The 55,870-nt window shown below is 62.9% G+C and carries 57 protein-coding genes (2 of these 57 running past the window's edge); 23 read left to right on the top strand and 34 right to left on the bottom strand.

Annotated elements, in window-relative coordinates:
• Positions 1-266, bottom strand: partial view of an ABC-F family ATP-binding cassette domain-containing protein gene (locus AC1DZU_RS07300; RefSeq protein ID WP_477283136.1) — the beginning only. Its footprint begins 1,357 nt before the window's first position; the window shows 266 of its 1,623 coding nt (coding positions 1-266); it begins with the start codon at positions 264-266; its stop codon lies beyond the left edge, outside the window.
• A gap of 257 nt (positions 267-523) precedes the next feature.
• Here AC1DZU_RS07300 and AC1DZU_RS07295 point away from each other — a divergent pair, with 257 nt between their 5' ends.
• Positions 524-823, top strand: coding sequence for a hypothetical protein (locus tag AC1DZU_RS07295; RefSeq protein ID WP_477283134.1), 300 nt, complete (start codon positions 524-526; stop codon positions 821-823).
• 313 nt (positions 824-1,136) lie between these two features.
• On the opposite strand, the gene AC1DZU_RS07290 is transcribed toward AC1DZU_RS07295, so the two are convergent.
• Complete coding sequence (locus AC1DZU_RS07290) at positions 1,137-1,835, bottom strand: SDR family NAD(P)-dependent oxidoreductase (RefSeq protein ID WP_477283132.1); 699 nt, start codon at positions 1,833-1,835, stop codon at positions 1,137-1,139.
• A 154-nt stretch (positions 1,836-1,989) separates the two neighbouring features.
• Between AC1DZU_RS07290 and AC1DZU_RS07285 the strand changes: the two genes are divergently transcribed.
• Together AC1DZU_RS07285 and AC1DZU_RS07280 are read left to right on the top strand one after the other, a co-directional pair.
• Complete coding sequence (locus tag AC1DZU_RS07285; RefSeq protein WP_477283130.1) at positions 1,990-2,619, top strand: glutathione S-transferase family protein; 630 nt, start codon at positions 1,990-1,992, stop codon at positions 2,617-2,619.
• A gap of 140 nt (positions 2,620-2,759) precedes the next feature.
• A complete protein-coding gene (locus AC1DZU_RS07280) occupies positions 2,760-3,248 on the top strand; it encodes an RrF2 family transcriptional regulator (RefSeq protein ID WP_477283128.1) in 489 nt (162 codons plus the stop codon).
• Between the two features lie 172 nt (positions 3,249-3,420).
• Here AC1DZU_RS07280 and AC1DZU_RS07275 read toward each other — a convergent pair whose 3' ends face one another.
• From AC1DZU_RS07275 to AC1DZU_RS07260, 4 genes are all read right to left on the bottom strand, one after another.
• Positions 3,421-3,840, bottom strand: a complete 420-nt coding sequence (locus AC1DZU_RS07275) for a cupin domain-containing protein (protein WP_477283126.1) — start codon at positions 3,838-3,840, stop codon at positions 3,421-3,423.
• 63 nt (positions 3,841-3,903) lie between these two features.
• Positions 3,904-4,656, bottom strand: coding sequence for an SDR family oxidoreductase (locus AC1DZU_RS07270; protein WP_477283124.1), 753 nt, complete (start codon positions 4,654-4,656; stop codon positions 3,904-3,906).
• 67 nt (positions 4,657-4,723) lie between these two features.
• On the bottom strand, positions 4,724-5,203 hold the full coding sequence (locus tag AC1DZU_RS07265; RefSeq protein ID WP_477283122.1) for a carboxymuconolactone decarboxylase family protein: 480 nt from the start codon (positions 5,201-5,203) through the stop codon (positions 4,724-4,726).
• Positions 5,204-5,553: 350 nt separating this feature from the next.
• A complete protein-coding gene (locus tag AC1DZU_RS07260; protein ID WP_477283290.1) occupies positions 5,554-6,153 on the bottom strand; it encodes a YdeI/OmpD-associated family protein in 600 nt (199 codons plus the stop codon).
• 223 nt (positions 6,154-6,376) lie between these two features.
• Here AC1DZU_RS07260 and AC1DZU_RS07255 point away from each other — a divergent pair, with 223 nt between their 5' ends.
• Positions 6,377-6,988 (top strand): hypothetical protein, encoded by a 612-nt coding sequence (locus AC1DZU_RS07255; RefSeq protein ID WP_477283120.1) that lies wholly within the window; start codon positions 6,377-6,379, stop codon positions 6,986-6,988.
• 21 nt (positions 6,989-7,009) lie between these two features.
• Here the strand turns inward: AC1DZU_RS07255 and AC1DZU_RS07250 are convergent, their stop codons facing one another.
• Entirely contained in the window at positions 7,010-7,483 is a 474-nt protein-coding gene (locus AC1DZU_RS07250; protein WP_477283118.1) for a cupin domain-containing protein, read from the bottom strand.
• 65 nt (positions 7,484-7,548) lie between these two features.
• Here AC1DZU_RS07250 and AC1DZU_RS07245 point away from each other — a divergent pair, with 65 nt between their 5' ends.
• Both AC1DZU_RS07245 and AC1DZU_RS07240 read left to right on the top strand, forming a co-directional pair.
• Positions 7,549-8,010 (top strand): MarR family winged helix-turn-helix transcriptional regulator, encoded by a 462-nt coding sequence (locus AC1DZU_RS07245; RefSeq protein WP_477283116.1) that lies wholly within the window; start codon positions 7,549-7,551, stop codon positions 8,008-8,010.
• A gap of 157 nt (positions 8,011-8,167) precedes the next feature.
• Entirely contained in the window at positions 8,168-8,896 is a 729-nt protein-coding gene (locus AC1DZU_RS07240) for an SDR family oxidoreductase (protein WP_477283114.1), read from the top strand.
• 25 nt (positions 8,897-8,921) lie between these two features.
• Here the strand turns inward: AC1DZU_RS07240 and AC1DZU_RS07235 are convergent, their stop codons facing one another.
• Both AC1DZU_RS07235 and AC1DZU_RS07230 read right to left on the bottom strand, forming a co-directional pair.
• A complete protein-coding gene (locus AC1DZU_RS07235) occupies positions 8,922-9,878 on the bottom strand; it encodes a LysR family transcriptional regulator (RefSeq protein WP_477283112.1) in 957 nt (318 codons plus the stop codon).
• A gap of 20 nt (positions 9,879-9,898) precedes the next feature.
• Complete coding sequence (locus AC1DZU_RS07230; protein ID WP_477283110.1) at positions 9,899-10,804, bottom strand: S1C family serine protease; 906 nt, start codon at positions 10,802-10,804, stop codon at positions 9,899-9,901.
• A gap of 242 nt (positions 10,805-11,046) precedes the next feature.
• Here AC1DZU_RS07230 and yghU point away from each other — a divergent pair, with 242 nt between their 5' ends.
• Complete coding sequence (yghU, locus tag AC1DZU_RS07225; RefSeq protein ID WP_477283108.1) at positions 11,047-11,913, top strand: glutathione-dependent disulfide-bond oxidoreductase; 867 nt, start codon at positions 11,047-11,049, stop codon at positions 11,911-11,913.
• A gap of 110 nt (positions 11,914-12,023) precedes the next feature.
• Here yghU and AC1DZU_RS07220 read toward each other — a convergent pair whose 3' ends face one another.
• Entirely contained in the window at positions 12,024-12,326 is a 303-nt protein-coding gene (locus AC1DZU_RS07220; RefSeq protein WP_477283106.1) for a DUF1236 domain-containing protein, read from the bottom strand.
• An 863-nt stretch (positions 12,327-13,189) separates the two neighbouring features.
• Between AC1DZU_RS07220 and AC1DZU_RS07215 the strand changes: the two genes are divergently transcribed.
• Complete coding sequence (locus AC1DZU_RS07215) at positions 13,190-14,032, top strand: hypothetical protein (RefSeq protein ID WP_477283104.1); 843 nt, start codon at positions 13,190-13,192, stop codon at positions 14,030-14,032.
• Here the strand turns inward: AC1DZU_RS07215 and AC1DZU_RS07210 are convergent.
• Positions 13,991-14,371 carry a very short patch repair endonuclease gene (locus tag AC1DZU_RS07210; RefSeq protein WP_477283289.1) on the bottom strand — a complete coding sequence of 127 codons (381 nt, stop codon included), beginning with the start codon at positions 14,369-14,371 and terminating at the stop codon, positions 13,991-13,993. The two genes, AC1DZU_RS07215 and AC1DZU_RS07210, sit on opposite strands and share 42 nt — an antisense overlap.
• Positions 14,372-14,406: 35 nt before the next feature.
• Positions 14,407-15,579, bottom strand: a complete 1,173-nt coding sequence (locus AC1DZU_RS07205; RefSeq protein WP_477283102.1) for a DNA cytosine methyltransferase — start codon at positions 15,577-15,579, stop codon at positions 14,407-14,409.
• A gap of 669 nt (positions 15,580-16,248) precedes the next feature.
• Between AC1DZU_RS07205 and AC1DZU_RS07200 the strand changes: the two genes are divergently transcribed.
• A complete protein-coding gene (locus AC1DZU_RS07200) occupies positions 16,249-16,455 on the top strand; it encodes a hypothetical protein (RefSeq protein ID WP_477283100.1) in 207 nt (68 codons plus the stop codon).
• Positions 16,456-16,831: 376 nt separating this feature from the next.
• Here AC1DZU_RS07200 and AC1DZU_RS07195 read toward each other — a convergent pair whose 3' ends face one another.
• From AC1DZU_RS07195 to AC1DZU_RS07130, 14 genes are all read right to left on the bottom strand, one after another.
• Positions 16,832-17,383 (bottom strand): isochorismatase family protein, encoded by a 552-nt coding sequence (locus AC1DZU_RS07195; RefSeq protein WP_477283098.1) that lies wholly within the window; start codon positions 17,381-17,383, stop codon positions 16,832-16,834.
• An 81-nt stretch (positions 17,384-17,464) separates the two neighbouring features.
• Positions 17,465-17,917, bottom strand: coding sequence for a hypothetical protein (locus AC1DZU_RS07190; RefSeq protein ID WP_477283096.1), 453 nt, complete (start codon positions 17,915-17,917; stop codon positions 17,465-17,467).
• 66 nt (positions 17,918-17,983) lie between these two features.
• Entirely contained in the window at positions 17,984-19,591 is a 1,608-nt protein-coding gene (locus tag AC1DZU_RS07185) for a WD40 repeat domain-containing protein (RefSeq protein ID WP_477283094.1), read from the bottom strand.
• A 144-nt stretch (positions 19,592-19,735) separates the two neighbouring features.
• Entirely contained in the window at positions 19,736-20,506 is a 771-nt protein-coding gene (locus AC1DZU_RS07180; protein ID WP_477283092.1) for an exodeoxyribonuclease III, read from the bottom strand.
• Between the two features lie 4 nt (positions 20,507-20,510).
• A complete protein-coding gene (locus AC1DZU_RS07175; protein WP_477283090.1) occupies positions 20,511-21,155 on the bottom strand; it encodes an alpha/beta hydrolase family protein in 645 nt (214 codons plus the stop codon).
• 214 nt (positions 21,156-21,369) lie between these two features.
• Positions 21,370-22,485: a tetratricopeptide repeat protein gene (locus AC1DZU_RS07170; protein ID WP_477283088.1), complete on the bottom strand. Its 1,116-nt coding sequence runs from the start codon at positions 22,483-22,485 to the stop codon at positions 21,370-21,372.
• Entirely contained in the window at positions 22,482-23,390 is a 909-nt protein-coding gene (ku, locus tag AC1DZU_RS07165) for a non-homologous end joining protein Ku (protein ID WP_477283086.1), read from the bottom strand. The genes AC1DZU_RS07170 and ku overlap by 4 nt, the downstream gene beginning before the upstream one ends.
• 202 nt (positions 23,391-23,592) lie before the next feature.
• A complete protein-coding gene (ligD, locus tag AC1DZU_RS07160; protein ID WP_477283084.1) occupies positions 23,593-26,085 on the bottom strand; it encodes a DNA ligase D in 2,493 nt (830 codons plus the stop codon).
• Between the two features lie 69 nt (positions 26,086-26,154).
• Positions 26,155-26,379 carry a hypothetical protein gene (locus tag AC1DZU_RS07155; RefSeq protein ID WP_477283082.1) on the bottom strand — a complete coding sequence of 75 codons (225 nt, stop codon included), beginning with the start codon at positions 26,377-26,379 and terminating at the stop codon, positions 26,155-26,157.
• A gap of 121 nt (positions 26,380-26,500) precedes the next feature.
• On the bottom strand, positions 26,501-26,677 hold the full coding sequence (locus tag AC1DZU_RS07150; protein ID WP_477283080.1) for a Flp family type IVb pilin: 177 nt from the start codon (positions 26,675-26,677) through the stop codon (positions 26,501-26,503).
• 178 nt (positions 26,678-26,855) lie between these two features.
• Positions 26,856-28,073, bottom strand: a complete 1,218-nt coding sequence (locus AC1DZU_RS07145) for a GNAT family N-acetyltransferase (RefSeq protein ID WP_477283078.1) — start codon at positions 28,071-28,073, stop codon at positions 26,856-26,858.
• Positions 28,074-28,228: 155 nt separating this feature from the next.
• Complete coding sequence (locus AC1DZU_RS07140) at positions 28,229-29,464, bottom strand: GNAT family N-acetyltransferase (protein ID WP_477283076.1); 1,236 nt, start codon at positions 29,462-29,464, stop codon at positions 28,229-28,231.
• Positions 29,465-29,473: 9 nt separating this feature from the next.
• The gene (locus AC1DZU_RS07135) at positions 29,474-30,742 is read right to left on the bottom strand and encodes an MATE family efflux transporter (protein ID WP_477283287.1); all 1,269 of its coding nucleotides are present in this window, start codon (positions 30,740-30,742) and stop codon (positions 29,474-29,476) included.
• A 41-nt stretch (positions 30,743-30,783) separates the two neighbouring features.
• Complete coding sequence (locus tag AC1DZU_RS07130; protein WP_477283074.1) at positions 30,784-31,953, bottom strand: glycosyltransferase family 4 protein; 1,170 nt, start codon at positions 31,951-31,953, stop codon at positions 30,784-30,786.
• Positions 31,954-32,268: 315 nt separating this feature from the next.
• On the opposite strand from AC1DZU_RS07130, the gene AC1DZU_RS07125 reads away from it, so the two are divergent.
• The 5 genes from AC1DZU_RS07125 (at position 32,269) to AC1DZU_RS07105 (ending at position 37,209) form a co-directional block, all read left to right on the top strand.
• A complete protein-coding gene (locus AC1DZU_RS07125; RefSeq protein ID WP_477283072.1) occupies positions 32,269-33,438 on the top strand; it encodes a DUF1972 domain-containing protein in 1,170 nt (389 codons plus the stop codon).
• A complete protein-coding gene (locus AC1DZU_RS07120; RefSeq protein WP_477283070.1) occupies positions 33,435-34,691 on the top strand; it encodes a glycoside hydrolase family 5 protein in 1,257 nt (418 codons plus the stop codon). Before AC1DZU_RS07125 ends, AC1DZU_RS07120 begins: the two co-directional genes overlap by 4 nt.
• Before the next feature lie 230 nt (positions 34,692-34,921).
• On the top strand, positions 34,922-35,155 hold the full coding sequence (locus AC1DZU_RS07115) for a hypothetical protein (protein ID WP_095091204.1): 234 nt from the start codon (positions 34,922-34,924) through the stop codon (positions 35,153-35,155).
• Positions 35,156-35,225: 70 nt separating this feature from the next.
• Positions 35,226-35,708: an SMU1112c/YaeR family gloxylase I-like metalloprotein gene (gene gloA2 / locus AC1DZU_RS07110; protein WP_477283067.1), complete on the top strand. Its 483-nt coding sequence runs from the start codon at positions 35,226-35,228 to the stop codon at positions 35,706-35,708.
• 403 nt (positions 35,709-36,111) lie between these two features.
• Positions 36,112-37,209, top strand: a complete 1,098-nt coding sequence (locus AC1DZU_RS07105) for a polyamine ABC transporter substrate-binding protein (protein ID WP_477283065.1) — start codon at positions 36,112-36,114, stop codon at positions 37,207-37,209.
• 52 nt (positions 37,210-37,261) lie between these two features.
• Here AC1DZU_RS07105 and AC1DZU_RS07100 read toward each other — a convergent pair whose 3' ends face one another.
• The gene (locus tag AC1DZU_RS07100; RefSeq protein ID WP_477283063.1) at positions 37,262-39,007 is read right to left on the bottom strand and encodes an adenylate/guanylate cyclase domain-containing protein; all 1,746 of its coding nucleotides are present in this window, start codon (positions 39,005-39,007) and stop codon (positions 37,262-37,264) included.
• 215 nt (positions 39,008-39,222) lie between these two features.
• Positions 39,223-40,746 (bottom strand): winged helix-turn-helix domain-containing tetratricopeptide repeat protein, encoded by a 1,524-nt coding sequence (locus AC1DZU_RS07095; RefSeq protein WP_477283061.1) that lies wholly within the window; start codon positions 40,744-40,746, stop codon positions 39,223-39,225.
• Positions 40,747-41,078: 332 nt separating this feature from the next.
• Here AC1DZU_RS07095 and AC1DZU_RS07090 point away from each other — a divergent pair, with 332 nt between their 5' ends.
• Together AC1DZU_RS07090 and AC1DZU_RS07085 are read left to right on the top strand one after the other, a co-directional pair.
• On the top strand, positions 41,079-41,681 hold the full coding sequence (locus AC1DZU_RS07090; protein WP_477283059.1) for a DUF924 family protein: 603 nt from the start codon (positions 41,079-41,081) through the stop codon (positions 41,679-41,681).
• Positions 41,682-41,708: 27 nt separating this feature from the next.
• Positions 41,709-42,056, top strand: a complete 348-nt coding sequence (locus AC1DZU_RS07085; protein ID WP_477283057.1) for a hypothetical protein — start codon at positions 41,709-41,711, stop codon at positions 42,054-42,056.
• 363 nt (positions 42,057-42,419) lie between these two features.
• Here AC1DZU_RS07085 and AC1DZU_RS07080 read toward each other — a convergent pair whose 3' ends face one another.
• Positions 42,420-43,766: a VpsF family polysaccharide biosynthesis protein gene (locus AC1DZU_RS07080; RefSeq protein ID WP_477283055.1), complete on the bottom strand. Its 1,347-nt coding sequence runs from the start codon at positions 43,764-43,766 to the stop codon at positions 42,420-42,422.
• 1 nt (position 43,767) lies between these two features.
• A complete protein-coding gene (locus AC1DZU_RS07075) occupies positions 43,768-45,822 on the bottom strand; it encodes a GumC family protein (protein WP_477283053.1) in 2,055 nt (684 codons plus the stop codon).
• 315 nt (positions 45,823-46,137) lie between these two features.
• Between AC1DZU_RS07075 and AC1DZU_RS07070 the strand changes: the two genes are divergently transcribed.
• Together AC1DZU_RS07070 and AC1DZU_RS07065 are read left to right on the top strand one after the other, a co-directional pair.
• A complete protein-coding gene (locus AC1DZU_RS07070) occupies positions 46,138-47,658 on the top strand; it encodes a glucosamine inositolphosphorylceramide transferase family protein (RefSeq protein ID WP_477283051.1) in 1,521 nt (506 codons plus the stop codon).
• Between the two features lie 94 nt (positions 47,659-47,752).
• The gene (locus AC1DZU_RS07065) at positions 47,753-48,973 is read left to right on the top strand and encodes an FAD-dependent oxidoreductase (RefSeq protein ID WP_477283049.1); all 1,221 of its coding nucleotides are present in this window, start codon (positions 47,753-47,755) and stop codon (positions 48,971-48,973) included.
• 18 nt (positions 48,974-48,991) lie between these two features.
• Here the strand turns inward: AC1DZU_RS07065 and AC1DZU_RS07060 are convergent, their stop codons facing one another.
• On the bottom strand, positions 48,992-49,123 hold the full coding sequence (locus AC1DZU_RS07060; RefSeq protein WP_477283047.1) for a hypothetical protein: 132 nt from the start codon (positions 49,121-49,123) through the stop codon (positions 48,992-48,994).
• Between the two features lie 70 nt (positions 49,124-49,193).
• Here AC1DZU_RS07060 and AC1DZU_RS07055 point away from each other — a divergent pair, with 70 nt between their 5' ends.
• Positions 49,194-49,421, top strand: a complete 228-nt coding sequence (locus AC1DZU_RS07055; RefSeq protein WP_477283045.1) for a hypothetical protein — start codon at positions 49,194-49,196, stop codon at positions 49,419-49,421.
• A 19-nt stretch (positions 49,422-49,440) separates the two neighbouring features.
• Here the strand turns inward: AC1DZU_RS07055 and AC1DZU_RS07050 are convergent, their stop codons facing one another.
• On the bottom strand, positions 49,441-50,520 hold the full coding sequence (locus AC1DZU_RS07050) for a LacI family DNA-binding transcriptional regulator (protein WP_477283043.1): 1,080 nt from the start codon (positions 50,518-50,520) through the stop codon (positions 49,441-49,443).
• A 193-nt stretch (positions 50,521-50,713) separates the two neighbouring features.
• On the opposite strand from AC1DZU_RS07050, the gene AC1DZU_RS07045 reads away from it, so the two are divergent.
• Positions 50,714-51,745, top strand: a complete 1,032-nt coding sequence (locus AC1DZU_RS07045; protein ID WP_477283041.1) for a hydroxyacid dehydrogenase — start codon at positions 50,714-50,716, stop codon at positions 51,743-51,745.
• Between the two features lie 141 nt (positions 51,746-51,886).
• Here AC1DZU_RS07045 and AC1DZU_RS07040 read toward each other — a convergent pair whose 3' ends face one another.
• On the bottom strand, positions 51,887-52,102 hold the full coding sequence (locus tag AC1DZU_RS07040) for a hypothetical protein (protein ID WP_477283039.1): 216 nt from the start codon (positions 52,100-52,102) through the stop codon (positions 51,887-51,889).
• Positions 52,103-52,531: 429 nt separating this feature from the next.
• On the opposite strand from AC1DZU_RS07040, the gene AC1DZU_RS07035 reads away from it, so the two are divergent.
• Entirely contained in the window at positions 52,532-53,257 is a 726-nt protein-coding gene (locus tag AC1DZU_RS07035) for a Crp/Fnr family transcriptional regulator (protein WP_477283037.1), read from the top strand.
• Here the strand turns inward: AC1DZU_RS07035 and AC1DZU_RS07030 are convergent, their stop codons facing one another.
• Positions 53,258-53,710 carry a hypothetical protein gene (locus AC1DZU_RS07030; protein WP_477283035.1) on the bottom strand — a complete coding sequence of 151 codons (453 nt, stop codon included), beginning with the start codon at positions 53,708-53,710 and terminating at the stop codon, positions 53,258-53,260.
• 94 nt (positions 53,711-53,804) lie between these two features.
• Between AC1DZU_RS07030 and AC1DZU_RS07025 the strand changes: the two genes are divergently transcribed.
• Both AC1DZU_RS07025 and AC1DZU_RS07020 read left to right on the top strand, forming a co-directional pair.
• Positions 53,805-54,545: an XRE family transcriptional regulator gene (locus tag AC1DZU_RS07025; RefSeq protein WP_477283033.1), complete on the top strand. Its 741-nt coding sequence runs from the start codon at positions 53,805-53,807 to the stop codon at positions 54,543-54,545.
• 179 nt (positions 54,546-54,724) lie between these two features.
• Positions 54,725-55,870, top strand: partial view of an acyltransferase family protein gene (locus tag AC1DZU_RS07020; RefSeq protein ID WP_477283030.1) — the 5' portion only. Its footprint extends 894 nt past the window's final position; the window shows 1,146 of its 2,040 coding nt (coding positions 1-1,146); the start codon lies at positions 54,725-54,727; its stop codon lies off the right edge, out of view.

Here is a 55,870-nt window from a genome sequence, read left to right as displayed (position 1 = left end):
GCGCCGTTCATCACTTCGGCCACCGCGCTGTGGCCTTCCATGTCGCCGACATCCTGGCTGAAATAGCCGATGGTGACGCCGCGATCGACCTGCACCTGGCCTTCGTCGGGCTGTTCCTGCCCGGCGATCATGCGAAACAGCGTCGTCTTGCCGGCGCCGTTGGGGCCGACGAGGCCGACCTTTTCGCCCTTCTGCAGCGCCGCCGATGCTTCGATGAAGACAAGCTGACGGCCGTTCTGCTTGCTGATGCTTTCCAGTCTGATCATGCGATTTCCGGGGGCTTGGAACTTGGAAGGATTTTCCCCGGGGCCAATACGCGATGGCGGGCGCCAGAGGAAGAGGCGCAAGCGCCGCAGCGGCAGCACTTCCCTCCTTCTTGTGGGAGAAACCAAGACCGTCCCCGGACACAATCCAGAAACAAGATTCAACAGTTCGGAAAAACTGGCGAAAAGATCGGCTGGCATAAGCATCCTCGCGGCGGCCGGAATGGTCGCGGCACAACGCCAACGGGATGTTACCGGCAATGCAACGAGGTTCGAACGGATGGACGGGTGCCCTGCTCGGCATGTCCCTTGCCGTCACCGTGATCGGACCGTCGGAAGCAAAAGCCGCCATCACCCGCAGCGAGCATTGCGACCGGCTCAGTCATCAACTCGACGAAGCCATCCAGACCAAAGCCGAGACGGCCGAGGTCGCCGAGGCAACGACGCTGCAGAAGACGGCCATCCGCTTCTGTGCCGAGCGCAAGCAGGCGCAAGGCATCAGGACACTGGCCAACGCTCTGGAGCTGCTTGGGGTGACGCCGGACGATGACGCCCAGTGATATCACATCTTTGAACCCAATTTTCGAAGACCGGACTTTCAACACGTCAAGAAGCACCCCCACTAGAAGCACGGCAACAAGCACGCCAAGGCTTATTGATCGCTCTTCTCTCTGACTTCCTCCCAGGGAAAGGCCGCCACTCGCAAAAGCGAGGGCGGCTTTTTTCTTGCGCGATTCTTCGAATGCGAGCATTCCGCCCGGAACTGCGTGAAATCAAGACCTTACAGCGGTTCAACGATTCAATAAGTGAACCGTTCGAAACCAGACAGCGGTTGAATCTGTGCTCCGCCGATCATGCCCGCGTCCGCGATCCTCACCACGGCAGCCTTTTGCCGTCGCGAAAGAAACCGCCGGTCGGACCGTCATCCGCCAAGGTCGCCGCCCAGACGATGCCCGCTGCTCCTTGCGCCACCGGGCGCCCGCCCGGCCCACCCATGTCGGTGGCGACCCAGCCGGGGCAGACGGCGTTGACCAGCACGCCGGCGCCGTGCAGTTCAGCCGCCAGCACGCAGGTCAGCGCGTTGAGGGTCGCCTTGGAGGTCGAATAGGCCGGCGCCCCCGCGCCCATCGAGGCCAGCGAACCACCCTCGGAAGAAACGTTGACCAGCCTGCCATGGCCACCGGCCTTGAGCAGCGGCGCGAAGGCGGACGCAGCCCGCCAGGCGCCGAAGACATTGGTCTCGAACGCCTCGCGGATGACCGTCCAGTCCGGCAGCAAAGCCCGCGAACCGGTGTCGTAGTGGATCGCGGCGTTGTTGATCAGCACGTCGAGACGGCCGAACCGGCGCTCGACATCCGCCGCCGCCAGTGCCGCCGCGTCGGACGCCGCGACATCGAACGCGATGGCCTCGACATGGCCCTCGAGCCCTCGTGCCGCAGCCTCGCCCTTGGCCTGATCACGCACGCCCAGAAGCACGGTAAAACCGAGTTTGGCCAACTGGCGCCCGGTCTCGAGCCCGATGCCGCGATTGGCGCCGGTAACAAGCGCGACCTTGCTGGATTGCGAGTTCATCTGCTGCTCCCGGGATGTCGATTGCTTCGCGAGAAAGATGGCACGCGCGGAAGTGAGGTGGCGGGGATCGCATTCTTCATGCGATGGCGTGCAGGAATCGGGTGGTGGCCTGGCGGCGCGCCATGCAATGGTTGATCCATCACGAGGACCAGCCATGCTCACGCTTCATGATTATCTGCCATCGCAGAATGGCTGGAAGGTCCGGGTTCTGCTCGGGCTGCTCAAGATCCCCTATGACAGTCACATGGTCTCGATTTTCGAGGGCGAGAGCCGCACCGACGCCTTCCTTGAGCTCAATCCTGCCGGTGCCGTCCCCGTGCTCCAGCTCGAAGACGGCAGCGCCATCGCGGAATCCAATGCGATCCTGACTTACCTCGCCGAAGGGACGCCCCTTCTGCCGGCTGACCGCTATCAGCGCGCCAAGGTTATGCAGTGGCTGTTCTTCGAACAATACAATGTCGAACCGGTCATCGGCTCGCTGCGCTTCTGGACCTTGACCGGACGCCTCGAGCGCAACCAGGGCATGGTTGCAGGTAAGCGCGAAGCCGGAGCTCGGACACTCGCCGCCATGAACCGCAGCCTTGGCGACACCCCGTTCCTCATCGGAAACGATTTCACGATCGCCGATATCGCTGTCTATGCCTACAGCCATAGCGCCGAGGATTGCGGCTTCTCGCTGGCGAACTATCCGGCGGTCATGGCGTGGATCGGCCGCGTGCGCGACGCCATCGGTCCCGGCCATCCGGTCCATCCCTACAGCATTGACCCGCATTCCGGCGCCTGAACGGTTTACTTCTTGCCCTGCGGACGATGCTGAAACCCCATTCAGGCGGGGCCGGGAGCCCGTCTGTTTACACCGCGGTAGAATAGGGATATTTTGTATCCTTAATAAAGCTCGGTCAGTATCGATCCCGGAATTCATCGATGATCCTGAAAAGCCAAGTCGAATGGGCGCTGCACTGCTGCGCTATTCTCGCAGGCCTGCCTGCCGGGCGCTATCTCTCGACCAAAGCGCTTGCCGAGTTCCACGGCCTTCCCAAGGAGTATCTATCCAAGGCCCTGCAAAGCCTGTCGCAGGCGGGCCTGGTCCATACGACGTTGGGTCCGTCAGGTGGATATCGATTGGCGCGGACGCCGGCTGAACTGACCTTCCTGGATATTGTCGAAGCGGTCGAGGGCAAGTCGTCGACGTTCGTGTGCAACAACATCCGCGCAAACAACCCATGTCGTCCGCAGGACTATTGCGAAAGCAGCCCTTGCGCGGTGTCGCGCATCATGTGGGAAGCCGACGAGGCTTGGCGTGCAAAATTGCGCGGCGTCAAGCTTTCCGATCTGACCGAGGCCCTGGCGCAGGAGATTCCAGCCGAACTCTGGAAGAGCAGCTTTGAATGGGTGCTGGAGCGCGCCGGATGAATGGAAATGGCAGATCGTGACGGATGGCTAGTCCTTCTTACAGACAACAGGCGGGCCATCGGGCACCCTGAGGATGCCACGCACCCGACATGGACTCGCCGACATGATTTCCGTCCACCGGAACGGCCGGACACCAGGTGCCCGGCCTCTTCGGCCTACTTGTCTCGTCGGCCTACTTCTTCACCGGATAGGTCAGTTCCTTCTGGTCGGTGTCGACCACGAAGACTGCCAGTAGTTTCGCTGGCTTGGTCTTGCTGCCGTTCTCGCTCACACTGTGGCGATCGCCCGGCAATTCCGAAAAGCTCTCGCCGGCCTTGTATACCTTGACCGGGCCATCATTGACCTGGCTGCGGATGGAGCCTTCCAGAACCGTCGCATAGATGAAGGCGGAGGTCGGATGGGTGTGCGCTTCCGAGTGACCGCCGGGACCATACTCGACCAGAATGCCCTTGATGCTCTTGCCGGGGACATTCGGCAGTTCATGCTCATAGACGAGCGTGACTTTGGCGGCTTTGCCGCCTGCGTCCTGGGCTGCGGCCGGGCTTGCCAAGGCAGCCGTGACGATAAGGGCGGCAAGGATTGACTTGATCATTTCGAAACTCCCTTTTTGCGTTGAGTGGAACGCCGCGCCCGAAGATGCGGCGCATCGTGACGATCATTTGCGCGTCGAGGTGGCGAACCACTGCTCGAAGGTGATGCCGCCGAGACGGGGATTGTTGTCGGAGACGAGCGACGTGTCGTTCAGCCTCGCGCCGAAGTAGCGCGCTTCCGGATCAGCCACGACCTTGCGAGGATCGCCGGCAGCCTTCAGGTAGCGGGCGACGAGCTCGCTCATTCGCACACGCTCCGGACCGGAAATCTCGATCATGCCGTTGATCGGCGCGGCGAGCGCGACACCGGCCATGACGTCGGCGACGTCGTCGGAGGCGATGGGTTGTATATAGGCCGGCGACAGATGCACGGCATCGCCGACCGTACCTGATTGGGCGATGCCAGCCAGGAACTCCATGAACTGCGTGGAATGAACGATCGTGTAGGGAATGCCGGAAGCCTTGATCAGATTTTCCTGGGCGAGTTTGGCGCGGAAATAGCCGACGTCCTGCAGGCGTTCGGTTCCGACAACCGAGAGCGCGATGTGGTGCTTGACGCCAGCAGCCTTGTCCGCCGCGAGCAGATTGTGGCCCGACGTCTCGAAGAATTCCATCGCGGCCTTGTCCTCGAAGGAGGGTGAGTTGGCGAGGTCGATCACGACCTCGGCGCCCGCGAGCGCTTCCTTCAGACCTTCGCCGGTGATGGTGTTGACACCGGTATTCGGGGAGGCGGCGATCACCTCGCACCCCTGTCTGCGTAGGCGTTCCACTGTCTTGGAACCGATGAGGCCGGTGCCCCCAATGATGACGATTTTCATAAGACTTCTCCGTTAGCGGCCGCGCCGTCGCGCCGCATCGATTGATGGGTATGCCAGAAGGAAGGGGTTAGTTCAGGCCAGCCTTGTCGAGGCCGTAGAGCTTGTCTGCAGAGCCGGGCGCGGTCTTGAAGGCGACGTTGGCGCGGTTCCAGGCGTTGATGGCCATGATCGAGAAGGTCAGGTCGGAGATTTCCTTTTCCGAAAGCTGCCCACGCACACGCTCATAGAGCTCATCCGGAATACCGCCTTCGGGCAGCTTCGTGACGGCTTCGGTCCAGGCAAGGGCGGCGCGTTCACGAGGAATGAAAAGGTTCGATTCGCGCCAGATGGCGACATGGTAGAGCCGCAACTCGCTCTCGCCGTGGATCTTTGCTTCCTTGACATGCATGTCGAGGCAGAAGGCGCAGCCATTGATCTGGGACGCCCGGATATGGACCAGATCGCGGATCTTCTCTTCGATCACGCTGCGCGCCTCGGCCATGCTGAAGTCGAGAAACTTCTTGAATAGCTCAGGGGATTGTTGGGCGACGTTCAGGCGCTGTGTCACTGCTCTCTCCTTTTGAGGACATTTAATATCCTTAAGGATACATGATATCCATAATTCTGTAAAGCGCCTCCCGCCTGGGATGCGGGACATAAGGTTTATGTCGAAAAGTATGGGGTGAGAGTGGATCGGGATTTCGAACGTTCCCGCGAGTGGCGGAGACAGGTCCTTTCCCGGCGGCGGCGAATCGACCTCGATCTGACGCGGCCGGCCGTCATCAGCGGCCTTGATCGACTGCATGGCACCCGAAAGCCCGAGGCGGCCAATACCCACCGTGGCTGGAGCAAGTCCAAGAAAGTGTGAAACGGGTGCGGCTAAACGCAAAGCGCCGGCAGTCCGGCGCCTGAAAGGACTTACTTCTTGCCCTGCGGATGGATCGTCTCGCCGCGCTTCAGCATCGCGACGAAGGTCTCGATCTTCTTCTTGCGGCCAGCTTCGGTCTTCATGTTGTGGGTGCGGAAGGCAAGCGCGAAGCGGTTCTGTGCGCTGAGCTTTGCCAGCATCTCTTTCGCCTTGGGTTCGGCATCTATGGCTGCCTGCAGGTCATCGGGGATTTTCATCTCCTTGCCGCTGCCGTAGGCGCGCGCCCAGCGGCCGTCGGCCTTCGCTGCCTCGACCTGTCTCAGCCCATGCTCGGTCATGCGGCCCTCCTCGACCAGCCGCGCGACATTGTCGATGTTGATCAAGCTCCAGATGCTCTTCCTGCCGCGCGGCGTGTAGCGCTGCAGGAAGCTGTCGCGGTCCAGCCCCTTGCGCACCGCGTCGATCCAGCCGAAGCACAGTACCACGTCGATGGCCTCTTTCGGCGTGATCGACTTCAGCCCCGACCCCACCTTGTGGATCTTGATCCACACCTCGGTTTCCGCAGCGTGGTGCTTGCCGAGCCAGGCGTGGAAGCTGGCCGAGTCCGGGAACTCCCTGACCTTGTCGGGATCGACCCTGACCGGCGCCATCAGCCGGCCTGCCCGTTCGCTGCGCTTGCCGCTCGCATCACCGTCATCTTGCCTCCAGCATCGTGCCAAATCATGCGCCTGCGCGACCCCAAGGGAACCTGGTGGTGTTTGCAAGTGCGCAACGCGACTAGGGCGCACTTGGCCGAAAATATTTTCCTCCACCCCGCTGTCGAAATCTCGCAGACCTGCCATGGTCCTGTTCAACACGCTTGGGGGACACATCATGAAATCTCTGCTCGTCGCCCTGGCGATGCTGTTTCCCACAGCTGCCCTCGGCGAACCGATCGACACCCTGAAAATCATCACGGCGGTGACCGGCGACTTCAACGGCGACGGCGCCGTCGACCTTGCCATGGTGGTCGAGACCCAGCCCGGCAGTCCGATGGACATCCACTTCTTCCTCAGGGACAAGGAGCACAATTACCTCAAGCCCGTCGAAACCGTGCACGAGCAGATCCTCGGCGAATGGAACGGTTACGACCGGCCGGGCTACGAAAATTCAGACACCGAGCCGGAACTGACGATGCTGGCGAACGGCTCGATCAAGTTCTATCTTCCGGCGATGCCGATCGGCGGCCAGCGGACCAACATGACGCTGACCATAGCCTGGCGCAACAGTGCCTTCATCGTGGCCGGTTTTGCCTATGACTACGAGGATTTCCAGCAGGACAATGTCGCCAGCGCCTGTGAGTACAACGTGCTGACCGGCAAGGGGACCAGCAGCAAGACGCAGCCGGACGGCAGTTCGAAGCACAGGACTGTGTCGGTGGAAGGCCGGACCGTCGCCTTCAAGGACTGGAACCCGGGTGCTGATTTCAGCGCTTGCGACGGGTGATGGGCGTCTCTTCGACCGGCTTCAGGTCGGTGGCGGCGCTGCCGGCGTCAATCCGTGCCGGCGCATGATGTCCATCATCTTGAGCTTGTCCGGCGGGCCGCCGGCGGCGGCGTTGAACACCGCAAAGGCCTCGCGAAAATAGTCCGGGCCGATCGCCGCCGGCGTGATGACGCAAAGCGCCTTGGCATCCCTGGTGCCATTGTTGTCAAACCGGTGTACGGCGCCGCGTGGAATGCACAGCGCCTCCCCTGGCCCGACCTCGATCGCCTTGCCGTCGACGGTCCACGTCAAGACCCCGTCGACGCCGTAGATCGTCTCTTCGTAGTGGTCGTGGCTGTGCGCCGTCGCCGGCAGCCGCTGCGCGCCGGGCACCATCAGTTCGAAGGCGGCGACGCTGCCGTTCGAACTGTCGCCTGACACCAGGAAGCGAACCGATAGCCCCTTAGTACCGATGGTTTCGTTGGCTGGATTGACCTGAAGATCCAAGGCTGGCATTGCATAAGCTCCCCGAATAAATTACATTTACCGCTCATAAGTAAACTCAATTTACCGGATCGTCAATGGCCACCTCCACCGAAGTTCTCCAGACCAGGACCGAGGATCTGCTGATCGGCGCGCTGCTGCGCGTGCCGGCCCAGGCGATCCAGCGCCGGCTGATCAAGGAGCTCAACGCCGCCGGCTTCGACGAATTACGCCTGCCGCATATGGCGGTGCTGCAGTTTCCCGGGCCGGACGGCGCGCGCCCAAGCACCATCGCCGAGCGCGCAGGCATGAGCAAACAGGCCATCAACCAGCTGCTCAGTAGTCTCGAAGCTTACGGCTATCTGGTGCGCTCCGACATTCCGGGCGAAGGCAGCGCGCGCGTGGTGCGGTCCACCGAACGGGGGCATGCCGCCTTCTGGAAAATGGTCGACATCCTGGGCGACATCGAGGAAGAGTGGCGCGCCGAGCTCGGACCGGAACGCTTTGGCCAGCTGAAAGCGCTGTTGTTTGTCGTCTGGGATAGCCCGCTGGCGCGCTGAGCGACCACCAGTCGACGTTGCGAGACCGAGCTTCCATTCCGCCCGGGACTGAGGTCAATCGGCATTTCCGATAGCGCCATCGGTTTCTTCCGTTTCCCTGGCTCACACCGAACTGCCAATCCCCTGCCCTTGTTCATCCAAACAAAGGCAGAGCGAAATGAGCATTTCAAACCAGAAAATCCTGATCGTCGGCGGCGGTTCCGGCATGGGTCTGGCGCTGGCGCGGCGATGCATCGAGGCGGGCGCCGAGACCGTCATCGCCGGGCGCGACGAGGACCGGCTGCGGCAGGCGTGCGACGCGATGGGCAACCCGGCTGGCCTGGAGGTGGCCACTGTCGACATCACGCGAGAAGACCAGGTGGCTGAGCTGTTCGCGCGGATCGGCGGGCTCAACCACGTGGTCAGCACCGCCGCCGACATCGAAGGCGCCTACCGGCTGTTGCCGGAGCTCGACCTGAAGGCAGGGCAAAGGGTGGTGGAGAGCAAGCTTTACGGCCCGCTGCTGCTCGCCAAGCATGGCGCACCACGGCTTGGCCCCGCCGGGTCGATGACCTTCGTCTCCGGCATCGCCGCCTATCGGCCGGCAGCACGCGGCTCCGTCGTTGCCGCCGTCAATGCAGCGCTCGAAGGGCTGGTGCGGGCGCTCGCCGTGGAGCTCGCACCAATCCGCGTCAACGCCGTATCACCCGGCTGGGTCGACACCACGATCTGGGCGCAGGTCGCCGGTGACAGAAAGGCCGAGATGCTGGCCGCGATGGCCGAACGACTGCCGGTCGGCAGGATCGGCCAACCCGACGATATCGCCGACGCCATCCTCTTCCTGATCGGCAATGGTTTCACCACGGGAACGACGCTGCATGTCGAGGGCGGCCACCGTCTTGTCTAGGATGGCCCAGTGCGAGGAATTGCTTTTAAAGCAAGGCTTTGGAGCAGTTCGCCGATTCAGGCTCTGAACTGGTTTGAGAGCGTTCCGTAGCAGGCGCTAGCGTGTCCCGCACGGCGGCAAGAAGCTGCCTGAGCGCCGGTGGCTGAACACGCCGGCGTCGCCAGATCATCGCCAGCGGTGCCGACCGCATCTGGCCGGGCCACGGCATTTCGACAAGATCGCCACGCGCCAGCGCCTCGCTGACGGCAAGGCGCGGCACCAGGCCCAGCCCCGCGCCGGCCGCCACCAGCCGTGCGATGGCGCCGATGCTGCCGACCTCAGCGGCAAGCCTGGGCGCGGGGATGCTCGCCTCGGCGAAGGCGGTGTCGAACATGTGCCGGTATGTGCATCCGGGCTCCGTTGCCACGAAGCGCAACGAGGCAAGCGCAGCCAGATCTGATGGCGCTGGACCCAGCCCCGGGGCCGCGACAAGCACCAGCGGTTCGGCCACGATCGTGCGCCTGGCGAAATTGTCACTGGAGCTGCCCTCGTCGCGACGGTCGAAGCAGAAGGCGACGTCGATGTCACCGTCCTCCAGCAGGTGCCGCAGCGCGCCGCTGTCGGCCACTTTCATGCGCACGGTGATGTCGGGATGGCGGGCCTGAAACCCGGGCAGCCATGGCGCCAGCCGGGCAGACGCGATCGTCTCCAGCGCGCCGATGGTCAGTGCCCCGCTGGTCTGTCCGGCAGCCGCCTGCACGGCCGCGCGCGCCTCGCCATCGAGCCGCAACAGGTCTGCGGCGATGGGCTTCAGCGCCAGTCCTGCCGGCGTCAAGTCGAGACCCGTTTTCGAGCGCGTGAACAGGGCAGCGCCAAGCTCGGCCTCGAGCGACTGGATCTGGTCGCTGACACTCGATTGCGCCAGATGAACCGTCTCGGCGGCGCGCGTGATGTTGCGGCTCCGCGCCACCGCGAGGAAGGTCTTGAGCAATCTGTGATGCAACGAAATGTCCTGGCCGATGCCTACTGCAGCTGCGGCTTCTTGAGGAAACTGCCGCGGTCGGCCGATTTGACGCGCAGCCAGGTTTCGCGGCCGTCGCGCAGCACCCGCATCGGGATCTCCGCGCCGGCCGAGCCGCTCTCCCATAGCTTGCGATAGAAATCGGCCAGCCCATCGACCGCGCCGTCGCGGATGTCGGAGATGATGTCGCCCTGCCGCAGGCCGGCCTTGGCAGCCGGGCCGCCTTCGGTCACGCTCATCACCACCACCTTGCCGTCGCTTTCTGCCGACAGAGCGCCGAGCCACGGGCGCGGCGGCCTGGCCACATGGCCGCGCGTCAGGAGATCGTCGAGAATGGGTGGCAAAAGGTCGATCGGCACTACCATGTTGATGTCGGCGACCTCGCCGTTGCGGCTCATCTGCAGGCGCAGCGAACCGATGCCGAGCAGCGAGCCGTCGGCGCCGAACAGCCCGGCGCCACCCCAGGACGGATGCGCGGGCGCGATGAAAATCGCCTCGTCGAGCAGATACTCCCAATAGCCGGCGAATTCCTGCTTGGTGACGATCCTGGCCTGCACCGACTGGCCGACGCCGTCGGCCAGCACCACGGCGTCACCGATCCTGGCCTTGCCGGCATCGCCCAGCGCCACCGCCGGCAGGCCGAGCGGCGCCAGCGCCTGCACCAGGCCGAAGCCCGATTCCTGGTCATAGGCGAGCGCGTGCGCCGGGATGACGCGGCCGTCATGGCTGGTCAGCCAGACCTCTTCCGCTTCGGTGATGAGATAGCCGATGGTTAGTACCAGCCCGTCTGCGCGGATAACGACGCCGCTGCCTTCCCTGAGCGTGCCAAGGGCACCCGCCGTAAAGGCATCCTCCGGAACGGTGGCCCGTACGGCAACGACCGAGCGCGGATTGGGATTGATGGTCATGCTGTCATTCCTGGATAGGTGATATTTCTATAGGTATGCCGCAAGGGAGATGGTGCAAGGGGCGAGAAGCGGTTCGCGCGGCCTCTGGCACGATGAATTCGCTTCGCGAACCGGCTGGCTCACCCCACCAGGGGAAGGTAAAACGGCGCCTCCGTCAACAATAGTTCAACGCAAGTTGAACTTCCCCATCTGAAACCCTAGTTGTAAGGCGACCTGCCCATCCTTCCCCACGAGGCCCTGAGATGACCGACTACACCCCGCCGAAAGTATGGACCTGGAACAAAGCGAATGGCGGCGCCTTTGCCAGCATCAACCGGCCGATCGCCGGGCCAACGCACGACAAGGACCTGCCCGTCGGCAAGCACCCGCTGCAGCTCTATTCGCTGGCGACGCCGAACGGCGTCAAGGTGACCGTCATGCTGGAGGAGCTTCTCGCGCGCGGCCACAAGGGCGCCGAATATGATGCCTGGCTGATCCGCATCAACGATGGCGACCAGTTCGGCAGCGGCTTCGTCGACGTCAATCCCAATTCCAAGATTCCCGCCTTGATGGACCGCAGCGGCAAGACGCCGGTGCGCATCTTCGAATCCGGCTCGATCCTCGTCTATCTGGCCGAAAAATTCGGCGAATTCCTGCCGACCGAGCAGCCGGCCCGCGCCGAGGTGCTGTCCTGGCTGTTCTGGCAGATGGGCTCGGCGCCGTATCTGGGCGGCGGCTTCGGCCATTTTTACGCCTATGCGCCTGAGAAGTTCGAATATGCCATCGACCGCTTCTCGATGGAGGTGAAGCGCCAGATGGACGTGCTCGACCGTCGGCTGGCCGAAACCGAATATCTCGGCGGCAAGGACTACAGCATCGCCGACATGGCGGTTTGGCCCTGGTATGGCGGGCTGGCGCTCGGCCGCATGTACAATGATTCAGGCGAGTTCCTGTCCGTGCACGAATACCAGCATGTGCAGCGCTGGGCCAAGGCGATCGACGCCCGCCCGGCGGTCAAGCGCGGTCGCATGGTCAACCGCGCCTTCGGTGAACCCGCCATGCAGTTGCATGAGCGCCACGACGCCCGCGATTTTGAGACGAACACGCAGGACAAGCTGGCCGCCGAATAGGCTACGGCAAAGCCTGCCTCAAAGGAAAGCCCGCCACCGACGCGAATGTCTGGTGACGGGCTCCTCCCAAGACAACCCAACGCGGGCAATCCCTATGCGTCGGGCCTCACTCAGTGCAGGACTTCGACGATCTGGCGGGTCTCTGGATCGACCAGGACGGTTTGGTCATTGATCACCGCGACGCGATATTTGACGTCGGGCACCTGCCGCAATTCGACCGTGTCGGGCACCGACGAGCCGAGCTTGAGTTCGACGCCCAGCAGGTTCACCGACGCAAGCGGCTCCTTCTTGATGTATTGGCGGACGACCGTCTCCTGCTCAGGCTGCACGACGACGACGTTTTCTGCCATCGCCACGCCAATACCGCCCACCAGGACGATCGCGGCCGCAGCACTCGAAAGATAATGTTTCATCATAGCCTCCATTGTATTCATCGTAACTCCGCCCTGGATGAAAACTCCGCCGCCACTGTGAGGTTCCATTTCAATTCCCGAATTGAAAGCATCACGAAATCGGCCTGATATTAACGCTTGTTGATCCAGCTGTCGGTCTAAGGGGCACAAAAGCTTCCGGAGTTCGTAGATAAATTATGCAGATCGGTGCTGCATCGCACACAGAACTGCCAAGAGCTACACGGGTCACGGGAGAACGCCCCATGGCATGGGCTTCAAAGGCCGTCGCCAGCGGCGCTGGATCGGCCTCAATATTTTCATTGCCTAGCCAACGTAGAGCGCACCGTGTCGTTCCAGCCGCCTTTCTTGTTTTGGCCGAAAGCTCCGACACGAAAGGGCCCGCCTTGCTGGGAGCAAAGCGGGCCTTAGACGGTGTGGCCGGAGGTGGCAGTCCTCACAGGTCACACTCAAAACGCGAAGCGCCGGCGCTTGGTTCCCGCGCTTGCCCCGCAGTGATGCCAACAGACAGGCGCTCGTCTGAAAAGCACTTAGAGCCTGGCCAGCAGGTCGGGTTCCAGATGCAGCCACATGGCCACGTTGTGGCAAATCTCCAACTACGCAACGCGGCAGCCGGAAAGGTGTTGGATCTAAAAGGCGACCAAAAGCTGGTAGTCGAACCCGACGCGCCTCCGGAAGTCCTACTGAGCCTATCTGATCAAGCCAGCAAGCGCTACAACCAGCTGACAGGCTCGACCTCCAACGTGCCACGCTCGGTACGGCAGTACCATTGACTCTGTCGACAATGTGACCTCAAACTTTTGAGACAAGGGAGAACGAAGCTGACATGGTCGTCGCCCGTAACCTGGAGGGTCGTGAGAACGCGAATGCATGGACCGAAAATTCTCGTTCGAACGCTGTCATCGAGTACACGCAGCGACAAATCCGGCAATCGGTGGCAATACCATTCGCGTAGCGACCATCATTCCAAGGTCGCTTGTTGGGGCGTGATCTTCGATCTTCTCTCGTCCACACCCTTGTTGCGCAGGCACGTGGAAGCCGGCGTCGTATGCTTCGGCATAAATTACGAGATGCGAGACTTCGTGCATGATCGAAAGAAGAACCTCGATCTCGTTCTCTGCACTTCAAACGGTGCTGCCACGGGCGACACGCTAGCGAGCATCGCCGCTGGCTACGACATTGTATTGACAGATGGCGAACGTGGGGACCTCGATGGCCTGCCAACACTCGTAAGGGCGCCGGTCGGATCGGTGATAATGGCACTCGAAGCGAAGGCATGCATGACAGCCCATCAGCGCGCCCTTCCCCGGCTGTACGACGAATTGAATTCCTCGCACCTTACGGTTCACGGCTCAAGCGACCAAGCGATAGCGGTCGGTTTCACGATGGTGAATATCGCCGATCACTACCTCAGCCCAGACCTCAACAAGAAGAATCGAGCGACCGATCCAGACTGGAGCCAGCACAAGCAGCCGCGCGACGCTCAGCTCGCGATCGACAAAATCAAGCAGCTACCGCGCCGATCAAAGGTAGGCGACGTCGGCTATGACGCGCTTTCAATCGTTGTCATCGACATGCCCAACGACGGGTCATCGGTCAAGCTGATCAGTAGCCTTCCGGCTCCACAGCACGGCGACATCTATCACTACGACGCAATGATCACGCGCCTATCTGGCATTTATGCGACCCGCTTCAAGGATCTTGCCTAACTTCCGCTGGACGTATTCGACCTGGCACTCCCATACGACAACGACCTTGTAGCCCTTCACTCGGAGCTCCGTGATTGCATTGGCATCGCGCTGCCGATTGGCGCGAAATTTGGACTTCCAGAACTCGGTGTTCGATTTGGGCAGCGTTGCCTTTCGGCAACTGGTGTGATGGTGCCAGAAGCAGCCATTGACGAAAATAGCCCAGCATCGGGAACTGTTCGCGAAGTCCGGGCTTCCAGGGAGGTTTCTAACGTTCCTGCGGTAATGCAAGCCAAGTTCGCGGAGGACTGTCGCGACCTGGGTCTCGATCTTTGTGCCCTTCTGCCTAATCCCGGCCATCCGTGCCGAGATCGCTGTATGAGGTGTTTGCAGGTTCATTCGGCGGCGATAGCGAGTTCCATGTCATTCGCGCCCTCAGGCGCTTCCATTCTATAGAGATGATCGCGCAGACGGTCCTGGAAGCCGTCTGCAAAACGCAAAACTGCTCGCTCAGTCCGAGAGAGAAATCCGCGCGTTGCACGAGCCGACAAGGGTTTGCCTTCATACCGAAGGAATTTGGTCAGTGCGGAACGCGTCTTCCATTGCGGGTAGGCGTTGATATTGACCGCGTGCCGACGCTCGCCGTCGAACCGAGCTGCCTTCGGCCATCGACCATTGGCCGGAAGATCGTCGTCCCGGTCAGCGTCGTACGCCCCAGGCTTTTCGAGCCGGCTTCCTAGCCACTTGGCGACCGGCACCGAGACCGCGTTCCCGACAAGCGACCAACGTAGCGAAGCACGACCGACACCTTCTGCAGCCTTCGTCCAATTTTCGGGAAACCCTTGAAATCTCTCGGCGTCACGAATGTCGGGCGTAATCACCGCGCCTGAAGGCAAAAGGATTGCCGGCGGGGAAGCGATGCCAATCGTGGAACCATTTTTGAGTGTTGGGATCGCGTCGGGTGCCCAACCGAGGCCGCGGACACCCTCGGTCCAATAAAAACCGTGAGCGCGAACGTCTAAATCGGTTACAGCCAGTTTGGGTTCAGCCTCGTCGGTGAGAATCACTGAGGCAGGGTCGAGATCGGTCGTCGTCGCTACGAACAGGACCCGCTCACGACGCTGCGGCAGGAAGGCAAGACTGTTCACTACCCGATAAGCCCATCTGTAGCCTCGCTCCTCGAAAGCATCGATGAGAATACGCATGGCGCTACCCTTATCGAGCTGGAGCATAAATGACACATTTTCCAGAACGACCCAGGGCAGACGCCGCTCGTCCAGCAAACGAAATACCTCGCCGACGAGACCAGATCGCGCGCCCCCGATGCCCTTCGTCAGGCCGGCCTGACTGAGGTCTTGGCAAGGGAACCCTCCTACCAGGAGATCTATCTCACGGGGTAGCGCCTTCAAATCGCAGACGTCCCGCTCGCAGGGTACATGCGGCATTTTTTCCGCTAGAACTGCCCGGGCAGGTTCCCAAATTTCACACAGCAAGCTGGTTTCGTGTCCCGATGCCGCAAGACCTCGCTCCAACCCTCCAATACCCGCGAACAATCCCGCAACCTTCACGATTTACCCTCCGATGCCATTCGCTCCGCCACCGTAGCGCCGAATCGGCAACCCGCAAAGTTCTTATTTTGTTCCTTGCCATTAATCCAGTTGGAATGCCATAGGTGGAGTTAGCGGATCATCCACCTTTCGGCGCCATCTTCTCATGGCAATAATCTCTCTTGGCCTGCGATAAACGCCCAGCCTTTCTGCCCCACTATCACGGCTGCCGAGACATGCTGGGGCAGCCAGCGTCATGAAGTCAGCGCCTACCTTGCATCGCACTCGCGTCCGTAGCTACGCCGTCGGAAAGCCTGCGCTGGCCCGCCGCAGGACGTGTTGTCGATCGCTTCGGAATCTGATGCTCCTTGCCAGCGGGGGCCATTTTCGGTGCCGCGATTGCGGGGAAGACGCTTGGCCGGCTAAGTTTTTTCCCGATCCTGGCCCCGCGAAACGACCGCGTCATTATATCGCGTTTGACTAAAATACCGGAACGTCCAATGCACATTGCCGGAACCGAACAGGGCCCCTCGGACCTTTGCGGCGGACACCTAAGACCTTGGTCCTAGACGAAAACGCAAACGGCCGATGTGGCCCGGATTGAAGTCCGGAGAAGGGAACATCTCGCCCTGGCTGTCGTTTGTCGCGATGTCTCCGGCGCCGCCGGATCCATATCGGGAGGACAGAACGATGCCGCATCGATCCACCATCGTCAAAACAGGCAACGGCCCGGTCACGGCGATTGCCGTGCTGATGGTGGGATTGATGGCGGTGGGGATGGTGTTTCTCGTCCTGGGCGGCGCGCTCTACCTCAACGAGCAGCCGTCGGATCAACGTGCGCTGTCGTCCGTTCCCGCCCGATCGATTCAGGCGGCCGATCGTAGTGCGGCAAACTGATCGGGCCCGCGCTCGGCGGAACATCCAGCCCCATTCGAATCGACAGCGACCCGCCGGCCAGTTTGGCGTTGAGGAAAATCGTCCGATGCGGCAAGAACGAGAAACTGTTTCACGCCGTGGTGACCAGGACGCCGAATCTGCACTTTGGTCCCGGCCTATTCCGCTTTCGCGGAAGTGTCGGCCGGCGGGCGATGTGCAATGGTGTCAATGCGGCGGTACGAGCCGCCCTGGTTGACGCGGGCGCCCGAGCCATCCCAACAATGCGCCCCCCGTCCGCGTCGACCACGGCATGCCCTTGGCGGTATCTTCCGATCCGCACAGCGGACATGCCGTGGCGCGAAGCGACGATCAGCCTGCCGCGAAATTCGTTACAACTTCAGCCGCCGACCAGCGCCTTCGTCGTCACCAGATTGACGCCGGCCTCGGCGAATTCATCATTGTGGCGAGTGATGATCTGCCGGGCGCTCTCACTGGCGCTGTCCAATGTGCTGTGCGCATCGGAGACCACGGTGACGCCGAGCCCTTTGGCCATCGCGCCCTTGATGGTCGCAGCCACGCAAAAATCGGTCTGCGCACCCAGCAGCACGACAGCACCTGCGCCCTGCTCGGCTACCCAGTCGCCAAGGGCTGCATTGCTAAATGCATTGCCGGCGCTCTTGGCGAAAGTCGGCTCGTCTACGGCCTGGCCGAGATTGGGCCACACCGGCCAACCCGGCTCACCCGGCGCCAGCGGATCGCCCGCCGGTCCGTCATGCCTGACAAAGGCGACCTTGCGCCCGCCGCGCCGCGCCCAGTCGATCACCGCCCGGGCACGCTCGGCAATGGCTGACGCGTCATGGATCGGCGGCTCGTGCATGCCGTCGAACATGCCGGTCTGCAGGTCGATTACGATGAGCGGCGCTTTGTCCGCGAGGCTGGGTGCTGACATGGTTTTTTACATAGCACGGCGAGCGAGGTGATCAAGGATTTCGGAGTGGCTGTATTGTCGCCTTTTGGCCTCGCCACTCGATCAGTGGCTCCGCAAAACATAGAGACCAAAAAGGAACCCTGCACCAAGAACACCTATGGCGACGGTAAACAACACCAGCGCGCCAGCAATGCGGCCAACAGCTGCCCTCGATTGAATGTCATGCTGCGAGCTGCTGATCTCCCGAATTGTTCGGTGGGCCAGCTTGAGAATTTCAACGGCAATAATAGCTGCTACCGCAAAAACAAGGAGTACTGCCAACATGCTCAACGTTGGCGGATGATTATAGAGACCGACAATCGCTTCGCTGAGTTGGTAAAGGAAAAACGGTGCGTATCCTATCGCAGCGAAGACGCCGCCAAGCGCAAAGTAAGTGACCAGGCGCCAGGGCCATTCTGAAAGCCAACGCTTGCCGGCCAGTTTTCGTGCGCGATGGTCCAGCATTGCAAAGCAAATACTGCCGGCAATCCAGCAAAAGCCGATCCACCAATTCATCCAAGCGTCTTATCGGACCAATCGTTAGCTCGGGATTAAACCGTCATGTGGCGCGTTCCGCCCCTGTCACCCCGGCGCGCCCGCAAACAGCACCACGCCGTCGCCTCCTGCGGCCGGCCAGTCGCGGATGGTACGGTCATAGCCGCCGGTCAGCACCGTGCCGTCGGCGGCGAAGGCCACCGCATAGATAGGGCCGGTCTGGCTGTCGAACATGGCGACCTGGTTGCCGGTTTCCATGTCCCACAGGCGCGCCGTGCCGTCGAGCGAACCGGAAACCAGGCGCTTGCCGTCGGCCGACAGCGACAGCGTGTAGACGGTGCCCTCATGGCCCTCGAAGCGACGCAATTCGCGGCCGCTGTCGAGATCCCAGAGCTTGATCGTGTAGTCGCCGCTGCCAGTGATCAGATGGTGGCCGTCGGCGGTGAACACGGCGCCATAGGTGCCTTGCTCATGCCCATGCCAGCTGCGCAGCTGCTTACCGCTGTCGATGTCCCAGAGTTTTAGCGTGCCATCGATGCTGCCTGAGACGGCCCGGGTGCCATCGGGCGAGACGGCCACCGCACTGACCGACCAGTCGTGCCCGCTCATGACATGCAGCACGGCACCCTTCTCGAGGTCCCAGACGATGACATTGCCGGTCTCGTGGCCGGTCACGGCGCGTTTGCCGTCGGGGCTGATCGCCAGCTTGTTGACACCGCCATTCTCGCCCGCCGAAAAGACATGCAGCACCTCGCCGTCGGAAAGTTTCCGTTGCACGATCTCGCCGTCGTCGCCGGCGGTCAGCGCGCTGACGCCATCGGGCATGAACAGCGCGGTGCGAGCCATGTCCTTGTGGGCGCCGAGGGTGCGGATCAGGTGCTTGCCGGCGATGTCCCAGAGCTTGATCGTGTGGTCGGTGCTGGCGCTCATGATCGAGTGCCCGTCGGGCGCCACGGCCAGCCAGACGACGGCGTCGCGATGGCCCTCGGGTTCAGTCGGCAGCGGTGGCGGAGCCGGGGGCAGCGGCGCGACAGTCGGTGGCGGAATGACCGCGACCTTCGGTGGCGTCGGTGCGGCGGGCGTCGGCGGCGTTGGCGTTGGCGGAGGCGCGAGCGCAGGCGGAGCCAGCGGCGGGTTGCCCGCTTCCGGTGGTGGGGCGGGTGGAGATGGCGCCGGCGGCGCGGCGGCCGGTGGAACTGCCGGCTCCTGGACCGGCGGCGCGCTGGCGACGTCCTGCCCCTTCGGCTCGGCAGGCTTGGGTTCATTCTGCTTGGGCGCGACGGGCTTGGGTTCGCCGGGCTGGCTGGCAATCTCGCCATCGCGATCATGCCAGGGGCCGAACCGGTCGACGGCCAGCACCGCAAGCACAACCAAGGGCAGGGCGAGAAACGCCTTGCGCAGGCCGGGCCTGCCGGTGTCCTGCACTTCCGCCGCTCGGCCGAACAGCGGCGCGCCGGCCTGATGGTTCGGGCGCCCCGGCAGACGACCGGCCCAGAACAGCAGCACGCCAATCAGGCAAGCGAGTGCCGCCACCACCAATCCGGCCAAACGGATGGAGGCTGGATCCCCGGCGAAAGACGAGACACCGCGCCAGGCGACGACTGCATCGATAAGCACCAGCCAAGCGCGCCAGATGCAAGCCACGGCCATCACCAGCAGGATGACTGCAATCAGCCTGTCGACGACTCTGCTCATCGGCCCCCCTCGGCGCCATCGCAGGCTTCGCCCTGGTGGCACGCCGCACAATTCAGTTCATGAGATTACCAGTGGAAAAGGTGTTCGCAAAATGGCGCATGCGAAAGGGGCGGCGTCGAGGCTCCCGGCAAGTTTACCCCGCGCTCACCTGAACTCCACCCAGACCGGCGCGTGGTCGCTGGCGCCGTCTTGCCCGCGCACCTCGCGGTCGATGCCGGCGGCGGTGAGACGGCGCGACAGTGTCTTCGACAGCAGGATATGGTCGAGCCGGAGCCCTGCGTCGCGCGGCCAGCGGTTGCGGCGATAATCCCAGAATGTGTAGAGCGTCTTCTTCGGGTGCTTCTTGCGCAGCGCGTCGGTCCAGCCCTGCTCGATCAGGCGGGCGAAGGACGCCCGGCTTTCCGGCTGCACCAGCGCATTGTCGTCATAGGAGCGGGTGGCGTAGATGTCGCGCGGCTCGGGCACGATGTTGTAATCGCCGGCCAGCACCACCGGCAGGCCGGTATCCAACAGCTGCTCGGCGTGTGCCTCCAGCCGTTCGTGCCAGGCGAGCTTGTACTGGAATTTCGGGCCAGGCTGGGGGTTGCCGTTCGGCGCATAGAGGCAAGCGATGACGATGCCGTTCACCGCTGCCTCGATGTATCGGCTCTGCTTGTCGGCATCGTCGCCGGGCAGCGCATCGCGGGTCAGCACCGGTTCCGAGCCCCGCGCCAGGATGGCGACGCCGTTCCAGGTCGGCTCGCCCTTCCAGACCGCGCCATAGCCCGCCGCGGCCAATGCCGAACGCGGAAACTGCGTGTCGCGCGCCTTCAGCTCCTGCACGCACACGACATCGGGTTTTGCCGTCGCCAGCCACGCCAGCAAATTGTCCAGCCGGCTGTTGATGTTGTTGATGTTGAAGGAGGCGATTTTCATCAGCTCAGGAAACGATCCGGCCCGTCCACGCCTTCACAGCCTCGGCCAGCGTCTTCAAATGATCGGCGCTGGAGAAACCGGAGATGCTCTTGCGCGGTTTGAGATCATGGTCGCCATCCTCCAGCCAGACAATTTCGATCTGGTCGGAAAGCGCGTAAGTCGCGACCTCCTCCTGCGTCCCGAACTCGTCACGTGTGCCCTGGAAGATCAGCGTCGGCGTCTTCAGGTCGGCCAGATGTTTGGTCCGCAACTGCTCAGGCTTGGCCGGCGGATGAAAGGGATAACCCAGGCAAAGCAGGCCCGAAACCTCGCCCTTGGAAAAGATCTCGTCGGCGACCATCGAGGCGACCCGCCCGCCCATCGACTTGCCGCCGATGATGAGCGGGCCGGTTACGCCCTTCGCCCTGAGGTCGGCGATCGCCTTGACATATTCCGGGTTCACCGTCTCGGCCCGCGGCGGTGGCTTGCGATGCCCGTAGCGGCGGGCGGCCATATAGTGGAATTCGAAGCGCGCGACGCGAAAGCCGGCTGCGGCCAATGCCTTGGCGGTGGCGGCCATCGAGACCGAGTCCATCGGCGCCCCGGCGCCATGGGCGAGCAGGATGGAAACGGGGGCGGTATCGGGGCCGTCGAAGAGGAAGGTGGTCATGTGGCGGCCCTCCCTGAGAGGTCGCGTTCCGTCCCACCCCCCTCTGGCCTGCCGGCCATCTCCCCCGCAAGGAGGGAGATTGGCTGTCGCCATCGCTTTCGCCAACCATCAACGTTGGAAGACGAGCGAAGCGTTAAAGCTGCTGATCTCCCCCCTTGCGGGGGAGATGTCCGGCAGGACAGAGGGGGCTGTTCAAGCGCAGACATGAGCCCCCTCACCCCGCGGACTTCTGCGCCAGTTGCAGATCGACGAACTGCACCCCCTTGGCCGCCACGCGCGCCCATTCGGAATCCGTGTCGAGTTCGAGATAGCGCGCCCAGTTGCGGCGCGCCTCCAGCAGATTACCGGCGTCGAATTCCAGCCGGGCCAGATTGAACACCGGATCGGCATAGGTCTTGTCGAGCGCGATCGCCTTCTGCAGGTGCCGTCGCGCCGAAGCCTCGCGGCCTTGCTCGCTCATCAGCCCGGCGAGGTTGAACCACGCCTCGACGAAGGCCGGGTCGAGCTTTATCGCGCGCGCATAGTCGTGCGCTGCTTCCCTCCCGTGCCCGCCGGCGCGCAGGCAGTTGGCGCGGTTGAAGGCGGCAATGGCATCTGTCGGATCGATGGCGAGACATCGCTGGTAGAGCGCGGCTGCTCCGTCATGGTCGCCGCCCCCCTCAGCCGCTTCGGCCTCGGCGAACAATTCTTCCAGTGTGTCGTCGCCCTCTGAACCGGCGGCGCCCAGATCGAACAGCAATTGTCCGTCGAGTTCGCTCTGGCCGCCCTCGAGATAGATCGCGTCCGCGCGCCCATGCTGGGAGCCGACATTGAGCGACTTGGCGGTGAGCGATGCCACCGGACCGGAGCGGTGAACGGAGCGCGCGATCGCACCCCACGTCGCCCCGCCGGCCACCAGCCCGGCATATTTGCGGGCCAGGATCAGGTCGCGGAAGGAATAGGGTTCGCTGTCATGCTCGAAGGCATCGAACAGCGACAACAGGTCGAGGTCGGCGCCTGAAATCCGCGACTGCTCGATCAGTGATTGCCTGGAGAGCGAGGACGCCTCCGGCGCCTTCATCAGGCCGAGCAGGCGCAGGAAACCGTTCTCGCTGATCGGCGTACGTCCGGCGGCGCGCTCGGCGGCGACGCGGCGCTCGATCTCGGCATCGCCGGATTTTGCCAGATGGGTCCGCCCGAACACGACATGCGTGGTGCGCCTGGTGACACCGCGCCGCAACTGGCCGTGCTGGCGCCCGACCTCGCGTGCCGCCAGCCTGAGCGGAAACGCCGCCAGCGCGCCGATCGTGCCGAAGACGGCGCCGGGGACCAGGACGGCTTGTGCCGTCATTTCTTGCTCTTGCCGACCGCCTTCAGCAGATTGGCCCTCAGCGGGTTTTCAGCCGCACCGCCTGCTGCCGCCTTAACCTTGGCCGCAGGCTTGGCGACCTCGTCGGCCTTGCTCTTCGATTTGGCCGGCGGCTTCGACTGCGACAGGCTGGCCTTCAGAGCGTCCATCAAATTGATGACATTGCCGCGCTCGGGGGCGGCAGCGATGATCGGCTTGTGGCCCTTCAGCTTCTCGCGGATCATCGCCATCAGCGCGATCTCGTAGCGATCCTCGTAGTTCTTCGGATCGAAGGTCGTTTCCTTCTGCTTGATCAGCGCTTCGGCCAGTTGCAGCATTTCCGCGTCTGGCTTGCCGGCCGGGATATTGCCGAAATATTCAGCCGTGCCACGCACTTCGTTCGGATTCCTCAACGTACACACGAACATGCCGTTCTCGCGCGCGCCGATCGTGACCACGCGCTCGCGGCTGGACAGCACTAGCCGGGCGATCGCCAGCTTGCCGGATTTGCGCATCGCTTCGCGCAGTACGGCGAAGGTTTCCTCCGCCATCGCGCCATCGGGCGCCAGGTAATAGGGCGCGTCCTGATAGATGACGTCGACCTCGCCCTCGTCGACGAAGGCCTCGATGTTCATCGTGTGGTTGGATTCGATGCGCACCGCGTCGAGGTCGGCATCATCGATGATGATGTACTGCTTGTCCTCGTACTCGTAGCCCTTGACCAGATCCGAGCGCTCGACCAGCCCCAGTTCCGGGTCGACCGGCTTCATGTTGATGCGGTTGTGGGTCTTCTTATGCAGCTGGTTGAAGCTGATACGCTCGCTCGCACTGGTGGCGGGGTATAGCCGCACCGGACAGCTGACGAGGCTGAGCTTGAGGTAACCTTTCCAACTTGCCCTGGGCGCCATGAAACACTCCTACGCGGCCATGCACTGTCACACCGATGCAGCGCTGTTCGTCCGAAGGACGAGCGACGCCACTGAAATCCTACACCGACCCCGCACAATACAGGCAAATCCCTGACGAAATGTTTTAGGTCGGCACGATGTCGAGATGGAAGAATAATTCAAATTGTCGGGACCGTCGATGGACTTAGGTGCCTCACCTCATTCATGGGCGCGAGGAACCCAACTTGTGAAGGGGCAAATCCCGCGCGAACTCATCGATCTCCGCCCATGGATCGCCGGATGTCGCCAAGAGCCCCGGCAGCGAGGAGTAGTTCAAATCCTGCGGTGCATCGATCGACTCCAGATCCGCCCAGCTCACCGGTGTCGAGGCCGGCAGATTGGTTCGGGCACGCAGCGAATAAGGAGCGGCCGAGGTGTGGCCGCGCGCATTGCGATGATAGTCGATGAAGATGCGCTTCTTGCGGTTGTCCTTGCCCATGGTGGTGGTGAAGGTGTCGGGCGCGGTTGCCGCAAGATGCGTGGCGATGGCGCTGGCCGCCTGGTGCAGCTTCTTCCAGTTCTGCTTGCCCGTCACCGGCACGGTGATGTGGATGCCGCTGCCGCCCGAGGTCTTGGCGAAGGGCACCAGCCCCAGCCCCTCGAGCTCGCCCTTGATATGCACCGCCGCCTCGACCACCTCGCGCCACGAAATCCCCTCGCCCGGGTCGAGGTCGAAGACGATCTGGTCGGGCTTGTCGAGACTGATGCGATGCGTGCCCCAGGTGTGAAATTCGACGACGCCGAACTGCGCCAGCGCCAGATAGCCCTTGGCGCCTTCGACCGAGAGATAGGACTTTGTCTCGCCCTCGGAATTGGTCGCCTCGAAGGTCACCACCGAGGGCGGCATGCCGGTGAAGGCATGCCGCTGGAAGAAACAGTCCTTAGGCAGGCCGGTCGGGCAGCGCACCAGCGACACCGGCCGTCCCAGAATGTGCGGCAGCATGAAGTCGCCGACCAGCGCGTAGTAGACGGCGACATCGAGCTTGGTCGGCCCGGTCTTGCCGAACAGCCGCCGCGTCGGGTTGGTCACCCAGATGGTGGCGAGATCGGCCTCGGAGATCAGTCGCTTGCGCTTGGCCGACACCGGCGTCGACAGGCCGACATCGCGCAACCCGCGAAACACCGCGTGGCGCAGCGCATTGTCCGCGGTGCGGTTGGCATAGTGGATATGGGCCGAAAACAGCGGCCGCACCCAGTGCATCTCGCGCATGATTTCACGCGGCACCCCTTCGGGCGCCGTCGCGCCTGAGGTGAGCGGCTCCAGCCTGGCCAGCAGTTCGGCAGCGGTCCCGGTATCGAAGCCGGTGCCGACCTTGCCGCGATAGTGCAGTTCTCCGTCCTCGAACTCGGCAAGCCCGAGCGCTGCCAGCCCTTCGGCGGCATTCGAGACGGTGTAGCCGGCAATGACGAAGTCGTCGGTCTGGAGCGCCTTGGTCTTGGTCCAGCTTTTGGTGCGGCCGCTCTGGTAGGTCGCGGTGGCGCGCTTGGAGACGACGCCTTCCAGTCCGAGTTCCGACGCCTGGTCGTAGAGCCCCTGCCCCGAGCCTTCGACATGGTCGGAGAACTGGATGGCGGAATTGGCGCCGAGGCCCGACAGCAGCTGTGCCAGCAGCGCCTTGCGCCGGACCAGCGGCGCCTTGGTCAGGTCCCAGCCGTCGAGATGGAGCAGATCGAAGGCATAGAAATGCAGTCTGCTGCCGGCGCCTCCGGCCAGCGCTTCCTGCAACAGCGCGAAACGGCTGATGCCCTTGGCATCGAGCACGACGATCTCGCCGTCGATGATGGCGTCGCGGCACGGCAGTCTGGCGAAAGCCTGTGGCAGGTCGCCATAGCGCTTCGTCCAGTCGATGCCGCCGCGCGTGATCAGCCTGACCACGCCGTCGGTCAGATGCGCCATGGTGCGGTAGCCGTCGAATTTGATCTCGTGCAGCCAGACCTCTCTGGTGTCCTCGCCATCGGGCGGCTTTGGCACCTGCGTCGCCAGTTGCGGCTCGATGCGGCTGAGTGCCGGCGCCTTGAATGCGCCCGGCAGCGTGCCCGGCTTCAGTGCGCCCGGCTTGGGCTTGGCCACCGGCTTCGCGGGCGCCACCAGCTCCTCGATACGCCTACCGGACTTCACGCTTTCCGGCCGCGCTTCCAGGATGTCGAGCGCGGTGTCGGCGGCAAGGTCGCGCTCCTTGAACAGCAGCCAGTTCTTCTTGTTCTGGTCCTCGCCGGGTTTTGGTTTGAGCCTGGTCAGCATCCAGCCGCCATTGAGCTTGTCGCCGGCCAGCCGAAACTTGAAGGCGCCGGTTCGCAGGCTCTTCTCGACATCGTCCATCGGCGCCCAGCTGCCGGTGTCCCAGACGATCATCGGCCCGCCGCCATATTCGCCCTCGGGGATGACGCCCTCGAAGTCGATATATTCCAGCGGATGATCCTCGGTCTCGACCGCCAGCCGCTTGTCGGCCGGATTGAGCGACGGCCCGCGCGGCACCGCCCAGCTCTTCAGCACGTCGCCGACCTGCAGCCGGAGATCATAGTGATCGGCGGTGGCGTGATGCTTGTGGACGACAAAGCGGTTGCCTTCGCCGGCGACGAGCCCGCCGGCGGGCTCCGGCGTTTTCGAGAATTCGCGCTTGGCGCGATAGGCTTTGAGCTTGGGTGGGGTTGTCATGGCATGGATCGAAGCGCGGCAACCAGGTGCAAGCGTCCCGACAGAGCGCAGCTCTTGAGCCTCACGCTCTCAATCGTCGGTGGCCGGCGTCAACTCGAGCTCGGCCGGCGACAGGCCTTGCTGCAGTTGGGCGAGCCGGAATTCGTCGACCCAGTAGGCTTCGCCGTCGACCAGCACGCGCGCCTGGTAGGAGCCGGCCGAAAAACTCTGCGCAGTGATGTAGACCTTGTGGCGGTCGAGCGCCTTGCGCACCGCGGAGCGCTTTGCATTCTGGCCGATGACGGGACTGAACATGACGCTGCCCTCGGTCGCCCCGACACCCACATGGCCGCGGTCCGCAGCCTGGCGACTGGAGTTAAGGATGACGGAGACCCGCCGTCCTGTCAATTTCGCGGAGACGAACCAGGCCCGAGACTTACGACCCGCTGCTGTTGACCGCGTTGCCGATCACCTTGAATTTGGTGTTGACCGCATTGCCGAGCGCGCCGGCGCCGGCGATGATGGCAAGCGCGATCAACGCGGCGATCAGCCCATACTCGATGGCGGTCGCCCCGGATTCATCGCGGATGAAACGGGAAAATAACTTCGGCATATTATTCCTATCTTCTAATCCCTCCCGCATCTAATAAACCCCACAGATTGCAGTTCGGTTAAAATTTGACCAAGCTAATGAAGGTGCTCGGACCCCGACTTGAATCAAGACATCAAGTCGTGGGGCTGCCTGCCGCCGGAGGCGGGACCGCTCGAACCCTCGCCTCGGAGAACTGGCTTCAGTCCTTCAACCGCCGCAGGCGGCGCGCCACGCCCTGGATGGTTTTGAGCAGCCGCGGTCTCGTGCGCACGTACCGCTCGGCCCGGCTGCGAAACAGGATCGCGGCATTCGCTCCCCTGCCCCGCAGCGTCATCGGTTCGCAGATCTCGGATAGAACCGAATTCGCGGCACCGATATGTTCCTTGTAGCCCTGACCGCCGACCGACAGGTCGAAGTAGTCGAATCCCCGCTCGCGCCCCCACATCATCAGCTTGGCGATCGTCGTCAGGCCGGGTGACACATTGGCGACCGCATCCTTGTCGATCGCGAGCAGGATGCCATGAAGCGTGCCCTTTCTGGCCAGCACGAGCATGGAGGCAAGCCAGGCTTGCCCGACGCGCAGTCCAAAGAGCCGCACCGATCCATCGGACAGGCCCTGGAGGGCCGCGTTCCGGTAGAAGTCGACGGCCGATTGCTGCGTCAGGAGATCGAAACGCGCAAGCTCGCGAAAGCGCTTCAGCCGCAGCTCAAGCAGCGTACCGAAAAGCTCCTCCGTCAGGGCGGGCGTGTCGGCCTCTACCAGGCTGAGGCCGCCCAGTTGTTCAAAGCGGCGGCAGTGCTTGCGGAAGTCCTTGGCGAAGGACGGCCTGCAGATGCGCTTGATGAGATCCTCGGGCTCGCCGTGCAAGACCAGGCCCGAGGTGACCTGGATGGAATCGCGCGTCGCCGAAAGCAGAGCCAGCGGATTGACCACGCCAAAGACCTGTTGCGGGATGCCGGCGATGTGGATGCGATCCACCGGCGGCAGCACCGAACAGACCGCCGCCCAGGCGGCTTCAGCGCCCTGCCTTGTCCACGGGCTGCCATCGGCCAGCAGCGGCGCGGAATAGTCGCAGACGCCGCAGCTCAGCCATTCGACCACATGGTGGCGGTAGGCCCGGCGCCGCATCAGCGGCACCAGCATTCTGGGCTCGCCGGTCGCCGCGTCGCTCACCTCGACGACAAGCAGTTCCGCGCCCTTGGGCATCAGCCGCGTGGCGATCCCTTCGGCCCAGGCGTAATGCTGATGGGCGGTGCAGACACCATTGGCCTGCCACTCTAGCCAGAGCGGCCTGACCGCCTCGAGGCTGGTGTGCAGCCGCGCCGTATAGGCGCGTTCGGCGGCGTCAGTACTGGCGGCGGGAGCAGGAGCCTGCACCGCCGAAATCGGTGCCATCCGCATTGCCTGGCTCGACATATCTGCCTCCTACCTGTCTCCCGCGACGACCGGATGCGGTCGCCGGCGATCCTGTTTTCAGCCGCATGGACCCGCCTACCAGCGTTCTTCCAGACCTGACAGGCGCATCAACGCGAGCCTCTTTGGTATGGATCAAGCACGAAATGCGGCCGCCCTCAGCCCTTCGACTTTCGCAACCCGCGCATGACGCCCTGGGCGGTCTTGAGCAGCCGAGGATGAGACCGCACGAAAACCTCGACCCGGTCGCGAAGCGAAGCGACGGCTGCTACGCCCTTGCCGAGCGGTGTCAGCGTTTCGTCGATCTTGGCCAAAACCGAACTCACGGCGCCGAATTGTTCCTTGTAAGGCTGGCTGCCCACCGACAGGTCGAAATAGTCGAACCCCTGCCGCAGTCCCCATACCATCAGCTCGCCCATCAGCCCCAGGCCCGGTGAGGCGTTGGGCACCACCTCCAGGTCCATGCCGATCAGCAGGGCATGCAATGTGCCTTGCCGGACCAGCATGTACTGGACAGAGACCCAATCCTCGCCGACCCGCAGTCCGAATATCCGCACCGATCCATCGGACAGGCCCTGGAGTGCTGCGTTTCGATAGAAATCGACAACCGTCGGCTGCGCCAGGAGATCGAAACGCCCCAGTTGGCGAAACCGCTTGAGCCGCATTTCGACGAGGGCGCCGAAGACGAGCTCTATCAAGGCCGGCGTGTTGGCCTCGATCATATCCACGGTGCCGTGCCGTTCGAGCCGGCGCCAGTCCTTGTAATAGGTTTTGACGAAAGACGGTCTGCCATGGCGCTTGATCAGGGTCTCCGGGTCGCCATCCAGCACGAGGCCGGACGTGATCAGGCTGGACCCTTGCGCGATCGCCAGCAGCGCCAGTGGATTGGCCACTCCATAGACCTGCCGTGGAATTCCCGTGATGTGGATGCGGTCCGCGCGTGGCAGGACGGATCGGACCGCCGCCCAGGCGGCTTCGGCAGCCTGCGGGGTCCACTGGCTCCTGTCCGACAGAAGCGGCGCTGAATAATCGCAGACGCCGCAGCTCAGCCATTCGATCACGCGATGTCCGAGCATCGATCGCCGCATCAGCGGTACCAGCATCTTGAATTCACCGGTCCCGGGATCGGCCACTTCGACGATGAGCAGCTCGGCGCCTTCGGGCATCAGCCGTTTGACGATCCCCTCGACCCATGCATGGAGCTGATGGGCGGAGCACGTCCCATTCGCCTGGCATTGAAGCCAGAGCGGCATGACGGCTTCGAGACTGGTGTGCAGCCGCGCCGTGTAGGCTCCCGCAATGCTTCGGGAAGCATCGATAGCTTTCCCGGCCGGTGCTGGCGCTCCAGCTATCGGCGCATCGGGCGGTACAGTCGTCAACGTCCGGATCGACACGTCCATCTCCTACCTTTTTCCCGTGGCGAGCGGGGCGGGTTCGGTGCGCCGCCACGATTTCGGCTGGCTGTCATGCCGGCCATCCGCGCCCTCAAGCGCGAGTATGTGGCGGTGTGCGAAATACCATGAGGCCACGAGCACGACGGTCTCGGAGACCGCGGCACCTGCAAGCGACCATGACGGGGAAGCGATAGCGAGCAGGATGGCGATCAAGACCAGACCAACGACCGCACCGGCCGTTGTGATGAACGCCACGACCCGGAATTCGCCGAGTATCTCGAGGACGATGCGCGGCATGATGTAGAGCATGATCGGTACGAAGTTCGCCACGGCGAGAAGCCCGATGACGCTGACCGAAGCTCCCGCGAGCGATTGGGATTTTATCGTCGGCAGGACAAACAGGATGCAGGCTCCGTAAACCAGGCTGCCGAGCCCCATGACAAGCGACCAAAGCTTGGCATGCATCCACACGCGCCTGACTTCATTGTTCCCCATCATCTTCGCAAGCTCGGGCTGCAGCATGTTCACAAAGGCCAGGCTGACGATGCGCAGTGGGGCAAACAGGACGATAACCGCCGCGATGGGCGCATAGGCCGCCGGACCTGCGATGCCCGCGACCAGCAGCGCCAGGCACTGACCCTGAATGTTGGTGGTCGTCGCGCTGAATCCCGACCAGCGCAGTTGGCGCCAGAGCCTGGCATAGCGTCGCCGCACGGGCGCGCGGAAACTGACGCGAAGCGGACGGGGCGCCAAGCGGGCAAGCACGGCTATGCCGATCACATTGGCCGCTGCAAGGGCATAGAACACCATTTGCAGCACATTCGGCGCCGTGTAGATCGCCAGCGCAGCCATTGCGGCACCGGCAACGGTGAAGGCGAAATCGCTTATGCTGACGACCATCTGTTGGCGGCGCGCGAAGAACGCCGTGCGCATATGGCTGCGCAACGACCACGCGCCGACGAAACACCCGGCGGCGATACTGCCCGCGTCACCCCACAACAGCATCAGCAGCGCGGTCGCGGCGCCCATGATCGACGCGACGACCACCGCCGCCCCTCCAAACGTCACGTCGTGCGCGTCGACCCCGGCCCTGTTGGTGCTCTTGCCCATCCATATGCTGGCCGGGACGGCGGTCAGTGATCGGATGTAGGACAGGCCGACGCCGCCCATCACCATCGCGATGGCGAAGATGCCGTAGCCTTCCGCCGACAGCACGTGCAGCAGCGCGATGTTCAGCGCGAAGTGAAAGCCGCTCTGTATGGCCTCACCGCCGATCATCAGCACAAGGCGCCGCAGCAGATGGCCTGGAAACACGAACTTCACGGACTGGTCTCCGCTTCGCGGGCGGCATGCGCCCGGCCAGGCTTCGCCAGCGCCACCCTCAACTTGTCGGTGGCGATCGCCGCGATCGCCGCCGCCGCTACCGGTTCGCTGAAAATCTCCTCGTATCGCGACCGCCCCGCGGCGACGAAACCGCGCCAGGCATCTGGCCGCAGGACGATCTCCCGCAGTTTGTCGGCCAGAGCCGCCGGGTCGCCGGGCGGAACATGCCAGCCGGTCACGCCATCGCTGACCACTTCCACCAGGCCGCCGATGGCCGACACCAGTGGCGGACGGCCATAGGCCATCGCCTCGATGGCGACACGCCCCAGCGATTCCGGACGCCGCGACGGCACGGTGACGATGTCGGCCCAGCGGTAATGCGCCGAGGGGTCCGTCACGACCGGCAACACGCTGACCCGTTCGGCCAGGCCCATGCTTTCGACCAGTTGGGCCAGCGCGCGCTCGCGCTCGACGCTTTCGAAGGCGCCGCCGACCAGCCGCACCTCGATCCTCGACCGCAATTCGGGTGACATCGAAGCGATCGCCTGGAGGAGTATCTCCTGGCCCTTGATCCTGTTGACGCGGCCGAGCAGCAGCACCCGCAACGGGCGCCTGCCGTCATAGGTCATTGGTTCGGCGGACGCTGGCCCCGCGACACCGTTGTAGACGACATGCGTGCGCGAGACCTTGGGATCGCCGAACGCGGCGCGTGTCGCGCGCGAGTTGAAGATGAGATCCGCATGGCTCCAGCGCATCAGGCCGACGAGTATCCTGCGCATGACGCCTTCGGGGATCTCGTGGATATGCAGGATGGCCTTGTCGGGGAGAAGGCGCGCGGCCAGAGCATAGTCGGCCACGATCGAGGTGTTGACGTAGGTGAGATCGCAATCCCGGAGGCGCCGCCATGCCCGAAGCACGGCCATCGGCAATCGCGCCATCTCGACCGTCGCCAGCCGCAGGATGGCCTGGCGCCTCAGCACCCAGAGCGGCTCGAAGACGATGCGGCTGGCATGGCGTTCCAGGATCTGCACGATCGGCCCGCTGCGCGGCAGCACCACCTCGATGTCGGCGGACGGAAACGCGGCGCGCAGCGCAGCAACGCTCTCCGCGAAGCTGCGGTCGGAACCATAGAGTTCATAGCCCTGATGAACGCAGGCAATCCGCATCTTTGTATCCCGCCAGGTGCCGCAGCCATCGCGCCAGGCGCTGGAATGCGGGAACCTTTTCGCAAGAACCATGCCTGATTGATCCGCCCGACCGGCGGACGCCCAATCCCTGGCAATGCCTCGTTTCGACACAGATACGCACAGAAGGGTTGACCGATAATGAAACAACCACGGGGTTCAATACAGTTTTTTTACAACCCGGCGCGATGATCATCCGCCCGAAGGCCGAATCGTCGGATGGCACGGAAGTTGCCCATCTGATTCTTAATCATGCAGCAATCGCTAATATACACAGATCTGAAAGTGCCGCCGGCTATGAAACCAGAGACGCCTGCCATTCTGATCCTGGGGACGCGCGGCATACCCGCGGCCCATGGCGGCTTTGAAACCTTCGCCGAAAGACTGGCATTTTTTCTTGCCGGCCGAGGCTGGAAGGTCGGCGTCTATTGCCAGGAGGAGGTCGAGCGGATCGACCAGAGGGTGCGCAGCGAAACCTGGCGCGGCATCGAACTCATCCACGTCCAGGTTGCCTCGAAAGGGCCGCGTGCGACCTTGGAATTCGATTGGCAATGCGTGCGCGACGCCGCCAGGCGGCCAGGCGTCTGCCTGGTGCTCGGCTACAACGGCGCGGTCTTCCTGACCTGGCTCAGGCTGAAGGGGCGCAAGATCTTCACCAATATGGACGGCATCGAGTGGCGGCGCCCCAAATGGGGGATGGCGGCGCGAAGCTGGTTCTGGCTCAACGAATGGATTGGCGCCTGGGCCTCGCATCGCCTGGTTGCCGATCATCCTGCCATCGCAGACCATCTGGCGACGCGCCGGCCGCGCAGTGCCATCGCCACCATCGCCTATGGCGCCGATCCGGTGACATCGGCACCGGAGGCGCCGGTCCGGGCACTGGGCCTGGAGCCAGGGCGCTATCTGATCTCGATCGCGCGGATCGAACCCGACAACAACATCCTGCCGATCGTCGAAGCCTTCTGCAGCCGCAAACGCGACATGAAGCTGGTGGTGCTCGGGACGCTGTCCGACGAAATCCCCTATCATGTCGCCGTCCGCAAGGCGGCCAACGGATCGGTGGTTCTGCCGGGCGCCATCTACGACCAGGCGACGGTGAAGGCATTGCGCTATCACGCACGAGCCTATCTGCATGGCCACACCGTCGGCGGCACCAACCCGTCGCTGGTCGAGGCGCTGGCTGCCGGCAACATGGTGATCGCGCACGACAATCCATTCAATCGCTGGACCGCGGGTGCCGCCGCAATCTACTTCACCGACACCGACAGTTGCGCCGAGCGGATGCAACAGGCGCAGGACGATGACGCCCTGGTCCGGAACTGCGGCATCGCGGCCAGGGTGCGCGCCCGCGAAGCCTTCCGCTGGGAGGATGTCCTGGCTGCCTATGAGCGTGAAGCCTATCGGCTTCTCGGTGTCACCGCCGACGAGGCCGTCGCGGCCAATCGCGCATCGCCCGGCACTGCATGACAGGCTGGTCGCGCCGGCGGGTGCTGCGGACGGCGCTGTCGACCGCGGCACTTGGCTCTCTCCCGTTCGCGCCGTTCGCCCGGGCCGCCGAGCCACCCTTTCGGCGCGGCGTCAACGCCTGGCCCTGGTTCTCGCTGACACGTGAATTCCCGGCGCCGCGCACCGACTACGGCTGGCCGCCCTTCCAGCAGCAGCGGCCGGTTCCGACCGCCCACGACCTGCGCCGGTTGCGCGACACCGGGCTCGATTTCATCCGCCTGCCGGTCGATCCCGGCCCGTTCCTGGCGGCCGACGCCACCAGGCGCGGCCTGTTGCTTGAGATGCTGGACGCGGCGGTCACTGTCACCCTCGATGCGGGTCTCGGCATCATCGTCAACGTACAGGCCAACGGCGCCACCCACTATTGGAATCCTGACCGCATGGTCGCCAGCGTCACCGCGCCCGCCTTCGATCTCTATCGCCGGCTGGTCGGCGAGCTCGCTGGCAGGCTGGAGCGCTTCCAGCCCGGCAAGGTGGCGCTCGAAGCCGTCAACGAGCCGCCGCAGGCCTGCGCTTCGGAGACCTGGTCGCAGGTCCAGCTCGCTCTTCTGACCGCGGCAAGGGCATCGGCTACAACCTTGCCGCTGGTGGTCACCGGAGGCTGCGGATCGATGGTCGGCGGACTGACCGCGCTCGATCCGGCGCCGCTGTCGCCGTTCGAGCCGATCCTGTTCACCTTCCACTTCTATGAGCCCTATCTGTTCAGCCATCAGGGCGCGCCGTGGATGCGCGAGCCCGTCTATCGCTCGCTCAACAACGTGCCGTGGCCGGCGTCCGCCGGCTCGTTGGAAGCGACACTGGCGTCGGTCAGGGCTCGCATGGCGCAGGATACCGAAACTACGGATGAGGCCAAGAAAGCCGCCTATGCGGAAACCGAGCGCGTGCTGAAGGTCTATTTCGACGCCCAGCCCGACCGGCGCTTTGTCGACAAATATCTCCGCCAGGTTCGCGCCTGGGGCGACAGTCACGGCCTTGCGACGGAGCGCATCATCATGGGCGAATTCGGCGCGCTGCGCAGCGATGCCCGCTATGTGGCGGCGCCCAATCCCGATCGGGCACGCTACGTCGCCGACGTGCGCCAGGGTGCCGAGGATCTCGGCTTTGGCTGGGCATTCTGGAATCTCTTCGACGGCATGGGGATGATGGACGACACCACGCGGGCCCTCGACCCGGACATCATCGCGGCACTTGGCCTGACCATGCCGGCGGACTAGGGTCAAAACCGACCTACGTCTTCCATGACGCGAACGGCAACTTTGCGCCGCAACTTGGACGTAGAGTCCAATTTTGCGGTTGCCCGAAAGCAGACATCTCCAGCGACCATCTTGGGGTCGGGATGCGCCAGCATCCTGCTATGCCGGTAGAGACGACTTCAGTCTCATCGGTATCGCCAGAGCCGCGAAACTGTGGTAGCCGCCGCTCAACCAACCAAAGGACGACACCAGTGAACGAACCAACCGTGGCCCAGGCGACCGAAAGTATCTATGTCTCGCTCCGGGCGGACAATGCCGACATCGACGCACATATCGCGACGCTGAAGGCGGCGCTGACCCGAGAAGGGGTAAAACAGGCGGTGTTCGATCCAACCAAATTGGCGCAGAACAACCGCTCGGGCCGCAAGTTGATGCAGGCTTATTTTCGCCAGCGCGGCGTGAGCGTTAAGTTTTCGGACCAGTAGAGCCGCGCGCGGGTCTCAAGCCCGCCGGCGGCAACATCATGCCGCCGATTGGGCGCAGATGAAAATCCGTATGGACGAGGCGACCCTGGCGAACGGCGACATCAACAAAAAGCCGCGCACCCAATGGCGACCTTGGCCTCAAATCCCAGCTTTGGCTAGAGTTCGTGGCATGCTGAACGCCATTCACCACGTCGCGCTCATCTGCACAGATTACGATCGGTCGCGACGGTTCTACGTCGAACTCCTCGGCCTCGACCTGATCCGGGAGGTCTACCGGGAGGAGCGGCAGTCATGGAAGGCCGATCTGCGGATCGGGTCCGTCCAGCTGGAATTGTTCTCCTTCCCTGCACCGGTGATGCGGCCGTCCCATCCAGAGGCGACAGGCCTGAGACATCTGGCATTTGCCGTGGCGGATCTTGATCCCGTAATCATACGCCTGGAAGCCGCCGGCGTTCCCGTCGAGCCAATCCGGATCGACCCGTATACAGACCAACGGTTTACCTTTTTCAGCGACCCGGATGGATTGCCGCTGGAACTCTACGAAGCCCCATGAGGAACGGTTCACTTTTGCGACCACGTCATCGGATGTGGGAACGGCGGTCGGCAATATGATCCGTCAACTCGGGTGCGCCACCGGGCTCCTTGCCACGGGCCAAGAGGCCGACGCTCTGCCCCGCGTGTCAATAGTTGAGCAGATCCTAGCCGCATCCCGAATGCGGACATCCGAGCAAACAGCCGAGGCGGCACTTTTGCCAACCAGCTTCGCAACTGGCCTTGTAGGCGGCTTCTTCCGCAAACGATCTGATTGCTCTGCACGTCATGGTGGGGTGCATTCGACGACTGAGTTTGCCCATTCAACTCCTACTTTTTTCAGCATGTGCTAATATTGCAGCCGTGCGTGGCCGTGTACAAAGTACGGCGTTCGCAGCTTGGGGACTGCACCCAATGGTGAGCACATGATCCGCAAGGCGCTTCTTTGGTCGGCTGCATCGTTGCTCGCCGGGGCCATGAGCCTGTCCGCGCACGCCGCCGACAAGGTCGTCAACCTTTACGACTGGTCCGACTACTTGGATCCCTCGGTCATCGACGACTTCACCAAGGACACCGGTATAAAGGTCGTGTACGACGTCTTTGACTCCAACGAGATCCTCGATACCAAGCTGCTTACCGGCGGCTCCGGCTACGACGTCGTCGTGCCAAGCGCCAGTTTCCTAGCCCGCCAGGTCGGGGCCGGCGTCTTCCAGAAGCTGGACACGTCGAAGTTGCCCAACATCGCCAACATGTGGGACGTCATCGAACAGCGCACCGCCAAGTACGACCCGGGCAACCAATATTCGGTGAACTACATGTGGGGCACGGTGGGTTTGGGGTACAACACCGCGAAGATCAAAGCCGCGCTGGGTGTCGACAGACTCGACAGTTGGGATTTCTTCTTCGATCCCGAGAAGCTGAAGAAGCTCGCCGATTGCGGAGTCTACGTGGTCGATTCGCCCACCGAAATCCTGCCCATCACGATGAACTATCTCAGGTTGAACCCCGAGAGCACCTCGCCGGAGGACTTCGGCAAGGCCGAAGAGGCATTGATGCGTATCCGTCCCGACATCCGCAAGATCGAGTCATCCGAGTACATCAACGCTTTGGCGGACGGCGACATCTGCCTGGCGATCGGCTGGTCGGGGGACGTCCTGAAGGCGCGCGATCGGGCCGCTCAAGCCGGTAACGGCGTCACAATCGCCTACTCGATCCCTCGGGAAGGCACTGTGATGTGGTTCGATCAACTGGCAATCCCGGCAGATGCACCGCACGTGGATGAAGCGGATGCCTTCATCAACTACCTCATGAAGCCTGAAGTCGCCGCCAAGAACACAAACTATGTATTCTTTGCTAATGGCAACAAGGCTTCACAAGAATTCGTTGAAAGAAGCATCCTCGGCGACCAGTCGATCTATCCTGACGATGCCACGCTAAAGAAGCTTTTCACCGTCTTTCCGTACGACCCGAAGACGCAGCGCGTGGCAACGCGCACCTGGACTAAAATCGTCACGGGTCAGTAATTGACGGCAATTGAGCTTCCGGCGAACCGCCCGATTGTTCACCGGTCATCTGTCAATCCGCAATGCCTGATTTCCGCAGGCCATCTAGCCAATGCTCCACGTCCTCCTGACGGCGATATGGAGAGTCGCGCTTGTAATCAGACAGAGTGAAACCTGGCTTGCTTTCAAGGCATCTGCCCCAAGCCGATCGTGCCTCTTCGGCGCGTCCTAGCTGGCCTAAACACGCAGCCAGATTGGCGAATCCCCGATCATAGTTGTTGTTATCCCAGCGGCGGAACGACTGCAGTGACGCCTCATAGTCGCCGAGTAGGTAATGCGTAAATGCGAGCAACTCGTGGATATCGCGGTCTTCTAGTGGATTGAGCCGTTGCAGCCGCTCGCCTATCTCGCGAGCCTTGGCGAGTCGACCGTCCCAAAGAGAGATGTAGCCAACCCAGTTGAGTGCCATCGCATTTGTGGGTCCGAGCACGAGCGCGCGTTGCCAATGGGTCTCGGCAGTCTCGAAGTCGCCTCTCCATGCATGTAGAGCGGCAACAACCGCCTCTGCGAGTCCGCTGGCATCTCCGAGTTCAATCGCCCGCAAGGCCGACTGCAACGCCAATGCCTTTAGACCCCCGTCGGCCCTGAAGGCGGAGAGCGTCGCGTAGGCGTCGGCGAGGCATGCATGCGCCCGCGCCGAATCAGGCTCCCAGCGAAGTGCCAGCTTAAAGAACTCGATAGCGGCAATGGTGTCGTTTTCCGTAAAACGGTGCGTAGCCTCGACTCCGCGCAAGAATGCGTCATAGGCACCCAGGCTCGTTTTCGTCTGTCGGGCTCGGGCGATCTCCGCAGTTCCAACCTTGCCGACCAAGGCCCAGGCGATTCGTTCTGTCACCTCGTCTTGCACGGCGAAGAGGTCGTCGATGCTTCGGTCATAACGCTCGGCCCAGACGTGATTTCCGGATGAAGCTTCTATCAGCTGCGCGGTGATCCTTACGCGTGCTCCAGCCTTCCGAACGCTTCCCTCGACGACGTAGCGGACCCCGAGCTTCCTTCCCACCTCGGTAGTGTTTACGGACCTGCCTTTGAAAACGAATGAGGAATTGCGAGCGATCACAAACAGGCTTTGGCTACGGCTCAGTTCCGTGATCAGGTCCTCAGTTATTCCGTGCGAGAAATATTCCTGTTCAGGATCCGCCGACATGTTAGCAAATGGAAGCACGGCTACCGACGGCTTGAACGGAAGTGGCAAATCCCTCGCCGAGGCGATAGCCGCCGGAGGTTCTTGTGCCTGCTCTTCCGTTTCGACCCGGTAGGCGCGAACCGCCCCAGCTATGTTCTTCATCACATGATCGCCAAGGTCGACGAGCTCGTAAGGAAGTTTGCCATTTACCTGATCATAAACGCTGCGCCCAATGACGACGCCTCCGGGCTCGCTGACCTTTTCGAGCCTCGCTGCAATGTTCACGCAGTCGCCGTAGATGGTGGTCTCATCCAGGATGACCTCACCAGCGTTGATACCCATTCTGAACGCCATGCGCCGTTCTGACGGAAGATCAGTGTTGCGTGCCGTTATGCGCTCTTGCGTCTCGACAGCGAACTGCAGCGCGTCGACGGCGCTTGGAAACTCGATCAGCAGACTGTCGCCGGCGGTGCCGACCAGCCGACCCCTGAATTGCGCGATTTTTGGGTCGATCACTTCCGCGCGCAGTGCCTTTAGATGGGAGAGAGTCCCGGCCTCATCGGCCCCCATCAAACGCGAGTAGCCAGCTACGTCCGCTGCCAAAACCGCCACAAGCTTTCGTTCCGGGCGCGCCACGATGCCTCCTGGACTACAAAGACGTCACGTGGTTTTGCTGGTAGCGTAGCACTCGCGTGTAAGCGCAACTAGCCGCCATAGATGGTCCGCTTTGGCTAGCTTCAGACCTTGGTCCCACCGGGCTGAACGTCCGCTATCGTTCTTCGGGCGTATCCGCACGGCTTCCTTCACAGCGACTAGGGGAATATCCGAGGATCCACCACCGGAATTGTGCGCTAGATCGGCAAACCTGCTTTGGCGGCACCTTCAACAATTCGCTCCGGATCGGACGGACTGGCGAACCAGAAGTTCGAAAGGCGTTCCCGAAGTGAATACGCTGGGTTGATGGCAGTTAGATCGTTCCAGACTCGGCGGGCCTCCTCCACTTGACCCAAATGACCAAGCGCCGAGCACAAGTAGCCGCGTGACATATCGGTTTCTGGGACCAGCAGGATGCGCGCCCGGAGCAGCGATGCTGCCGTTTCGTAGCGTGCTCCGAACAGGTATGCCGTTGCAAGGTGGTGCAGGTTCTGGTGAGTCAGCGCCGGGTCGAGCCGGATGGCCTCCTCAAAGTAGGGGATAGCTTCCAGTGGTCGGCCGCCATGCGTGAACGCATTGCCGCGTCCCACTTGAACGAGGGTATGGTTGGGGTTGATTTCGAAGGCCTTGAGGGAGTCGGTCTCGACGCGGGCGCCGTCCTTTTCCATCAAGGCCACAATCGACGAGATGCCGTAGCCCAGTGCAAAGTCCGGATCGATTTCGACGGCGGCATCGGCGCATCGGCGTGCTTCGGCGACCCCGGCGGTGACGTCCGGTAGCCAACGGTTCACGGCCATGGTCAAGAACGCTATTGAAAGGGCGACGTAGGGCCCGGGCAGGGTGGGATCGACGGCAAGCGCACGGCGCATGAGTTCGATGCCGGCGCGCGCCCGGTCCAGAGATGGACTCTCTGCAAACAGTATCGCTCTGCCTCTAAGGGAGAGGTCCAACGCTTCGAGGTTCGCCGACTTTCCTTCGAGCTCGACTAGAGTGGTGCGCGGAGATATCGAAAGGCGAAGCGCGTCCGCGACCTCGCGAGCAACCTCATCCTGGATCGCGAAAATGTCGGTAAGATCGCGATCGAACCGCGTCGACCAGACCTGCGAGCCATTTGCGGCGTCGGCCAGCTCTACATACATGCGCAGCCTCTGGCCGGAACGCTGCACGCTTCCGGTCAGCACGAACCGGACCTCGAGGTCGGCGCCGACTTTTCTCACGTCAATGTTCCGGTCGCGATAAGCAAAGCTCGAGTTGCGAGCGATGACCGACAGTCCCGGAACCTTGCCCAAGACACCGATGATTTCTTCCGCCAGGCCGTCGGCGAAGTAGGCTTGCTCCTGGTCTTCGCTCAGGTTGAAGAAGGGAAGAACCGCCACCGACGGCCTTTCGCTGAGCGGCGAGGCAGGACGGCCAGAGACGTCGGGCAATGCCAGGCGATATCCGATGCGGGGCACCGTAACGATGATGTCGCCGTGAGAGCCCTTGCCGAGGATCTTCCTTAGCGAGGCAACCTGTACCGAAAGGTTGCTTTCCTCTACGGCTCGCCCTTCCCATGCAGCATCCATCAGCTCCGATTTGGTGAGAATGTCGCCGCGGCGACTAAGCAGGGCTGCAAGGAGACGGGAGCCTCGAGAACCGAGCGACCATGTTTCGCCGTTGCGGCGGACCGATTCCGTCGCCGGATCAAATTCCAAATCGCCAATATTCAAGCGCGGGTGCATGTCGCCGGTCGATCTTGCTGGCTCACTTTTCGGAAGTATTTCGGACCCTATTCGATACTCGATCCGCGCCCTTACGCCAATCTCCCATAATCATCGATCAATACGGCAGGAGGCCCCGATGTTTCCCTACGTTTGGCATGACCCCTTCGCCGAGCTTGCACTGCTCCGTGACCAGAGCGCGCTGCAAAGAAAGACAATAGAAGCCCAGCACGAGACAGCCAGGGGGCCATCGACATGCTTGCTGCTGGCGATCCTCTTCAACTTCGCAACGGCTGCGCTGGTGGTGGCGCACTGGATCTTCCAACCCGCATCAATCGAGAGGAGCTCATCGGATGGACAAAGCGGATCTCAGCCACATCTACCAGTTCTGGTTCGGAGGACAGCCCTGCACTGAGGCCATGGCAGGCGAGCGCGTCAGGTTCTGGATGGAACAATCCGACGCGACCGACAAGGTCATACGCGGAAGGTTCGGTCACTTGATCGCTGCAGCTGCTGGACAAACGTGGGCCCCGGAGCAACTGGGCCGTCAGGAAGCGATAGCGCTGGTCGTTCTTTTCGACCAGTTTCCACGCAATATCCACCGCGCCAGTGCCGAGGCATATGCCTACGACCCGCTCGCCCGAGATCTCGCGAGGACAATGGTTGCGGATGGATGGGAGGCTTATGAGACGCTCGAGCAATTCACGCTGGGCCTTCCTTTCGTGCATCACGAGGACCTAGACGACCAGAACTACATCCTGGGCCTAGCCGAAGGCAGGCTGGTGGCGGCGTCCGCCGAATCTCGGCCCCTCTGGCAGCCGACTGTCGACCAAATCCGGAAGCATCGCGATATTATTGCGCGCTTCGGTCGCTTTCCACATCGGAACGATGTCCTCGGGCGCCAGTCCACGGTCGAGGAAAGGGCGTTCTTGTCGAGGTGCGGGAGAGGCTTCTGAACAGTACGCTTTCGCCGACCCAGCCTGATGAAGGGAAACTACGACGAGGCGCTCGCTCACAACTGCAAGTCGATCGAACTCAACCCGACAGACGCTTACATCAAAGCAAGATGCGCAGCGATTTTCACGTTCGTCGGAGAAGGAGAGAGATCGTTGCGGCTCCTCGACGAAGCCGAAATGCTTGACCCGTTCCTCCCTGTGGGGTGCGTCGAGGAACGCGGCGTAGCCCTTTTCGCACTGGGCCGATACCACGACGCACTTGCATCCCTTGGCAAACTCACCTTTCAAACCAATCGGTCGCGGCTTTACCGCGCCGCGGCGTTCATACAACTCAATCGAGCCAATGAAGCTCATCGCATGGCGAGAGAGGCTTAGGGGCAAGCCCGATCTTACCGCCTCCGGCTTCACGCGTGGCGAGCGATACCGAGATCCCGAGAGGGTTCGCGAACTCGAGCGTTTGCTGGTAGAAGCAGGTCTGCCCGCATGAGCCAAGTCCCCCTGTGGCTCTCAGCAGATTCATCGCGCGGAAAGTAGGGAAATGGCTCGAATCGGGTCCTTCCACGCTGCAGGCTCGAACGTCTCGAAGGGGTCACGTCACGACATCTGACCTTGGAGGTTAAAGGTCCGCTATCGTAGTTCCCTCCACCACAAGCTGACCTACTGCTTCCGGCCCATCTCGGCCATTGGCGGCAGCCGGTTGATTGAGCTTTGTGAAACGGCTTTCCGTCCGCAATTGCATCAAGAAGATGTGGAGCGGTTCTGCGGTTCCGCGAAAGGACGAACCACGCTGACCGGCCTGATCACCGACCGCGCCGGCCGATAAAGGGCAAGGCACAGCACGGCGACCTTGGTGAGCAGCGTGGTCTTGGAGGAGATGCTTTCCGAGGTGTTGAGAAGAATGAGCCAGCCCACCACCGGCAGCCACACGCCAGGATGGCAGCGCCGCGCCACCTCATGCATGAACAGCCCGAAGCTGGACATCATCAAAAGGGTGAAGAAGGCGCCCTGGTAGACCGTCATGCGCACGAATGGGTTCTCGATACCCCATTCGAGGCCGTTGATCCGGCGCAGGCTCTCGACGAGTTCGACACTCGGCCCGACGATCACATCGCGCAGTTCCAGATAGTTGAAGATCTCGAACATCTCGACGCGGGCATTGGCACTGCCGCCATCCGACACGAAACGGCCAAGCAGCGCATCGAAAAAGCCCTGCGAGGCCAATACGGCGATGGCAACCGGCAGCAGCGCGGCCAGCATCATCGCCAGTGCGGCGCCGAGCAGGTTGACGCGACCCCTGCGCAATTTGCGAAAGCCGTGGAAGAGCAAATAGCTGCCGCCGAGGAGTATAGTCACCACCATCGCCGACCGGCCGCCGAACGCAACGAGCGCCGCGCACTGCAGGCCGATCATCGCCAGCCGCAGCGGAGCCGGCAGCGATCTTGAGCCGCTCAAAAGGGCAAGCACGTAGACCGACGTCACAGTGGCATTGACAAGCGGATGCCCCTGCAGCGCGCTCGAGCGCGGATCGGTGGCAAACACCTCGCCATCGAAACGATAGGGAAACACCAGCGTCTTGGTGGCGAATTCGACAAGGGCGAGCAGCCCATTCACCGTCATGACCGCATGAATGACGGTGGGCAGCCGGGCGAATGTCCATTCGTCATCCTCGCCGAGCATGAGCACCAGCAGCCCGGAAGCCACGAAAGTGTCGATCATGCCGGCCATGCCCGGACGTTGCCTGACGATGACGACGACCAGGAGCACGACGGCGATGACGCTCATCAGTGCGGTGGCGGGCCGCCTGTCGGCGACGTGGACGCAATAGCCGACCGGATTGCCGAACGTGCATGAACGCCAGGCAAACAGCAGAATGATGAGATAGGTGGAGGGATGTATCTTGGTCGCCGCGCTGCCTGACAGACCGTCGTAATTGTAGCCCAGCAGCCAGAGCATGCCGCCCGAGACGGCGAACAGCACCAGCACGGCCGCGATCAGTCCAACCTGGGTCACCGCATCGACGGAGGTGCCGGCGCGGGGCGCGGCAGCGCCGAAATTCGAGGCTGTTCCGCTCCAGCCGGACGCCATGTCAGGCCGCCTCGTCGACCAGCAACGCGCCTGTCGGCACCCGCCCCATGACGGAAATCGCCTGCATCGTCGCCGTCACATCGCGCATCGGCGTGGCGTTCAGCCTGGCGACGACTACGATCTCGTCGACCATGGCGACAAGCGGCGAGGCATTCAGATTCTCGGCCAGCGCGCCGCCATCGACGACAACGAGTTCGAAACTCCGGCTCGCCTGGGCCAGCATATGCTGCGCGAAGTAGACGCCGTGCGCTTCCTGGAAGATCGCCTTGGGTCGGCCCCTGCCCAGAAGGGCGACGTTGCTGCCCGGGGCGTACCGGCTGACGGCTTCAAACGCATATTCGCCGCGCAGTACATCGAGGATGCCGGGCTGCGGGTCCTTCTGGCCGTTGCTGGTGTTGGTATCGACGAACAGGACCCGGCTGCCCCTGGCCGCCGCGGCGTTGGCGAGCAGCCGTGCGATCCTGTTGCGCTGCTGGCCATCTTCTGGCGGCGACGTCACCAGGATCGACGGCACCAGCGGCCAATCCGCCGGACGCCGGCCCGAGCTGAACATGCGCCGGAGCGCGAGACCGATGACGGCGTCCGTCTTCTGGTTGGTCGCGACGGTCGGGCTGGTGCCGAAAGGCCACCAGCGCCGTCCCGCCTTCGCTCCCGCAGGCAGGATGCCAAGCACCGGGGCATCGATCGTGAATTGCATCTGGGCGCTGGAAAGCACCGTGGGCGAGGAGTATTCCGCAATCAGCGCCAGGCCGGTGCCCAGCCCCAATCCGCCAAACACCGCGCCAAACAAAAGCAGCCCCAGCGGCGGCCAGCTCTTTTTCTGGGCCGGCATGGCATCCGAAATGACGCGCGCGTTGGTGCTGTCGACGTTGATCTGCTCGCGTGTTTCCTGAGCTCGCTGCAGGTAGGTTGCGTAGACGGAACGGACCGCCTCGAGATCGCGCTGCAATTCGCGCAGCCGCACGGATGCCTGGTCGGTGTCGAGCGATTTGTTCTTGAGGCTCGCGACTTTCGTTTCAAGCGCCTGCTGGTTGGCAAGCGCCCGCTCGTAATCGGTCTCGGTGGCCGTCTGGATCCGGCCGAGTTCGCGCGCGATCAGCTGTCGCGTGTCACGCAGTTGCTGCTGCGCGGCGATCATCGACGGATGGCGCGGCCCCAGTTCCGTGCCAAGCTGCGAGACCTGGTCGACAAGTGTTGCTTCCTGCGAGCGCAAGCTCGAAATCACCGACGAGCGCATCGCTTCCGAGGTTGCATCGGGCGTGCCGCTCTGCTTGCGCATCTGGTCGACCTGCGCCTTCAGCGTCGCGGTGCGGCTTTGCGCCGCCGAAAGCTGCGTATTGATCTCGGTCAGTTCCTGGTCGCTGACCAGATTGCCTGCCGCCATCACCATGTTGTTGGCGGACTTGTAGGCCTCGACGGCATTCTCGGCCTGCTGAACGCGCTTTCGCTGTTCGTCCAGCCGCGCGGTGATCGACTTCGACGCATCGGTGGCGGCCTGCGCGCGCGAACTCGCCTGGTCGGCCAGATAGGCTTGCGCGATGGCATTGGCCAGAAGTGCCGCCTTGTCGGCGCTCTTGGCGGTGACGATCACGTCGATCACCAGGACCTTGTCCGCCCGCTTCACCGCCAGGCGCCGGCGCAGGGCGTCGAGCGTTGCCACCGTCCTGTCGGTCGCGACCGAACCGGAACCGAGGACGCGCGACACCATGCCCTGCCCGTTGAATTCCGGATCCTCGGTCAGTTTGGTCGCGGCGATCGCCCGCAGCAGCACGCCCGTCGACTGGACGACGCTGACCTGGCTTTCAACCTGGGTGATGCCGCCATCGGGCGCCAGCCCGCTCGGATTGATATTGTTGGTGACCACCTGCAGGTCTTGCGGATCGATGATGATTTCCGCCACGGAGCTGTACAGCGCCGGCGTGAGGAGGCCGTAAAGCAGGGTTGCGAGCGTCAGCAGTACGGCGGTGCCGATGATCCAGAGACGGCGGCGCACCAGAATGCGTTTCAGATCGCCAAGCTCGACGGTCGAGGGTGCGTATGATCCCGCTGGTTCCACCGATCCTGCTTCCGGAAAGTATTGCTGAGGCACAATGGGCAGAGATGATAGCATAGCTGCCTCCTACAATACTCCATTTGCCTGCAAGACCAAATCGCGGGCATGAACCTAGCTATTACTCCAATTGTTAAAACATTATTAATTATGTTTGGAACCCGCATGAATTTTGGCACGGAGTTTGCTTGGGTAAACGCACTGGGGTGTTGACACCGCGCAGCTGAACGAGAGACGGACGAAAATGGGGCAACACTTCAACCGGGCCGACACCAGTGTCCCATGTTCTGACGTCGGCCACGAAAATGCCAGGTGTTCAACATGCGGCTAAGCCTGCGCCTGGACGGCGATTGCGTCCGTGGCTTCCATGTCCTGCTCGCTCAACGCCTGTCCGCGCTCGCGGATGTCGAGTTGTTCGTCGATGCCGGGCCGGCTGGCGGCGGTATCCCGCGCAGCGCCGAGGCCTTGTTCCAACTTGAAACGGCAATCCATGGCCTGCCCCGCGATGGGCTGGCAAAGCGCGTGCCGCGTTCGGCGCTTGCCCGCTATGGCGCGCCGCCCGCTTCGGTCGATCTGGTGGTCGACCTCTGCGGTGACGTTCAGCTCGAAGGCACACGGATCTGGCGCGTCACCTATGGCGGCGCCAGCGGGGAAGCGGCCCTGCTCGCCCTGATCCTCGCCGGCCAGACGCCACTCGCCCGCGTCGAGGAAAACGGGGCTGCGATTGCCGCCGGGCGCCTGGGAACCGAATATGGCGGCATCGCGCTGGCGTCCTTCCAGGACATGCTGGCGCGTGCGGCAAGCCTGATCGTCGCGGCGATGTCAGGCGCAGCGTCGGCCGTGCCGGTACTGCCCGAACAGGCGCAGGCTGGTGCCCCGCCAACGATGCCCTCGGCCGGCAAGCTTGGCGACAGGGCGGCCAAGGCGCTGGCGCGGCGGATCGTCCAGAAGATCTACCATCTTTGCTACAACGCGCCGCACTGGAAGGTTGGCTGGCGCGAAACCAAGGGCCGGGATCTGTTCGACCTTCGCGCGCATCCGGCATCGGGCTGGCAGGTGCTGCCGGACGATGGCAGCCGCTTCTACGCCGATCCGTTCCCGATCCTCTATCAGGGCCAGCTGACCCTGTTCGTCGAGGACTATATCCACCGGCTCGGCAAGGCCGTCATCTCGGCTGTGCCGTTCGGTCCGGACGGCCCGCTTGGCCGCCCTGAGCCGGTGCTGGAACTGCCGTACCATCTCTCCTACCCCTTCGTCTTCGAGCGCGACGGCGAGGTCTGGATGGTTCCGGAAAGCTGTGCCAACGGCACGGTCGATCTTTACCGGGCGACAGCCTTTCCCGGCGGCTGGGTCAAGGAGGCGACGCTGCTGTCCGACATCGTCGCCAGCGACGCCACTCTGGTCGAGCACGGCGGCAGCTGGTGGATGTTCGCCACCGTCCGGGACGGTGAACCCACCGTCCGGGATGGTGCAGGCGCCTTCTCCGACACGCTGCATCTGTGGTCGGCGCCGGATTTTCGCGGCCCCTGGACGCCGCACCCGAACAATCCCGTGCTGATCGACATCGCCTCGGCGCGGCCGGCCGGCCGCATGGTCAAACGAGGCGATCAGTTGCTGCGCCCGGTGCAGGACTGTCGCAGAAGCTATGGCGCGGCGCTCGGCATCGCACGCATCACTCACCTTGATTTGATCGGCATGGAGCAGGTTGTTGAGACGATCTTAAATCCAGGTGCGCTATGGGATGGGCGCAAGCTGCACACGCTCAACGAGGCGGGTGGTTTTGAGTTCATCGACGGCTCGGCGATTGCACCGCGCTGGAAGCAACGAGGCGGGCGGTATTAACCTAAACATTGGTTACTACCAGTCGCGCCCGCAGGTTGCTTGAGGTTGATTTGGGTCCGGACGTATTTTCCACCACAGATTGCAGAGCGGAAAGATGACCAGCAGAAAGGGCGGCGAAATGAGTATCGCAGAGGCTGGCCCAGCCGAAGTCGATGTGGCGATTGTCGGCGCCGGGCTGGCCGGAACCACCTTGGCGACGGTGCTTGGAAAAGCCGGGCGCAAGGTGGCGTTGATCGATCCGCACCGCGTCCATCACGACGAGTTCAGGGCTGAGAAGATCGGCACGAAGCAGATGCAGCAGTTCGAGAGACTGGGCCTCGACGCGACGCTTCTGCCTCTGGTCACCCCGATGGACGAGGTCCATGTTTTTCGCCTCGGACAATTGTTCGCGCGTGAAATGCACCGCGAGTTTGGATTTTCCTATGGCGCGCTGATCAACGGCCTGCGCGACGCACTGCCGCCGCAAGTTCCGTTGACGGTGGGCAAGGTCGCCGAGATCACCACCGGACCGGACAAGCAGCGGCTTGTGCTCGCTGACGGCTCCGTCATTGACGCGCGGCTTCTGGTGGTGGCCACCGGCTACAGCGAAGCGGTGCGGCGCGCCATCGGCGTGAACCGCATAGAAGAATCCAAGGCATTTTCGCTATCGATCGGCTTCGACCTTGCCATCGCGCCGCGTGACTTCGCCTATCAGTCCGTCACCTGCTACGCCAAACGGGCCGGGGACCGTGTCGCCTACATCAGCGTCTTTCCGATTGGCAACAAGATGCGGGCAAACATGTTCGTCTACCGGCTGGTGGCCGAGCCGTGGACCAGGGCGTTTCGCCAGGAACCGCAAAAGATGCTTTGCGAACTGATGCCCGAGATATCAGCGCAATGCGGGAACTTCGAGATGGCAGGCCCTGTCGAGGTCAGGCAGATCAATCTGACCACGACGCAAGGCCATCGCCGCGACGGGGTCGTCTTCATCGGTGACGCCTTCTGGACCACATGCCCGACGCCGGGCGTCGGCATCGAGCGGGTGATGACCGATGTCGATCGGCTCCATTCGGTTCACATTCCGCGCTGGCTCGAAACACCTGGAATGGCGGCTGACAAGATCTGCGCCTTTTATGACGACCCGGTCAAAATCGCCTCCGATGAGAACGGCATGCGGGTGAGCTACTATGCCAAGGAGATCACCACCGGCACAGGGCTGGAATGGCGCATCCGCCGCCTGCGCAACAACACCGCGCGCCAACTGATGATCGTCGGCCGCAAGATACGGCATTTGGGCCTGCGGCGGGCAAATGCTGTCGCCGGCGAAGCGTCATAGAACACACCGTCGCCCGGATCACCCCAGCGTCATCCCCGCCTTGCGTGCTTCGGCGCGCAGGAACGGCAATCCGACGCCAATCACATCGTCCGGATCGTCGGGCCACCGGCCGCCAGGCCGCCAACCCGCCGGCAATGTCCACATCGACATGGTTCATGTTTCGTGCGCGTGTGCGCAGCAAGCGGGAACGAAATCGCCCGCCAGGTGTTAGAAACTTATGATGAACACCACGGAACCCCACGGTCACGGGATGGTGGCCGATATTTTGAGCTTGGAAGTTGCCAATGCCAGGCAGCGCATCAACCGGACCGAGCTCGCGATTCAACGCACCGAAGAAATGCTGGCCGAGAACATTGCGCTGCGCAGCAGGATACAAACCGCGCAATGGCGTCTGGTCGAGGCCGCGGAGCGTTTGGTGAAGATTTCCAGCGCAACGGCGCCGCTGTAGCCGATAGCGGCGATCGCCTTCACCGTCGGTTTCCTCGCCCGGAATGTGGACTGTTGCCTGGCGAGCCAACGGATTCCCGCATCAAAACCTGGCAAGGCTCGAGCCGTGCTCTCGGCGGCCCCTCCCCGCCTTCAATCCTGGCAAACAGGGCGTCCATGGCGTGGCCGGCGATCTGGCGCACCGGCTGCACCACGGCGGCGATGGCCGGCCATGTCACCTGCATCCACTCGGCATCGTCGAAGCCGACCAGCGAAATGTCGTTGGGACAATGCCAGCCACGCCGGCGGAACTCGGACAGCGCCACCAGCGTGCCCTTGAGGAACAGCGAATAGACGGCGGTCGGGCGTTGGCCCCCGCCCCCACCTTCGCCTTGATTGAAATAGTCACGCAATTGCGACCTGAGCGGTTCGACATCGCTTTCGGCCAGCACGACGTCGATGCGCACATCCGGCGCCAGCGCCAACGCGGTGCCGCGAAAGCCGTCGAGGCGGGCGCGCATCGTGGCTGCCTGTTCGCCAAGGCCGACAACCAGGATATGGCGGTGGCCCTTGCCGATCAGTTCGCGCGCCACCTCGGCACTGGCCGCCGCACTGTCGGCCGACACGGTGTCGAAGGCGTCGTCCGACAGCACGCGGTCGATCAGCACGCCGGTCATGCCGTTGGCCTTCATGAACCCGGCCGCCGGGCCGTGCTCGTTGCGCACCGGCGCCAGCACGACGCCGGCCACCCGCCAGTCATGCATGCGTTCGAGGATTTCCTTCTCACGCGCCTCGGATTCACGGCTCGATGCGGCCACCAGCGTATAGCCGCGCTGCTCGGCCAGGCCTTCGAGCTGGGTGATCATCTGGCCGAAGAACTCGCTCTCGAACTCCGGCATGATGGCACCGATGATGCGGCGCTTGGCCCGCCGCATGTCGGAGGCCAGCGGATCGACGCGGTAGCCCAAAAGCTCGACGGCATCGAAGACGCGCTGCGCATTCTCGGGCTTCACCGTGGTGACGCCGGCCATGACCTTAGAGACGGTGGCGGCCGACACGCCGGCATAGCGTGCCACGTCGTGGATCGACGGACGCCGCCGCTGGCCCTGCCTATGCGCCATTGGTCCTCCTCACGAGGCGCGGACGTCAGTATTTTTCGTCCGCTACCAAACGAGTAAATCGATTTTTCGTGATTGTAAATCGTTTAATCGGAGGTATTTTGTCTCCGTGCATGTCGCCCAAAAGTGTGCAACGGGATAACGACATGTGCAAACTAAAAATGTGCGATGAGGTTCGCGCCCGGAGGAAATTGCTATGTCAGACAGCACCTTGCCGCTGGTCATCAGCGCGCCGGAACCGCGCACGCTCGACCTCATCTTCACGCCTCCGCAGTTGGCACGCTTCCGGAAAACATACCGTATCGTCGAGACGACGCCCGACGGCGTCGCCAAATTGCCGGCCGATGTGCTGGCCGAAGCCCGCTACATCGTCGGCCAGCCGCCGATCACGCCCGAAACGCTGGACAAGATGAAGGCGCTGCGCTGTGTCTTCAACGTCGAGACCAACCTGATCAACAACATGCCCTATGAGACGCTGTTTGCGCGCGGTATCCATGTCGTCACCACCGGCCTGGTCTTCGCCGAGCCGGTGGCCGAGCTTGGCCTTGCCATGGCGCTCAACCTCGCCCGCGATATCGTCGACGCCGACCTCGCCTTTCGCCAGGGCAAGGAACTGTGGGGCGGCGATGGCAACCGGACAGCCCGGTTGCTGTCGGGCGCCGATGTCGGCATCATCGGCTTCGGCGATCTCGGTCGCGCGCTGAACCGGCTGCTGTCGGGCTTCCGCACCCGCACAAAAGTCTTCGATCCCTGGCTGCCGCCGTCGATCCTGATCGACAACGGCGTCGAGCCAGCCTCGCTCAACGAGGTGCTGTCGCAGAGCGACTTCATCTTCGTCGTTGCTTCGGTGACCAGCGAGAATCAAGGTTTTCTTGGCGCCGATGCCTTTGCCAGCATGCGCAGGGGCGCGGCCTTCATCCTGCTCAGCCGCGCCGGCGTCGTCGATTTTTCCGCCCTGATGGCGGCGGTGAAGAGCGGCCACATCGTCGCCGCCAGCGACGTCTTCCCGGAGGAGCCACTGGCGCAAGACCATCCGGTGCGTGCCTTGCCCGGCTTCCTGCGCTCGGCCCATCGCGCCGGCGCCCTCGACATCGCCTTCAAGCGCATGGGCGACATGGTGCTGGAGGACATGGACCTGGTCGATCGTGGCCTGCCGCCGCTGCGCTCCAAGCGCGCCGAGCGCGAGACGGTATCGAGGATGCGTTCGAAACCGGTGGATAAGAACTGAAGCTGCCCGGTTGGCGCGCCATCGATCCGGAGCTCAATCAAATACCGCCAGGGGATGTCGCGCGCGATCTCCGCCCGATGCTTGTCCTGGCCTCGCAACTCGATGCTGCCCGGGTGTGGGAGGACATGACCCGGACTTTGGTCACTGGCGGGTCCGCCTGAAACTCTCAAGCAACTCGGTTTCATTGCTGCAGCCATTCTCGAACAGCGAGAACACCGTGGCTGCGAGCCGCTGCACGTCCGGCTCCGGCGACTTCGGATCAAGTTTGCGTTCGGAGCAGACCTGGTCGAAGACGCGTTGGCACAGTTTCAGATCGGAAGGATAGAAGCCGGGATGGCGCTTGTTAAGGCTCGACATGAGAAGCCCCCTCTTGGAACAGCAGCCACTTGCCTGACGATGTCCGCGCCGCCAACCGCAAAAATCCTACACTTTCCCGCCTGCCAAAGAAAGACGCGAGTCATCAGCCACGATTCGAACGGATGACCAGTTGTGACATGGCGCCTTTGTCGTTAGCCGGCGGATTTTATCGATCGCCCCCGTGATCCGGCGTTCCGACTGGATATGTCGGTTTTGTACCAAGACGCGTTTGGTACGTTTCCGACACTAACGTTCAGGTCGATCTTTTCGTATGCGAACGGTGGTGGGGGCCGCCGTGCATCGAAATTCATACCGCATTCCTAGGTTTTTTCGTTCAAACTCCCTATATACGGGCTATCGTCGGCACGTTGATACGGGGCGCGGACGGCTGGGAGATGGGATGGCTCTTGCCCTGTATTGGGCCGCGCCATGACCGATCCTGATAAAAACCATCAATACCGAAATCAACTGCTGCGGCGCATGCCGGCGGATGACTTGGCGCTGCTCGAGCCCCATATGCAGCGCTGCGACCTGCCTTTGCGCCAGATATTGGTGAGCCCCAATACTCCGATCGAGGCCGTCTACTTCATCGAACGGGGCATCGGCTCGGTGGTCGCCAGCACGACCAGCGGCCACGAGGCCGAAGTGGGCTTCATCGGCTTCGAAGGCATGACGGGATCTTCCCTGGTGATGGGCGACGACCGTGCGGTGCATGCCTGCTATGTGCAGCTTGAAGGCGAGGCCATACGCATCGAAGCCGGCCCTTTCAATGCGGCCCTTGCGGCCAGTGCGACCTTGCGAATGTTCCTGCTGCGCTTCGTCAACGCGCTGCAGACCCAGGCCGGCTGCACTGCGCTCGTCAACGCGAGGCTGAAGCTCGAGGAACGGCTGGCGCGGTGGCTGCTCATGTGCGACGACCGGGTGCCTGGCGAGACCCTGTCCATCACGCACGAATTCCTGGCCATCATGCTTGGCGTTCGGCGGCCAGGCGTCACCGTTGCCCTCCAGTTGCTGGAAGGCCGCGCGCTGATCCGCTCGCGCCGCGGCGAAATCGTCATCCGCGACCGCGCCGGGCTGGAAGAACTCGCCAATGGCAGTTACGGCGAAGCCGAGGCCGAATATGTCAGGCTGGTCGGCGAGATCGATGCCGACTGATCAAGGGCGCCGTACCGACGGCTTGCCCGATGACGTCGCTTTGCCGGGCCGCGTCGCACCGACTTCATAGGCATCCGCCGCGCTGTTCCGGCTCATCGGCCCCTCTCTGCCGATTGGCCCATCTCTGCCGATCGGTAAGCCTGCATGCTCCAGGCTCGCGAGCTTGCATTTCGTCTGTTCGGCCGCCGCTCCGACAAGGCAATCTATGGCGAACATGTCGCCGACGTGATCGCTGGCGGCGACCGCCTGGCGTATCTTGCTCAATTGCGTCTGCGTATAGTCCAGAAGCTCGACCAGGCCGGTGTGATCCAAACCGCCCTCCATCATAGGATGTCGAGTGGCCGATCCAGGTCGCTCTTGGCTTTTTGAAATACGCCCATTTGCCTGGCTTGCATAGGCGGATTGTCGAAAACGTACAGTTTCCAGCTCGCAGCCGGCCGCGCTATTGGCCAAAGGTCCCTCTTCGCGAGGCCATTGCGGCATGCGAGGTTGAGAAATATAAGCTATCGCTTTGATAAGCGCTCCGTACGTCGCGGGGGGCGATGTCGTGCCAATTCGCGAGAATCTCGCCGCCAACCTCAGGCGGCTGGTGCAACGCCACGCTTCCGTGAGCGCGGTGTGCCGTGAGCTTGGCATCAACCGCACCCAGTTCGAGCGCTATCTGCAAGGCCAGGCCATTCCGAACAAAGCCACCGCCAGGCTGATCTGCGGCTTCTTCAAGATCGACGAGAACGATCTGTATCGCGAGCCCGCTGCCGCGGCAGCCAGCGACAGCCACGCATCGCTACGCCAGAGACTGTATGAGACCATGGTGCATCCCCCCTCGCCGGCCATCGCCGGTGGCACCTATTTCACCTATTTTTCGGTCCCCGGCCGCCCCGACCTTCTGATGCGCTCGATCACCTTCGTGCAGCGTGAGACCGAGCTGGTCACCTTCAGGCGCGTGACGCGGTGGGCTCCAGGCGACAGCCAGGGCGGAGCACGGGCGCCCGGCAACCACTACGGCGTGGTGATCTCGCGCCTGAACTGGATCTATTTCAGCGGCATCAACAGCCGCCCGACCGGCGAGCCGTCGATCATGGCCGTGCAATGGGCCCCGATCTCGGAGCCGGTCCTGGTCGGCAGGGCCATCGTCCTGACGGAATCAGGGCCAGCCTTCGTGTCGGTCATCATGCGGCGGGACGTCACCAGGATCAGCCTGAGACAGGCGATAAGGATGGCTCACATCGTCAGGCTCGATGACCCCGACGTCGATCATCTGGTGGCCAGCCTCGCGCGCGAGGCCTGACGCAAGAGATCCGGAACAACAGACGATGCGGCGCTGCCGGTGGAAGGGCGCCTCCCTTTTTCCGCCATGTTGCACTGCGAAAGATATGTTGCATTGCGGTGTCAGCCTGCCCGGCCGACACTTGCGACGGGCTGGGCCAAGAGGTGGGCCAAGCGCTGGGCTTGCACGAAGGAGCCGTCGTGGCAGCATCGTTCCGGCCGGACATACAGGGATTGCGCGCGCTCGCCGTCGGCGGTGTCGTCGCCTATCATTTCGGCCTCTCCGCTCTGCCCGGCGGCTTTGCCGGCGCTGACATCTTTTTCGTCATTTCCGGCTGGCTGATCACCACCCATCTCATGCAGGAGATCGGCGACACCGGCAGGCTCGACCTCGTGCGCTTCTATGCCAGGCGCGCGCGGCGCCTTTTGCCGGCGGCACTGTTCGTCATCCTGGCCACGCTTGCCGCCGGCTATTTCATCCTGGCGCCGCAGGAGCAGGCGCTCTATTCGCGCGGCGCCATGTTCGCCTCCGCCTACACCATCAATCTGTGGCTGCTGCGCTGGTCGTTCGACTATTTCGCCACTGACGCCACCAGCAATCCCTTCATCCACTTCTGGTCGCTGTCTGTCGAGGAGCAGTTCTACCTGGCCTGGCCGGCGCTGCTTCTGCTGGGCGCCTGGCTGCGTCCGGGCCGGCGAACGGCGGTGGCCGTGATTGGCGCGGCCGGCCTCGCTTCCTTCGCCGCCTGCGCCTGGTTGACCAGGGCAGCGCCAGCCTGGGCCTTCTATTTCTCGCCGCTGCGCGCCTGGGAGTTCGCAGCCGGCGGCCTGGCGACGCTGGTCCCAATGACTTTCCTGCTGCACCGTCCGTGGCTGCGGGCTGCACTTGGCTGGATCGGCCTGGCGCTGATCGCGGCGGCCTACCTGTGGCTGAGCGAGGACCTGCCCTTTCCCGGCTATTATGCGCTGCTGCCGCTTGCCGGCACGGTGCTGGTGCTGTTGAGCGGGGTTGGCGCGGAGCAGACCGGAAAGCGGGCCAACGGGCGGACCAACCGGCTCACCCTTGGCCCGACCGCCGCCCTGTCGCTGCGGCCCCTGCAATGGATCGGCGCGCTCTCCTATTCGCTCTATCTCTGGCACTGGCCGGTCATCGTTTATGCCCAGATGCTGGTGCCGGATCTCAGTGCGCTGCAGCGCCTCGGTTGCGGCGCGCTGGCTTTGGCGCTGTCGGTGTTCACCTATCGCCTGGTCGAGAACCCCGGACGGCGCGCCGGCTGGCTGACGGTGGGCGCCAGGGTTCCTTATCTCAGCGCAATTCCAGACGGAAAAGCGCGTCTCATTTTTCCT

The sequence above is a fragment of the Mesorhizobium sp. P2_A12 genome (genome assembly GCF_056405075.1).
Note: the sequence above shows the minus strand (reverse complement) of the source record. Positions and strands in the feature narration are given on the sequence as shown.

Bases quoted from the DNA above. Each gene is read 5' to 3' on its own strand.
- AC1DZU_RS07250 (WP_477283118.1), bottom strand. From the start codon at position 7,483: ATGCCAGCCTTGGATCTTCAGGTCAATCCAGCCAACGAAACCATCGGT.
- AC1DZU_RS07190 (WP_477283096.1), bottom strand. From the start codon at position 17,917: ATGAATTGGTGGATCGGCTTTTGCTGGATTGCCGGCAGTATTTGCTTT.
- AC1DZU_RS07135 (WP_477283287.1), bottom strand. From the start codon at position 30,742: ATGATCGGCGGTGAGGCCATACAGAGCGGCTTTCACTTCGCGCTGAAC.
- AC1DZU_RS07170 (WP_477283088.1), bottom strand. From the start codon at position 22,485: ATGACGGCACAAGCCGTCCTGGTCCCCGGCGCCGTCTTCGGCACGATC.
- AC1DZU_RS07240 (WP_477283114.1), top strand. From the start codon at position 8,168: ATGAGCATTTCAAACCAGAAAATCCTGATCGTCGGCGGCGGTTCCGGC.
- AC1DZU_RS07055 (WP_477283045.1), top strand. From the start codon at position 49,194: ATGAACACCACGGAACCCCACGGTCACGGGATGGTGGCCGATATTTTG.
- AC1DZU_RS07120 (WP_477283070.1), top strand. From the start codon at position 33,435: ATGACAGGCTGGTCGCGCCGGCGGGTGCTGCGGACGGCGCTGTCGACC.
- AC1DZU_RS07065 (WP_477283049.1), top strand. From the start codon at position 47,753: ATGACCAGCAGAAAGGGCGGCGAAATGAGTATCGCAGAGGCTGGCCCA.
- AC1DZU_RS07060 (WP_477283047.1), bottom strand. From the start codon at position 49,123: ATGTCGATGTGGACATTGCCGGCGGGTTGGCGGCCTGGCGGCCGGTGG.
- ku (WP_477283086.1), bottom strand. From the start codon at position 23,390: ATGGCGCCCAGGGCAAGTTGGAAAGGTTACCTCAAGCTCAGCCTCGTC.
- AC1DZU_RS07180 (WP_477283092.1), bottom strand. From the start codon at position 20,506: ATGAAAATCGCCTCCTTCAACATCAACAACATCAACAGCCGGCTGGAC.
- AC1DZU_RS07295 (WP_477283134.1), top strand. From the start codon at position 524: ATGCAACGAGGTTCGAACGGATGGACGGGTGCCCTGCTCGGCATGTCC.
- AC1DZU_RS07095 (WP_477283061.1), bottom strand. From the start codon at position 40,746: ATGCACCCGCGCTTGAATATTGGCGATTTGGAATTTGATCCGGCGACG.
- AC1DZU_RS07130 (WP_477283074.1), bottom strand. From the start codon at position 31,953: ATGCGGATTGCCTGCGTTCATCAGGGCTATGAACTCTATGGTTCCGAC.
- AC1DZU_RS07220 (WP_477283106.1), bottom strand. From the start codon at position 12,326: ATGAAACATTATCTTTCGAGTGCTGCGGCCGCGATCGTCCTGGTGGGC.
- AC1DZU_RS07070 (WP_477283051.1), top strand. From the start codon at position 46,138: ATGCGGCTAAGCCTGCGCCTGGACGGCGATTGCGTCCGTGGCTTCCAT.
- AC1DZU_RS07260 (WP_477283290.1), bottom strand. From the start codon at position 6,153: ATGGCGCCGGTCAGGGTCGATCCCGACAAGGTCAGGGAGTTCCCGGAC.
- AC1DZU_RS07090 (WP_477283059.1), top strand. From the start codon at position 41,079: ATGGACAAAGCGGATCTCAGCCACATCTACCAGTTCTGGTTCGGAGGA.
- AC1DZU_RS07230 (WP_477283110.1), bottom strand. From the start codon at position 10,804: ATGACCATCAATCCCAATCCGCGCTCGGTCGTTGCCGTACGGGCCACC.
- AC1DZU_RS07275 (WP_477283126.1), bottom strand. From the start codon at position 3,840: ATGATCAAGTCAATCCTTGCCGCCCTTATCGTCACGGCTGCCTTGGCA.
- gloA2 (WP_477283067.1), top strand. From the start codon at position 35,226: ATGGACGAGGCGACCCTGGCGAACGGCGACATCAACAAAAAGCCGCGC.
- AC1DZU_RS07105 (WP_477283065.1), top strand. From the start codon at position 36,112: ATGATCCGCAAGGCGCTTCTTTGGTCGGCTGCATCGTTGCTCGCCGGG.
- AC1DZU_RS07285 (WP_477283130.1), top strand. From the start codon at position 1,990: ATGCTCACGCTTCATGATTATCTGCCATCGCAGAATGGCTGGAAGGTC.
- AC1DZU_RS07080 (WP_477283055.1), bottom strand. From the start codon at position 43,766: ATGGCGTCCGGCTGGAGCGGAACAGCCTCGAATTTCGGCGCTGCCGCG.
- AC1DZU_RS07040 (WP_477283039.1), bottom strand. From the start codon at position 52,102: ATGTCGAGCCTTAACAAGCGCCATCCCGGCTTCTATCCTTCCGATCTG.
- AC1DZU_RS07245 (WP_477283116.1), top strand. From the start codon at position 7,549: ATGGCCACCTCCACCGAAGTTCTCCAGACCAGGACCGAGGATCTGCTG.
- AC1DZU_RS07145 (WP_477283078.1), bottom strand. From the start codon at position 28,073: ATGTCGAGCCAGGCAATGCGGATGGCACCGATTTCGGCGGTGCAGGCT.
- AC1DZU_RS07255 (WP_477283120.1), top strand. From the start codon at position 6,377: ATGAAATCTCTGCTCGTCGCCCTGGCGATGCTGTTTCCCACAGCTGCC.
- yghU (WP_477283108.1), top strand. From the start codon at position 11,047: ATGACCGACTACACCCCGCCGAAAGTATGGACCTGGAACAAAGCGAAT.
- AC1DZU_RS07200 (WP_477283100.1), top strand. From the start codon at position 16,249: ATGCCGCATCGATCCACCATCGTCAAAACAGGCAACGGCCCGGTCACG.
- AC1DZU_RS07290 (WP_477283132.1), bottom strand. From the start codon at position 1,835: ATGAACTCGCAATCCAGCAAGGTCGCGCTTGTTACCGGCGCCAATCGC.
- AC1DZU_RS07185 (WP_477283094.1), bottom strand. From the start codon at position 19,591: ATGAGCAGAGTCGTCGACAGGCTGATTGCAGTCATCCTGCTGGTGATG.
- AC1DZU_RS07035 (WP_477283037.1), top strand. From the start codon at position 52,532: ATGACCGATCCTGATAAAAACCATCAATACCGAAATCAACTGCTGCGG.
- AC1DZU_RS07125 (WP_477283072.1), top strand. From the start codon at position 32,269: ATGAAACCAGAGACGCCTGCCATTCTGATCCTGGGGACGCGCGGCATA.
- AC1DZU_RS07150 (WP_477283080.1), bottom strand. From the start codon at position 26,677: ATGCCGAAGTTATTTTCCCGTTTCATCCGCGATGAATCCGGGGCGACC.
- AC1DZU_RS07280 (WP_477283128.1), top strand. From the start codon at position 2,760: ATGATCCTGAAAAGCCAAGTCGAATGGGCGCTGCACTGCTGCGCTATT.
- AC1DZU_RS07050 (WP_477283043.1), bottom strand. From the start codon at position 50,520: ATGGCGCATAGGCAGGGCCAGCGGCGGCGTCCGTCGATCCACGACGTG.
- AC1DZU_RS07195 (WP_477283098.1), bottom strand. From the start codon at position 17,383: ATGTCAGCACCCAGCCTCGCGGACAAAGCGCCGCTCATCGTAATCGAC.
- AC1DZU_RS07045 (WP_477283041.1), top strand. From the start codon at position 50,714: ATGTCAGACAGCACCTTGCCGCTGGTCATCAGCGCGCCGGAACCGCGC.
- AC1DZU_RS07155 (WP_477283082.1), bottom strand. From the start codon at position 26,379: ATGTTCAGTCCCGTCATCGGCCAGAATGCAAAGCGCTCCGCGGTGCGC.
- AC1DZU_RS07215 (WP_477283104.1), top strand. From the start codon at position 13,190: ATGCATGGACCGAAAATTCTCGTTCGAACGCTGTCATCGAGTACACGC.
- AC1DZU_RS07175 (WP_477283090.1), bottom strand. From the start codon at position 21,155: ATGACCACCTTCCTCTTCGACGGCCCCGATACCGCCCCCGTTTCCATC.
- AC1DZU_RS07085 (WP_477283057.1), top strand. From the start codon at position 41,709: ATGAAGGGAAACTACGACGAGGCGCTCGCTCACAACTGCAAGTCGATC.
- AC1DZU_RS07210 (WP_477283289.1), bottom strand. From the start codon at position 14,371: ATGGCCGGGATTAGGCAGAAGGGCACAAAGATCGAGACCCAGGTCGCG.
- ligD (WP_477283084.1), bottom strand. From the start codon at position 26,085: ATGACAACCCCACCCAAGCTCAAAGCCTATCGCGCCAAGCGCGAATTC.
- AC1DZU_RS07270 (WP_477283124.1), bottom strand. From the start codon at position 4,656: ATGAAAATCGTCATCATTGGGGGCACCGGCCTCATCGGTTCCAAGACA.